Below are 57,671 nucleotides of genomic sequence, written 5' to 3' on the forward strand. Positions count from 1 at the left end.
TTAACCAATCAAAAGGGGAAAGCGTTCGCGAACCTGTTGAAGTTGGTTAAACGTCATCGCCCTAACGTTCTCCACGCTCACGGCTACAAAGCGAGTTTGCTGTGTAAACTCACTAAACTGTTCACTGGAATCCGCCAAATCTCCACTTATCATGCAGGGGAAACGCCTACCGGTTGGGTAAAACTCTATGACCTTATCGATCGATACTCTGCAATGATTTCATCGACCTCCATTGCCGTCAGTGCGCCTATCAGCGATAAGCTTCCTGTTACCGCAAAGCGATTTAACAACTTTATTGATACTGGTGCCGTTACTCCCTCATCAGGAAAGCAGACCGCGTTTGTTGGTCGACTAAGTCATGAAAAAGCCGCCGATCGCTTTGTCAGGCTTGCTCAGTCTCTTCCTCAGTGCCAATTTGATATTTATGGCACTGGCCCTGACGAAAGCAAGCTGCAACAAATCGCGCCGCCAAACCTCACGTTTCATGGGCACCAAACCAATATGAACGCCGTTTGGGAGCAGATTGATGTCCTCATTATCTGTTCTCGATTTGAAGGGCTACCAATGACGGCACTAGAAGCAATGGCGCGAGGAATCATTGTCATGGCAGTGAACGTTGGCAGTTTGGACACTCTGCTCAATCATCAGCAAAACGGCTACCTGTTTGATGACTTTGACCAATTGTCCGAGTTTTATCACCACTGGATTGAACTCCCCTCCCCAGATAGCGAATCTATTCGACAAAATGCCAAACAAACCGTTCAAGACGCTTTCTCTCAACAAGCGGTCATCCCGCAACTTTTAGACGCCTACCAAAGCTGAGTGCTATCAATCTGATTTTCATTTTGAAAATGGGTCATCAAAGAAATAATAATCCACTATTAATCAACAACTTAAATTAAATCACAACTTGGCACCTAACTTGCTCTTTCCTTATAACGTTCAAGTTTGGAACAGGAAGGACACGTTATGGCGAAGAAAATACTGTTTGTGCATTATGGTGATAATTGGATTCGTGGTAGCGAACGTTGCTTGCTAGATCTGGTGAAATATCTCGACGACCGCCAGTACCACCCATTTATTTGGACCAATAATCAAACCCTGTCTCGACAACTCGACATAATGAACATCGACAACGAGGTTAATCAGTTTCCGTTACTGCTTGGCTGGAAAGCCCCTCGTTTTGATGCTGCAAATTGGCTTAATCTTATCGAATACGGCTGCAAGATCATTGAGCGAGAGTCCATCGACCTTGTTCATGTAAACAGTGCCGCTCCCTGCCAATGGATGATAGCCGCTGCCAAAATCAAGCACATACCGCTTGTCACGCAACTGCATTGCAGCTATATCGCGCGAGACAGATTGACGCTTGGCATCAACGCCAGCCCACATATTATCGCGGTCAGTAAACATGCCGCGCAATCGTTACTCGATGATGGCTATCCGAAATCCAACCTATCCGTCGTGCATAACGGTATCGACACCCAAGCGCTCATTGACCAACCCAACGTCGATGTGCGTAAACAACTCAATATCCCTGACGATGACTTTGTGTTCGCCACCGTTGGCTCTTTGATTCACCGCAAGGGCGTTGACCGAATCATGACTGCGCTGAGACATCTGACGTTGGAATACCCAAATGCCCACCTGGTTGTCATCGGAGATGGCCCACTGCGCAGTAACCTAGAGAACCAAGCAGAGCTACTAAGACTCACACACTGCATTCACTTTGTCGGGGAACAGAGCAATGTGGTCGGTTGGCTAAAAGATTGTGATGCATTCATCAGCGGAGCCCGCAATGAAGCGTTTGGTTTGGTGATCGCTGAAGCATCACTGGCTAACATTCCTGTGATCGCCCCGTACGAAGGAGGCATTCCAGAATTTGTTCGCCATGGTGAAACAGGACTTCTGTACAAGAATGTGGGTATCCGGAGCATGACCAAAGCGATGCGCCTCGTGATAGCAAATCCGAAACTGAGCGCCTACTTGGCGACCAAAGGCTATGAACACATTATCGCTCATCATGACCTTGAAGTGACTTGTCGTGCGATCGAGAAAGTCTACCTAAACCTATGGCAGAACAAACCTGTTCGCTCGATCGGTGTTTTGAGTACCTTTCAGCCACTGAAAGCAGTGATGGCAAGACGTTTTAGTCTATTGGGAGGTCAACATGGATAAGCGCCCCGTAACTCTCATTTATGATCCCATCATGTTCAAAGGCGGCTCTAAAGTCGCCACCAGTGATGCGCTTGCGCAATGTAACCCTCAAACGCAGCGGTTTGTCGTGTTAACCGCAGATAAGCAATACTGGCAAAAAAGTGAATTCCACCAGCTGCATGATGCAAAAATCTGCTCGCTGCCTCTTTGCAAATGGACCTCTCAACATCACAACGGGTTGCTTTACTGGTTTGAGCAACTGATCGCGACCGTTGTTGTTCTTTTTTTTATGGTGCGGTTTTACCAAACCTCGCAACTGCTTGGCGCGTCAGGTCCGGGGATCGACATGCCCCTTTATCTCATCAAGAAGCTGACCGGCAAACGAGTGATTCAGTGGGTTCATGGTAATGTCGGGCTTTCTCGTTCAATCGGTTATTGCCTGGTCAATGCCGATGCGGTCTTTTTCTTGCCTTCAACCAAAAGAAGCATTCAAAACGCCATCGAACAATACTTCTGGTCTAGCTTGAATACCGGTGACGTAGGTGCATTGTCTGAACTTTTCATTCAATCTGAGAACTATTTTGAGACGGTTAACGGCATCACTGAATCACGCTGGCCCAGTCCATGCCAGCGTGACATTCCTGTAGGGTTCTGGGCAGCGTCGCTTTTGAAGTGGAAAGGCGTCGATACCTTAATCGATGCAGTGAAATTGGCTCACACTCTGCATCCGATGCCGTTCAATATTTGCTACATCCAGCCACAAAGCACCAATATGCCTGTCTCAAACGCGCCTGTTGACCTGCCCCACACCCAATGGCATCAAGACCCTATCGACCTAGATGAGATTCGTCGCCAGTCCAACATTTTTGTCTCGACCAGCCACAATGAGCCATTTGGTTTATCGATTCTTGAAGCGCTTGCGGCTGGGATGTGCGTGCTTATCCCCAGTGACAATGCTTATTGGGATCAAGTCCTGACTCATAACGAAAACTGCGTCAAATACCAGCCTAACGATGTTGACTCACTGTGCGATGCTCTTTTGTACGTGTTCAATGATAAGCAAGCAATGCAGCGCTGTTGCCAAAATGGTCTCGATATTGCACAGCAATACAAGGCGTCGGTACGTTACGACACCTTCGCGCGTTACCTATGCCGTCATTCGGCAACTGTCGAACAGCACGCTTAAGGAGGCGGACATGGTGAGCAATCCTCTTAAAAACATGAGCCTTTATGCGGTTAGCCTCTTTTTGATGAAAGGTATCTCGCTGTTTACCCTTCCATTAATGGCGCATTACCTCTCTCCTGTTCAACTCGGTCAGCTTGAGTTTATCGGCATCACAGCAGTCTTTTTTTCAATGGTCATTGGCTTAGCCATGCACGAGAATCTCTACCGTTTCATTGGAACCATTGATTGCCATGACACCCAAAAGCGCAAAGCGAGTGAGCTCTATACCGCAACGCTGCTGATCTCATCTGGCCTTGGGATAGCGTGTTTCACCCTTTACAACCTTATCGGTGCGCCTATTGAGAGCATCAGTGAAAGCCAGTCATTTTTAATCGGTATTGTGCTTTGCTATGAAGCGCCGCTCGCGATTGGGCTTGCTTGGTTGCGCCTTCACAATCAAGCCATGCTGTTTTTCAAACTGTGCGTCACCACCGTTATTGTGCAAGTGGCGTTACTGGTTATGATTTTGTTTTATCGCCCAGACGTAACACTTATTTTCGCTGCAAACGTCATTTGCACACTGGGGCAGTTTTTGTTTTTGCATGTCTACTTGCCGTTTAGCATTCGCCTACCAAGCCGTGAACAACTGCAAAGCTATCTGCGCTATTCCTCTCCTTTAATGCTGTCTGCAATGGTCGCGTTTGCACTAAGCGGCGCAGAGCGTTGGTTTATTGCCGGCTATACAGATCTAGAAACACTTGGCATTTACGCCATCGCAGCAAAGTTTGCCCTAGGTGTGGGCATCATGATTCAACCCTTTCACATGTGGTGGATGCCAAGACGATTTCAGGTACAACAAACACAAGGCAATTTGGCGGTCGCAAAAACCATTCAACAGGGCGCGTTGTTGCTTTGTGTGATTGCTGTGGCTTTATCTTGGGCAAGCCAGTTGTTTATCACGCTCGCGCTGCCAGCAAACTATCATCAAGCAGCGCTATTGGTCGCGATTACTATTTTGATTATGGTGTTCAAAGAGCTTACGGAAATGATCAATATTGGTATTCTCCATGCCAAGCAGACCACCAAATTATTGTCGATTAATCTCGTTGCTATCGTCATCGCGTTTATCGTCGGCGCGCTTACCATTGAACATGGGGTCTACGCCATTTTGGTTGCGCTACTGTGTGGGCAAGTCAGCCGATTCCTGTTTGCACTCATCATGAGTCAGCGGTTGTTGCCACTTCCTTATCATACTGGTGCTACGCTAGGACTGATCGCTTTGAGTTCGCTATTGGTCATCAGTGGCAGTTTCGAACAGCCGCAATCCGTGACCCTATTGATGTTCGTCCTTCAACCGTTAGCACTGATCGCCTACGCGCAGCGCGTCAACTTGATTGACATCAAGCAGGTCCGTAAACAGTTCTCGACCACCGCTGCGGCGGGTGAAAAGTAGGGAGAACATTGCGATGGTGACTGCACATAAGCAAAGAACCGCAATCATTGGCATGACAGTGCTGTGCTTTCTCCTTATTGGCATTTGGAGTTTGGCACCGCACCCTGCTCTCATTGCCGTTCTATGCTTAGTGCCCTTTGGAATCTTGTTCGTGCTCAACCAAACTTTTTGGTTGGTCAGCCTGTTTGTTCTGTTCTCTTTTTTCAGAATTCACGAAGCCTTCCCCGCGCTGTACTCTTTGAAAATCCCGTTGCTACTCTCACTCGGGGCGTTGTCTGCGCTCATGTGGCATACCATTATCAGTCGTCAGGTAAAAACCTACTGGCATCCAAACTTAACCCAACTTGCTGCTTTTTGGTTGCTTGTCATTATTGGGATTGTTTTTGCCTCCAACCCGGGTATTTCGATTGCATTTTTTAAAAATATCTACTGGAAGATCATCGTGATGACTCTCGCAATCGCTTGGTTGGTTGACACGGAAGACGCGGTGAAAAAAATCGCTACACTCATCATCATTTCGGGCATTCTCATCTCTGGGGTCGCGATTTTTAACTCCCTTAACGGGATTGGATTGGTCGAAGGAACGCGTGTCACGATAGGCCGCCATTTAGGCTCGATGCTCGGCGATCCAAATGATCTCTCATTGGTGCTGATGTTCCCGCTGGCGTTTGCCATTTCATTTGCCACCACCAAGAACATTGGCATGGCTAGGCTATTAGGGATTGTTGGGGTGCTTCTCGCCATTTGGGCAGTACTGGCGACTCAAAGTCGTGGCGGATTGCTCGGTTCATTGGCGGTCTTTGGCATGTTCGGACTTAGATTGATAAAGTCAAAAACGTTGCTCATAACACTAGGCGTTGTCGCGGCATCAGCGCTTTTCTTGGCGGCGGGTATTTCTGACAGACAGTCAGGCGGTGCTGCCGAAGAAGGGATTGATGCGTCAGCGATGGGGCGTTTATACGCGTGGGAAGCAGCGTTCAAAATGGCGGTCAGCAATCCGCTAACTGGCGTTGGCCTAGATAACTTTTACGTCAACTACTTCTTCTACAGCCCACATTGGGACGGGTTGAATCACGCTGTACACAGCACTTGGTTTGGTGTCTTAGCTGAAACAGGTTTTTTGGGGCTGCTCGTGTTTATCTGGTTAATCATTGGCTTACTCAAAACCAGCCGGCAAACCATGAAAAGTCTGGACGCAAACCCTGCACTTTTCTCACCACTTTTCGTTGCAACTTCTATGGCGGTTTATGCTGGCATTGTCGGAACCATTGTCTCTGGCACTTTCCTCACCCAAGGCTTCACTTGGCCGATTTATATCTTGGCCGCGCTGTGCATTGCTATCTCTCGCATCACTCAAAATTCAACTCAAAATGAGAAAACCGCTCAAAGCGACAGTTAAGACAGTTTAACTATTTGTAATTGTTCAGGTTATTTTCTGGCACGCTCTGTGTAATAGCTAACTCATAACTCGTAAATTGAGGATGGGCTTATGCTAACGCAACAACTCAACGGATTAAAAATTTGGCTTAAAGAGAGTGACAACCCAACCTCTCGCAAAGTGTTTCTCATTTTGAAAGCGGTCAGAGCGTGCGATCTACCCACCCCAAGGTGGTTCAACGCTGTGATAGCTGCGCTGTATAACCTGTTTAACAGCGTCATAGCCAGCGTCTTGCGAGTATTGATCCATACGCCTGCATTTAAAGGGCGCCTAAGCCAGTATGGTCGAGGTTTGTATCTATTTGGGGGCGTTCCATTTGTTTCTGGTCCTCTCGAAATTTCGATCGGTGATGATTGCCGCATTTCCGGACAAACCACCTTCAGCGGTCGCCCGCAGACTCATCGTCCTCAATTGATCGTTGGCAGCAATGTGGATATCGGCTGGCAAAGCACGTTCGCCGTTGGCCGAAAAATTGAAATTCAAGACAACGTTCGCATTGCGGGTCGCGCTTTTTTCTTTGGCTATTCCGGTCACTCGATGGATGCTGCATTACGAGCGAAAGGCGATGGCGATTTGGAACAAGACATTGGCGACATCGTACTGGAGAAAGACGTATGGATCGGCACCAACGTCACCATCTGCCCCAACGTCACCATTGGCGAAGGTTCCATAATCGGCACGGGAAGCGTTGTGACAAAGGATATACCGCCCTATGTGGTTGCAGTTGGCAACCCTGCAAAAGTCGTTCGTTCACTGGATAAGTCGGAGGTTTAAGATGCGTGATCTTATTGTTTTTGGTGAAGACTTTGGCGGACTGCCTTCTAGCACCCAACACCTCATCACACGTTTGGCCGATGACCGCCGCGTACTCTGGGTCAACTCGATTGGTTTGCGTCAACCAAGATTGAGCAAAAATGACATCGGGAGAGCTTGGAATAAATTGCTCGGTAAAGCGAAGCAAGGTTACCAAACCTCCTCACAGCAACATCCCAACATCCATGTTGCCAATATTAAAACCATACCAGCGCCTTCATCGGCCTTTGCGAGAGCCATAGCGAAACATCTGATGGTCAGCCAACTAAAACCCATCATCAAAATGCTGCAGCTTAAAGATCCGATCCTTTGGACCTCACTACCGACAGCCGCCGATGTGTGTGGACACCTCAACGAGTCAGCGGTGGTCTACTACTGCGGCGATGATTTTACTTCGTTAGCGGGTGTTGATCATGATGTCGTTCGCGAACATGAACTGGACTTAGTCTCTCACGCCAATCTTGTGCTCGCGGCAAGTGACAAGCTATGCCTCAAGTTTCCGCGTGCCAAAACCCATTTTCTGCCCCATGGCGTTGATGTCTCTTTGTTTACCGAGCCGCACCCTCGTGCCCTAGATTTGCCCAGCAGCGGAAAACCTATCGCGGGGTTTTATGGCAGCTTATCGAACTGGCTCGACTACAAAATGCTCGATCAACTATGTAAGCAGCGTACTGATTGGGAGTTTGTTTTTATCGGCCCATTAGAGCTATCGCATAACCCACTACCAGCATTGCCTAATGTGCATTATCTGGGCGTGAAAGCGCATCACGAGCTTCCACACTATAGCCAGCATTGGACAGTCGGTTTACTGCCGTTTCTACTTAACGATCAAATTCGCGCTTGCAGCCCGTTAAAACTCAAAGAGTATCTCGCAGCAGGCTCGGCGGTCATTTCATCACCTTTTCCAGCTGCATATCCGTACCAAAACCAGCTGCAGTTTGCCCAAACTGTCAACGAGTTCAGCACTGCACTCGACCGTGTCCAGCAGCAACCCAGTAAGCAAACCCACATGCATTTCATTGACGAAAGTTGGGACAGCCGAAGTATCGAGTTATCTCGCTTGTTGGAGGCTATATGACCGAGCTTAAATTACGACTGATCGTGTTACTGAATGCGGCGTGGAGACAGCGATACATCATTGTGTTGCCCATCTTGATCTTTCCGTTTGCGGGTTACTTTATTGGCAAAATGGCGCCCGCCAATTATGTCTCACACACCAGTATGTTGATTCAAGAAACCGCAAAAATGAACCCGTTTCTGGAAGATATTGCCGTCTCAACCATGCTTAAAGAGCGACTCAACGCCTTGAGTACTCTGCTGAAAAGTCGCCATGTGTTAACCGCAGTGGCCATTGAGCACCAACTCATCAATGACGCCATGTCGCCGCTTGAAAAGGATCGCGTGATCAACCGCCTTGCCGCCAGTCTAAACGTGACTCAGCCTGGTAAAGACTTTTTGAAAATCACTCTAACCGCGCCACGACCAGACGGTATGAAAGGATTGTTGGAATCAATCAGCGATCACTTTATAGAGCAGCTTCTGGCTCCGGAACGTTCATCGATTAAAGACTCGGCTGAGTTTCTTGCCATCCACATTGAAGAACGTAAAACCGCGTTGGAAAACGCTGAAGTCAAACTGGCAAATTTCAAAAACGAGTTTTCATCCGTCACGCCTGAAATGCAAAGTCAGAGCCTTTCTCGCCTTGCCTCATTGAAACAGAGCTTGGCAGAGAAAGAAGCAGAGCTCGCGGGGGTGAAACGCAGTTTGGGCTCCTTGGATCAACAGCTCTCCCGTACAAACCCCGTCGTCGGTAAAATCGAGGAGCAGATCATCGAAACGCGCAGCGCACTCACCTTGCTGAAAGCAAAGTACACCAATAGCCACAGTGCGGTTCAAGGTAAAGAGCGTGAACTTCGCCGCCTCGAAAGCGAACGAAGCCAACTGATTAATCTCGATCAACCCAGCGTTGACAGTAACCAGCTGTGGGATATCGCGAGTAGTGGCCGTTTGTCCGAACTTGGTGAAGTCCAACCCTTACTGGTGACACAGTTGCACAATTTACAACTCGTACGTAGCCGCTATGAATCGCTCACTGAAGAAACCAAAAGCCTAAGAACCATGATTGAAGAGCTAGAAACGTCAGCCAATCAATTTGGTGACCGCGCAAGAACGCTATATCAACTTGAGCGAGAAGTTAACCTCAAGAGACAGCTGTATGATGAACTGGTTCAACGCTATGAAATGGCGCAGCTTACTGGCTCACTTGGCGTATTCGAGCAAAGTAAGCGAGTTAAGATCATCGACTTACCTTACACACCTAGCCACCCGTCTAATTTACCTGTGATTGTCTTCATCCTTGCTGGTTTAGTCGCAGGGATTGGTTTAGGGGGCGGTGTTGCGACCTTTATTGAGCTTTTCAACTCCTCCATTCGACGAATCGAAGAGATCGAAACCATCACCAAGGCACCGGTACTCACCTATCTACCCAAAATGAAATAGTCCCAATCATTTCGCATTTCATTTTGACCAAATTGAAAAAGAAAGATGAAAAACAATCACAAACCATTGTTTATATGAGAGTTTTTATTTGGCACGACCTATGCAAACCACCCATATAGAAAGACATAAGTGAAATTAGGGTATTGACTACCCGCTTTAAGAGAGGTCACACAATGGCAATCCAACAAAAACTCATTATCCATGTCGTGCAACACCTCGCCCCAGGGGGCTTAGAAGCGCTTGCGCTAAATATGCTGGCATTTTCGAACCCTAGTCAGCGCGTTATGATTGTGAGCCTAGAAGGAAACAAAGCAGACGCCATCGCCCACTGGCCAAAATTGGCACGCTACCAAAACCAGCTCATGTTTCTAGACAAGCCCGCAGGCCGCAGTGGGCAGGTTTTTAATCAGCTCCATACCTTGTTTCGCTTGCTCAAACCACACTGCGTTCATACCCACCATATTGGTCCATTACTTTATGGCGCGGTAGCAGCAAGACTGGCTGGTGTTCATACTCGAATTCATACCGAGCACGACGCGTGGCACTTGCAGGCGTTCAAACACCGTTTCCTGCAAAGTCTAGCGTTGAAAGTTGCCAAGCCTAGAGTAGTGGCAGACGCGAAACGCGTGCGCGATCAAATTCAGCAATATTTCGCTTACAACGACCTCTCGGTCATCAAAAACGGCGTTGACTGCGAACGCTTCAAACCGGGTGCGAAGCTGCTCGCTCGCCAATCGCTAGGATTACCAGAATATACCAACATCATTGGCTCTGCAGGAAGACTAGAACCAGTCAAAGGTCATGACGTACTGATTGAGGCGTTTTCTCACATGCCAAGTTCTGCCCATTTAGTTATCGCTGGGCACGGCAGCCAGCGGGAAACGCTAGAGGAACAAGCTCGCGCGCTAGGAGTGGCAAATCGAGTCACCTTCCTCGGCTTAGTCGATGATATGCCCCGCTTTTATCAAGCTCTAGATGTGTTTTGCTTACCCTCGCGCTCTGAAGGCTTTCCACTCTCAACACTAGAAGCACAGTCTTGCGGCATTATCACAGTGGCCACCGATGTGGGTGCGACAGACGAAACCCTAGACCCTGAATCGGGTATTTTGGTCGATAGCGAAGATCCCAGCTCTCTCGCGAATGCTATCGAATCGGCACTAAAAACCTCCATAATCGCCCGCCCTAGAACGTTTGTGCATTCAAACAATGATATCCGCCAAATGGTTCACGCCTACAACGCATTAACTGAGGAGAAACGCGCATGAGCGATACAATTTTAATGCTTATTTTTTCTGTTGGTGCGTTGTTGATCGTCTACCACCACGTGGGCTACCCCGTGATTCTTGCTTGGTATTCGAAAAGCCACCCACTGAAGGCATTGCGCCATCAGGCACGTGGATTCAAAACGCAGAATGCGGATCAAGAATGCGCAACCGTGACCATTTTGATTCCCGCGTACAACGAAGAACAGTGGATCGCCGACAAGATCCGTAATCTCGCATCTTTAGATTATCCAAAGAAAAAGTTCAAAGTGATCATTGCCTGCGATGGTTGCACCGATAACACTGTCTTAGTGGCCGAAGAGACAATTCAAGAAGCGATCTGTTGCGATACCCATTTTGAAATTCACGCTCATGAGACCAACCGCGGCAAGGTGGTGGTAATCAATGATGAAATGAAGCACATCACCAGTGATATCACCGCACTGAGCGACGTTTCTGCCATCATCTCTCTCGATGCACTCTGGAGAGCCAATAAGCATTTTAGTAACCCAGAAGTGGGCGTAGTCAATGGCGCTTACACCTTGTTTGATACGCAAAACAAAGGTGAGCAAAAGTACTGGCAATACCAGTGCCAAGTCAAAATGAACGAAGCCACGTTCGGCTCAACACTTGGTGCGCACGGAGCCTTTTATCTATTCAGAACGCGTTTGTTTGACGAATTGCAAGCCAACACCATCAATGATGATTTCATCTTGCCGATGAACATCGTTAAAAAAGGTTATCTTGCCGAATACGACGCAAACATGACAGCTCTTGAGCTGGAAGCATCATCAGAGAGCATGGATTTCAAACGCCGCTTACGTATTTCCGCTGGCAACATGCAGCAAGCCATCCTGCTTGCCGAAATGTTCCTCCCAAGACACGGCGGCGTCGCGTTTGCTTTTCTTTCAGGCAAAGGATTAAGACTGGTCACCCCATACCTAATGATTGCGTGCTTGCTAAGCTCAGCCTTACTTTTACATTCACCGCTATTTGCAGTTTTGTGTGCAGGCCAACTGGCTGTGTACTGCCTTGCATATCTTAGCTATCAGTTCCCGTTTATCTTCAAGCACAAAGTGTGCAAATTAGTTCTATATGTTGTTGCCGGGCACCTTGCCAACTTCGTCGGTGGCGTCCGTTACTTACTTGGTATTGAAACCGGCAAGTGGTCAAAAGTGAACCACTAAGGAGTTTATGATGAGTATTTTAACTACCCCAATGAGCATCTACTTTGCAAAGCGTCTGTTTGACCTTACTGGCTCGGTTGTGGCTTTGATCCTGCTTTTACCAATCCTGCCGTTTATTGCTATCGCGATTAAGCTCTCGTCCCCCGGCCCTGTGTTTTATAAACAGCTGCGCGTTGGTAAATCGACGCCAGAAAAAATGGTGTTCTTCGAAATCATCAAGTTTCGCACTATGTATCAAGATGCGGAACAGCGCACCGGAGCCGTTTGGGCGACAGAAAACGACCCTCGCATTACGCCTGTGGGCCGTTTCCTCAGAAAGACACGCCTTGATGAGATTCCACAATTGTTCAACGTGATTCGTGGGGAAATGTCGTTGATTGGACCAAGACCAGAGCGCCCAAGTTTCTACAGCAAATTGGAAAACGCGATCCCCTTCTTTGCTGATCGAACCTATGGCGTAATGCCAGGTATTACTGGACTTGCTCAAGTAAACCAAGGCTATGATACCTGTATTGACGATGTACGCAGAAAAGTAGGCTTTGACCACAGCTACGCCCTTTCGCTTCGCTCAATACGCTCATGGTTGGCGATGGATATTGATATTATTACTCGCACGATTATCGTCATGTTTGATGGACGAGGTAGATAAGCTCACCTCAAACAAAAATTAAAACATGATTTAGTGCACATTTATTCGGCCACAGCGTATAAAAAACAGGCTTTTTGATTAGATGTAAAGCAAACGGTAGAAAAACCAATAATTTGCTCTTGCACGCGAGAATAACTCTCGGTAATATCCATCTCGTTCTTAAGGAATGGGTCCGTAGCTCAGTTGGTTAGAGTACTACCTTGACATGGTAGGGGTCGGCGATTCGAGTTCGCCCGGACCCACCACTCCTTAAAGTCATACTAAAACCAAAGTATGCCGAACATTAAATTTGGGTCCGTAGCTCAGTTGGTTAGAGTACTACCTTGACATGGTAGGGGTCGGCGATTCGAGTTCGCCCGGACCCACCAAATTTAGTTCCCAGTGAACGAAACACAAAGCCCGCTTTTTAGCGGGCTTTGTTGTATTTGTAAGTTGTGTATCACTTACACAGGCTTACGAAACTTTCATCGACCTTACATAGATATGAGCATAAAGTTGGGCGGTTCCGAATCGACATAAAACGTTTATTATGCTCAAAAAATCACTCTTTTTACTGCCCCTTCTTTCGCTGACTTCATTTGCAACAATCGCTGATAGCAACATAGTTGCTCAAATGTCCCACATTGGATTTGGCTATAAACATGCCCACCTTAGAAAAGGGGCCTTTGAACCCTACTCAGATAATAAATACGTCAATGACGAGAGCAAAACTTATGGTGGCTTATACCTTGACCTTGGATTGAGTGTCACCGACACGGTTTTCTTGGAAGGTAACGCAGACTTCATTACCCGCTTCAGTTCTTCTATCGATTCTTGGAAAGTTGGTGCTGGATTTAACACCCCGATCTCTCCTGTTGCTAGAATGCCTTTATCTTGCGGTGTTATTAACTACTATGCCGATACAGATAAAACGTCATCACATTCTGAGCAAGCAGCCTACTGCAAGGGCGGTCTAAGAGCCCAAGTCGCACAACATTGGCTGATTGACGCCACATACCAGCACGACTTCTTTGAAATCGCGAAGGATACCTATCGAATCAACAACGTCTTTCAATTTGGCTCAGTTTTTGGATTCACGATCGGCATGGAATACGCAAAACGCCTAAAGCCAGAGACAGCAGTGACGGTTGGATTACAGTTTACACTGTGATAAACCTTCTCAAGTCCACGACTTTAAGCAGTCACTAACTTTTTGTTATTGTCTTAAGCCATACCAAGGTGTGGCTTTTTTGCATTCCGACCTCTTCCCTCTTTATTTCAAGCAGTTAACCTCTCCTCTGTTTTAGTAAATTTCTCCTATACTTATAAAAAACAATAATAAGTATCGCTATGCAGACTGCCCTTCTATTCTTTATCTTACTCGCTTCACCATGCGCTCTGGCGGAGACTTCAGAGAGCCAACTCGACTACCTTTCCATGTCAATGGGCCTCTTTGGCGGTTTGGCTATGTTTCTCTATGGGATGGAGAAGATGTCAGATGCTTTAAAACGCACCGCTGGCAGCAAGATGAAGCAAGTACTCGGGACGTTAACCAAAACGCGGCTCAGCTCTGTCGCCACCGGAGCCGGTTTGACTGCGGTAATCCAATCCTCATCCGTCACAACGGTACTGGTAGTGGGATTTGTAAGTGCCGGTCTCATGTCGTTGAATCAAGCGGTTGGCGTCATCATGGGCGCTAACATCGGTACCACTGTCACCGCTCAGATCATCGCGTTCAAAGTGACAAAAGCAGCCATGGCGATGATAGCGATCGGTTTTGCTGTTGAAATGGCGTCTAAGCAGCAACAAAACAAAAACTATGGCAACATCCTGTTTGGTCTTGGCCTACTGTTTTTAGGCATGAACCTGATGAGCGAAGCGATGTCACCACTTCGCGTGTTTCAGCCCTTTATTGATTTTATGGCCAAAATGGATAACCCCATCTTTGCCATTCTTCTCGCCGCTTCCTTTACTGCTCTGGTTCAGTCTTCGTCTGCCACAACAGGGATTGTGATCGTACTTGCAAGCCAAGGATTTATCTCGCTCGAGTCCGGTATTGCCATGGCCATGGGAGCGAACATTGGTACTTGTGTGACCGCATTATTGGCCGCAATTGGCAAAAGTACCGAAGCAAAACAGACGTCTGCAATTCACCTTATCTTTAATCTCGCGGGGGTATTGATATGGCTACCCGCAATCAGCATTATCGCCTTTGCGTCCACTTCCATCTCACCAAGTTACGTCGACTTAACCGGTATGGAGCGCTTGGCAGCGGAAACACCGCGCCAAATCGCCAACGCCAATACCTTATTTAATGTGGCTAACACCTTAATCATGCTGCCGTTAAGCACTTTCTTTGTCACCGCCGTTAAAAAGCTCGTGCCGCATACTGCGACTAACAAAGAGCAGCAGAAAGTCGAACTCAAATACATCAAACCTGAATATTTGGCGACCCCCGATATCGCTCTTGAACAAACTCACCTTGAAATTGGCCGATTAGGGCGACGTGTTGCTAACATGGTGAATCAACTCCCCCCATTAGCCACCCCTGTCCACAATGAACAAAGCAAAGAATCCATTCGACAAGCTTTAAGAGAGATCGAAAAAGTTGAAGATGAAGTCGACATACTCCACGCCAAAATCCTCGCGTACTTAGGAAAGTTGCGCCAGTCCCCTCTGACCAAAGAGGAAAGTCGCTTGCAAATCAAACTGGTGAGTATTACCGACCAACTCGAGAGCGTGGCAGACTTAGTCGTTAACTCCATGCTCCCGTTAAGCTATAAGACCCTCGACGCCAATCTCACGGCAAGCCCCGAAACGAGAAAAACGCTAGATCGAACCCATGCAAGAGTGAACCAAGCGTTATTGGATAGTGTGAATGCCACCCGACGTGGTGATCGTCAATTGGCCGAGAGTGTGCTGAGCGCAAAACGGGAGATCAACGTATTATTGGAGTCAATATTGGAGCTTCAAGCTGAGCGACTCTCACAAGCGACTGAGCAACGTTTGGATATTTTCCGTATTCAAATGGAATGGGTTGAAGCACTCAAACGCATCTACACATTGAGTAAGCGTGTGGCAAAACTGCAGCTACGAAAATAGACCCATTGTTCATTTAACGCCATTTTAAACACTTGTGTATTGAGTGAAACTTATGTCCCGTTATTGAGAAACGAGTTGATTATTATCAAACTTATTGCCAGATAATCGTGTTGCTTGCCGCATAATTAGCAAATTATAGTTTTTGTCTTTGTTAATAGCTGACCTATAAACTTCCAATTGACCTCGCGTCATGATAAAAAGTATAGCGTACCATGAAAGAGGTAAAACGTAGATGGCCATCAGTTCAAAAGCAGTCGCTCTGATACTAGTATGCACTTGCGTGGGATTCTCCCATCCAATACATGCGGAACAAAACACATCGGCACGAACTCTCAATTATGGTGTCATCTCCTCGAAGCCAAACAAGCGCATCAAAGACAGCTACCCGCTATTCTCGTATGTTGCAAAACAGTTGGCTGATTCTGGATTTGAGGGCGCACAAGTTCACGTCTACTCTTCTATAGACGAACTTGCCTCAGACTTACAATCTGGTCGCATCGATCTGATTAGTTCAACCATTTATCCCGCGCTGTTGCTGAAGAATAAAGCGCAAGCTCAGCCCTTTTTGGTGAGATGGAAGAAAGGCGAAGCCAGCTATAGCTCTGTTTTTGTCGCCAACAACCGTCAGCGTTATAACGACTTATCCGAACTTCAAGGCAAAGTCATTGGTTTTGAAGACCGCAATTCCACCAGCGGGTATTTTCTTCCTATGGTGACCTTGCTCAATCAAGGGCTTGAAGTACAGCACATAACCTCAGCGCAACAACAACCTGACAGTGATAAAATCGGCTATTTCTTTTTTGATGACCGGCTAAGGGAAACCAATGAGGTCAACATGAGTATGTGGGCGGCTAAGGGTAAAGTCGATGCCATCGCTTACAGCTCATCAAACTGGACAAACCCCAAAGACACCCCGGCAGCACTCAAACAGCGCTTGCACATGTTCGCTCAAACAGGTCATTACCCTCGCTCTATCATCAGTGTCTCTTCGAAACTGGACCCAGCGGTAGCGGAAAAGCTCAGATCCGTTTTACTCAATTTAGATCAATCTGACATGGGGAAAAAAGTGCTGCAAAGCTATCAAGAAACCAAGAGATTTTCCGTTATAGATAGTAATGCAGAAAAACTACTCGACGAAGCGGAACAGCTTTTAAGCCAGTTTGAGGAACAAAAGTAAGTAATGAAGAACATCGGATTCAAAGGACACCTGATGTTCTCATCAGCTTGCGTTGTCGCTCTAGTTTGTGCGCTTAATTTTATCCTTTACACGGTTGCTTATGAGCAACAATCGCAGCAGAACCTAGACAAGATTACCCAAAGCGTCGAACAGACGTTACAGAAAAAAGTTGAGCAACAAGCGATCTCGCTGGCTCAGACCCTTAGCCAGCAAACCTTCAACCCTCTTTATCACTACAATGTTTCGGAAGCGTTGCACCTGTTGCAAACCAACCTAAGCCAACCCAATGTGGAAACGATTCAGATCGTCGACAAAGAAGGATTGATTTTTCACGATGGTACACCAGACATTGTTCGATATGGTTTGCCTAACGCTCATCCAGATATGATCAAACAGGTACTCGCCACTCAAAGTACCGTTACAAGACATGACGAGGGGCGTTTTTTGGTCGCTTCCCCTATTTCCGAGCCGGGGAATTCTATTGGCGTTCTCTATTTGGAGCTAAATAAACACAGCTTGATTGCTGAACTCAAAAACAGCGCTGAGCACATCGATACGCTTGGCGAGCAAGACAGCCAGCGAATGCGTCATTGGCAAATTGTGTTTTCCGCCATTGGGCTTGTGTGCGGCGTCGCGATGGCTTACAGCGTCGCAAACTCATTTGCTAACCCCATCACTCAGATCATCAAGCAGCTCCAGCAAACCAAGTCAGGTCGTTTCAAACCTATTGAGAATTCCGCCCCTTACAAAGAACTCAATCGCCTAGTCGACGCCTTCAACGAGATGCAGCACTCCGTCACTCGCCACACAGATCATATCCAGCATCTCGCATTTCATGACCAACTCACTGGGTTACCCAATCGACTGCGTTTCACTCAATTGCTTGACGAAGCTATCGCGACCGAGCAACACGAATTACTCGCGGTGTTGTTTATTGACCTCGACGATTTCAAATTCATTAACGACAATTACGGTCACCATATCGGTGATGATGTAATTCAGCATGTCTCTACTCGCTTGCGTCGACTTGCCGAAACGACACTTAGCGATTCGGTGATCCTCTCACGAGTCGGCGGTGACGAGTTTATGCTGATGGTGCCTTACTCGCGTGATACTCGAATCACTTCTATAGCCAACGCCGTATTAACCACAGTCACAGAGCCGATTGAACATGAGCGCTACAAGCTCGCATGCAGTGCCAGCATTGGGGTCGCGTGTTATCCCGACTTTGGCAACGCCGCGGATCTGCTGTGTCGACATGCTGAGTTGGCCATGTTTGAGCAAAAGCAAAAAGGTAAGAACGCTTACAGCATTTACACACGCGAAATGGACAAATCGATTGAAGAACGCTTGTATATTGAACGAGAGCTGCGCAAAGCAATGGATGACTTATCCCAGTTCGAGCTCTGGTATCAACCTAAGTTTCATACCGAGACACGACGCATTGTGGGTGCCGAAGCGCTTGTCCGCTGGAATCACCCAACACAAGGTTATATTGGCCCAGATAAGTTCATACCCGTCGCAGAGTCTACAGACTTTATTCTTCAGCTCGGCGAGTACCTGATTCGACTGGCCGCTAAGCAAGCGGCAGAATGGAGAAGCCAATATGGTCAAGGGTTTTACATCGCATTAAACCTATCGCCAAGGCAGTTGCATCGACAAGATTTGGTGGGAATTTTTCAGCAAGTACTCAGCGAATTTCATCTCCCTGCTAGCGCATTTCACGTTGAGGTCACTGAAACGCTGCTGCTTTCTGACAGTGAGCGCATCAAAAAAGTGTTGGCGGGAATCCGCGACTTGGGGATCAAAATTTGGCTCGACGATTTTGGTACCGGTTATTCATCGCTAAGTTATTTGCAAGAGTACCAGTTTGATGGCGTTAAAATAGATCGCTCTTTCATCTTTTGTTTATCTCCAGAGAACAACAATACATCTCTGATTGAAGCGATTCTATCTATCGCGAAAAGTATGAAAATGCAAAGCGTCGCTGAGGGAATCGAGACCGAACACCAATGTTTGTTACTTGAACAATTGGGCTGCGAATACGGGCAAGGGTACCTGATCAGTCGCCCGTTACCGGTAAAAGATTTTAATCGAGCATTTGCCACACCGCACGTTTTGCAACCCGCTCTGTAACGTTATCTTTTGTGGTTTAGTGGTAAGTTCGGTATGATGCGCGCCACATTTAGACAGCAGACCAGAAGCCATGAATCGTAAAAAGAAGATCAACAGTATCTTGAAGGCGAAACTTAAGAAGAAAAACGCGAAGCTACATAAAAGCAATAAGCCTCGCTATATCTCCAAAGCTGAGCGTGCAAAACTTGAATCAGAAGACAACACTGAACAAACTTCAACCGAGCTCAGCGAGCAAGAGTCAACCTCAGCCGACTCTTCTGAGCAATAAGTTCTCTTCAATCGGAATATGTTTATCGCACACGTCTATCAAGGCTTGTGCGGTAAGGCCAGGAACAGAGTATACATCCACCTTGGTTCCAAATCGTTGCTGAATGCGCTCAACCAAGATTTCAAAATCGCCATCTCCTGACAACAGAATCACGCGGTCGACCTTGTTTGCGGCCTCATACACATCCAACGCGATACCAACATCCCAATCCCCTTTGGTACTGCCATCTGAACGCTGGATATAAGGCTTCAACTTCACATCGAACCCAATCCCTCTCAAGATGTGGTGAAACTGCCTTTGCTTTGGATCCGTTGAAGCAATGGCGTAGGCTTTCGCCTCCACGACCTCTTTCCCTTCAGTTGCAAGGTACCAAAACTCGTTGTAGTCAAAGTTTGCGCGATATTTATCTCTGGTGGTGTAGTAGATGTTTTGCACATCGACGAAAATAGCGATTTTTTCCATGATTAGATTACCCTTACTGCAACGCCGAGACTGTAACAGAACCGCTTGATGTTTTCAGTAAGCTAACCCATTTGGTCATCGATTTTTTAGCCCGATATGCCGCTAAGCTCATGGTTAGTTAAACCAATTCAGCTTGTCGTGTAGCGAGGTGACACTGCCAACCACAATCAGCGCTGGGCTAACGGCCTCTTTCGTCATATCCGGCAAATCTTTTAGTGGGCCGGTAAATACACGTTGCTCTCGACGAGTGCCATTTTCAATGATGGCGCAAGAGATCTCAGCGTCTAAACCTGTTTCGAGTAACTTCTCAGTAATATAGCCGCTTTGCTTAAGGCCCATATAGAACACAAGTGTATTGTTCGATTGCGCTAATGAGTGCCACTCAATCTCGCGACCGTCTTTTTGTACATGGCCCGTAATAAACTGAACGCTTTGCGCATGGTCTCGGTGAGTGAGTGGGATCCCCGCGTACGCTGTAGCACCCGCGGCAGCGGTAATACCCGGTACCACCTCAAACGATATTCCATGCTGTGCAAGTTCTTCCAACTCTTCCCCGCCTCGCCCAAAGATGAACGAGTCTCCACCTTTTAAACGTACGACTCGCTTACCTTCTTGTGCTTTCTCTACTAACAGTTGGTTAATCTGATCTTGCGGGACGCAGTGAAAATCTAACTTTTTACCCACATAAATCATTTCCGCAGCACAGTTTGCTAGCGCGAGGATTTCCGCAGACACCAGTCGGTCATACACAACAACATCGGCCTGTTGAATGACTCGATAGCCTTTCACTGTTAGTAGGTCTGGATCGCCTGGCCCAGCTCCAACGAGTGATACGAAGCCTTGGTTGATTTGAGAGTTTGTCGTCACGCTCATGTCGATGCCTATTAATAAATTTGGATATAAAGAGTCATACTCGCGCGAAGCGGCAGAATAAAGACTGTTTATATTCAAACAGAGTGAAACTCGAGAAAGAAACAAGACCTCACGTTGAAGCGTGAGGTCTTTACATCACTATTTTGCTAGCACAGGTTTTGCGTTCACATTCTCTTCATCATTTAGAGAAGGTGCTGTTTTCGCGTGAGTCAGGTAAAGCGGGATACAAGTCATAATCAGACCACCCACAATGTTACCTAGGATTGTTGGGATTAGGTTAAAGTTCAACCAAGTCGCAATACCAAAGTCCGCGCCAAGAATCATGCCTAGCGGGAATAGGAACATGTTTACCACTGTGTGCTCGAACACGAGTGCAAAGAAGATGAAGATTGGGAACCACATCATTGCAACACGGCCAGCTACCGTGCGTGCTGTCATGTTACCAATCACACCTAGACAAACCATCAGGTTACAGAAGATGCCACGTACGAAACAGGTAATCCATCCGTCCATACCCATGTTTTCAAAACCAAGGCTACGTGCGGTAGAGACAGCGATGAATTTCTTCGCAACTGCGTTTAGTTCTAGAGAGAAGTTACCCGTTAGAGAGATTGCCACTAGGTAAGCTACGATTAGAGAACCGATAAGGTTACCTAGACCAACAAGGCCCCAACAACGGAAGATACGATTCCAAGTAATACCCGGACGACCTTCAAATTTAGCCAGTGGCGCGAGACCAAAGACACCAGTTACCAAGTCATAACCCATCACAGAAAGAATGACGAATCCAACTGGGAAGACCAACGCACCAACGACGCCCACACCAGTTTGGACGATTGTGGTAATCGCAACCACAACAGCAAGCGATAAGATGATACCCGCCATTGTGCCGCGAAGAAGCAGATCACGAGTGCTCGTTTTCGTCTTTGCTTCGCCAACGTTGATCATAGTTTGCACGAATTCAGCAGGTTTAAAGTCTGTAGACATGAATGTGTCCTTATTCAAAATTGAAAGTAAAAAGTTAAAATCGAATAGTGAAAGGCTCGCTGTTCCTCTGTTCCCCAACGAACCTTTAAGCTATTAGATCTCGCTTAACACTTGATTAAGCCGCTATCTCCACTTTGCCCTTTGCAACACGTGCTTTGTACGATTTCACGCTCATGCGCTCATCTTCCATACATGCACCTGTTGCTAGGTTAAAGCGTTGCTTCTTAAGTGGGCTTGCTACCCATAATTGCTCATCGTGCTCAACAATCAGGCCACGAGACAGTACATTTGACTGAAAAAATGGGTCCATATTGTTGATTGCAAAGACTTCTTCCGTTGCTCGTGGGCGGAAGATAGCCACTTGCTCCCCCTCAAACAGTGCCACTACACCAGTGCCTGGGATGATGTCTTCAATGTTGCAAACTTTTGTAAATGCCATGATGTTGTCTCCCCTTAAACTGTCTCAACGTGGATGATGTCGCCCTGATGCTTCTTAACAATGGCTTCAGAGTGTTTTTCAGTGAATGTTGCAGGGCGATGCTGACTACGACCATCCGTGACAAACTTAACGTTGTCATCGCGCTCATCAGAGTTAACAAAGTGCGCAAAGCGCTTCAGCTGAGTTTCATCGTTAATCGTGTCAGTCCACTCACAGCGATACTCTTCAACCAATTTCGCTACGTCTGTTTCAAGTTGGTCATTAATTCCTAACTTGTCTTCGATGATCACTTCACGTAGGTAATCAATGCCGCCCTCTAGGTTTTCAAACCATACTGATGTGCGCTGTAGTGGCGCTGCCGTGCGGATGTAGAACATCATGAATCGGTCGATGTATTTGATGAGGGTTTCTTGGTCCAGGTCACCGGCGAGCAACGTTGCATGGCGAGGTTTCATACCGCCGTTACCACACACGTACATGTTCCAACCCGCGTCGGTTGCGATGATGCCCAAATCTTTACCTTGCGCCTCTGCACACTCACGAGTACAACCAGACACACCGAACTTCATCTTATGAGGAGTACGAATGCCTTTGTAACGGTTCTCGATCATCACGCCAAGGCCAACTGAATCTTGAACGCCGTAACGACACCAAGTAGATCCGACACAGGTTTTCGCCATACGCAGTGCTTTTGCATAAGCCTGACCCGTTTCGTAGCCCGCTTCGATTAGTTTCTTCCAGATTGCAGGAAGGTCATCTTTCTGCGCACCAAATAAGCCGATACGTTGAGCGCCTGTGATCTTGGTGTACAGGTTGTATTCAGCGGCTACATCTGCAAGTGCTGCAAGTGCTTGTGGCGTGACTTCACCACCAGCCATACGTGGAATAACAGAGTACGTACCATCTTTTTGCATGTTACCTAGGAAGTTATCGTTGGTATCGTGCAGTTTAACCAGAGATGGCTTGAGGATGTGGTCACCCCAGCAAGACGCTAGGATAGAGCCTGCTAGTGGTTTACACACTTCACAGCCGTAACCTTTACCGTGTTTCTCTAACAATTCTTCAAACGATTTGATTTCACCAATGCGTACTAGGTGGAAAAGCTCTTGGCGAGAGTAAGCAAAGTGCTCACAAACGTCTGCTTTTACTTCAACGCCTGCTTTTTCAAGTTCAGCGTTTAGCACTGATGTGACAAGAGGAATACAACCACCACAACCAGCACCTGCGCCCGTCACTGCTTTGATGTCGCCAATCGTGTGGTGACCTTGTGCAACCGCTTCCGCAATTTTGCCTTTCGTTACGTCAAAACAAGAACAGATAACCGCAGAATCAGGCAGAGCATCTGCACCTAGCGTTGGTTTTTCTGCGCCTGCGTGAGCTGGTAGAATCAATGCGTCTGGGTGTTCTGGTAGGTCGATTTCGTTAAGCATTAGCTGCAGAAGATCGCCGTAATCAGAGGTATCACCGACCATTACCGCACCAAGAAGCTTCTTATTATCTTCAGACACGATTAAGCGTTTATATACTTCCTGCTCTTCGTTCTGGTAAACGTAGCTCTTACAACCAGGAGTGCGACCATTAGCATCACCAATTGAGCCAACTTTTACGCCAAGAAGCTTAAGTTTTGCCGACATGTCAGCACCTTCGAACTTGCTGTCGTTACCCACAATGTGGTCAACAGCAACAGTCGCCATCTTGTAACCAGGAGCGACTAGACCGTAAAAGGTTTCATTCCAAGACGCACACTCGCCAATCGCATAAATGTTCTCATCAGATGTCTGACAGAAATCGTTAATGGCGATACCACCACGTGGGGCAACATCCAACTGCATGTCACGAGCCAGCTTATCTTGTGGACGGATACCTGCAGAGAACACGATGAAATCTGTCTCTAGTTCAGTACCGTCAGCAAAACGCATAACATTGCGCGCATCTTTGCCCTCAGGAGCGATTTCTAGTGTGTTTTTGCTTGTGTGAACCTTAACACCCATGCTCTCGATTTTTTGGCGTAGTTGGTTGCCGCCCGCTTGGTCTAGCTGTTCAGCCATCAGCTTCGGTGCGAACTCCACCACGTGCGTTTCAACGCCCAGCGCTTTCAATGCACCCGCTGCTTCAAGACCAAGTAGGCCGCCACCGATAACCACGCCGACTTTGCTCTTCTTCGCACACGCTTCGATCGCTTTGAGATCTTCGATAGTACGGTAAACAAAACAGTCTTTGCTTTCACGTCCCTTGATAGGTGGAACAAATGGGAAGGAGCCAGTTGCCATAATCAGCTTGTCGTATTGGACTTCACGACCTGTGCTCGAATGAACGATACGTTTCTCACGGTTTACGTTAATGGCACGCTCGCCAATCAACATATTCACACCATGCTTCCCGTAGAAACCTTCTTTAACTAGAGATAACTCGTCCGCAGTGTGGTGAGAAAAGTAAGAAGAAAGGTGGACACGGTCATAAGCGACACGTGGTTCTTCACAAAAAACAGTGATCTCATACTGAGATGCGTCCGCTTTCTCGACTAAGTCTTCAATGTAACGGTGCCCTACCATACCGTTACCAATAACGACCAGCTTCAACTTGCTCATATTACTTCCTAAGGGTTAGGTTCTTATCTGAGCGCATTGTTAATTATGAAAAATAATTAATACATGATGTAAATCAATTACAAAATTAAACTACTCTAAAGGGGTAGGAACACAAAATAACCACTTATATTTTGTAATTACTTTTCATTTTAGGACGGCCAGTTCCATTTTGTGAAATGTCTCGAACTCTATAACGATGTTTTTGACAAAGCACGCCTTACTAATTTCCTGTTTGCAACCACCCTTTCTGATAACCAGAATTTATTAAAATAATAATTATCAATAATTTTTATTTAACCAACGCTCACCCTACACTTCTCTCCATTGAAACGAAACACACAACGAATTTTGGAGCATATTATGAAAATGAATCACGTAGGCATCATGGTTGGCGACATGGACAAAGCGGTCGAGTTTTACACCAAAGCACTCGGTCTTCGTATTGTTATGAACAACACCAAAGTGATTGAAGAACGTGAAACTGCAATCGGCCGCATGTGTATCGCTGTATTCGGAGAAGGCTTTCAAGGCTTTAACATCGCTCACCTTGTGACTTCAGACGGTATTGGTGTTGAACTATTCGAAATGAAAGAACGTCAAGAGCGTCACGACGTAGATTTCTCTCGCTTAGGTATCTTCCATTTCTGTCTACAAGTATCAAAAGAACAATTTGCAACGGCGATTAAACGCGTTGAAGAGTTTGGCGGTAAGGTTCGCATGGATATTATGCGTTACCATCCAGAAGATGAGCTAAAACAAGCGCAAATGGTGTATCTAGAAGACCCATTTGGCAACTTGTTTGAGTTTTACTCGCACTCATATGAAGAAACTTACGCTTCAGACTACGAGTAACCTCCTCAATAGCATGCTGGCGATTTGTTCAGCATGCTTTCCCCTTTGTTTTCCTACGCATTCATACGGTAAAGAACCAACCCGAAGAGAATTCTTTTATATTTCAAAATAAATTACCTTTGAGTTAAATGCATAGCTATTCAACAACAGTACTTTTGGACTAGTCTGTTCACAAAAGCAACGATTCTCGTTTTAATTATGTGATCTTGAGCCCGATACAATCTTGATTCCCGCAACTAAAAGCATACTATGGTCTGATATTCGCTATAGAGCATATTAATGCAGGAAGTAAGGACATGGAGCTAGATATATTTCATCCTTCTCGACATTTACGTCGGGCTGTCCTTTTTTGGTTAAGCCTTATGCTTGCCTGTATGTCTGCAATTTTTAGCATTTTCAACTTTTTAGACGGTGCAGAACCGATTCAAATATGGCCTTTAGCGACGTTTAGCCTTATCTCGCTGTTTGTTAGTTACAACACCTACCAACACTCTTCAGGCGCACCGTTAACGGTGAGTTATGTGTTCACGCTGATATCTCTAGTCACCTATGCGACCTTCGTCTACCCCTTATCCTATGGCTTGTTCACTTGGGCTTGCTTGTTCCCTGTCTTGTTCTATCTCATATTGGGGAGGCGCAAAGGAACGCTCGCGACCGGAGCGGGTTTTTTGACCGTTCTAATGACGGTTAGCTACAAAATCATTGAATGCAGTTTTGTTGATAGTGCTCATTTAGCGATCAATTTCGCCCTGACCTTTTGTTGTATTTGGCTTACTTCCCACATTCTGGAAGTGAAACGAAAAACCTCTGAAGCGTCATTAGGGCAGCTTGCTTCACGGGACTCTCTTACAGGTGTCTACAATCGTCATGCACTAGTGCACAATTTCAACCGCTATCACAATGAAAGTGCAAAAGTTCCGTTATCTCTTTTGATATTAGATTTGGATTATTTTAAGCAAGTAAATGACCAATATGGGCATGATGTCGGCGATAAAGTCTTAGTTGAAACCGCAGCGTTGCTGGATGCATTATGCGATGAGCATTTAGTCTATCGCATAGGTGGGGAGGAGTTTTGTATCGCACTGCACAACTCAAACCTACAGCACGCTAAATACAAAGCAGAGCTCATTCGCCAAGCCATCGAGCAATACTCTTTCAGTGGTGCCGAAGCCCCCATTAAACTCACCGTGAGTATTGGTGTCTATGAGTGCCACCACTTCGATAGCTTGGAGTCTGTGCTAAAAGAGGCCGACAAAGAGCTATACAAAGCGAAGAAAAATGGTCGAAATCAAGTGATGGTAAGTCAAGAGGCAGTGACCTCAGCCAGCTCTTAGTCACTGATCCTAAACATCAACCTCTTAACCCTTGCTTGATGTGATAAGCGCTTGGGAAAATTGCTTTCCTGGGAGCGCGCGGTTAATGAGTGTCAGTCTATTCTTATCTTGAAGGCTCTATGATGCCTCTTCATCAAAGACCACATTATAGTTTTCCGTATAGGTACAATGAGGCTGACGGCTACACGTAAAGAAACGACGCCCTTTGTGTTCACCTTGGCTAGCAATTTTGATCACCATTGGGCTACCGCAGCGCTTACAAAATCGAACTTCTTTTTCTGGCTCAATCAGATCAATATGTGCCGCCAGTAAGCGTCTTAGTCGTCCAACTTGATAGCTGTGCTTAATACTCGCCCCAATCAAAGGCACCCCAGCAGACTTACAAACGTGCATCAAGAGCTTTTGTCGTTCGACCTTCCCTTTATCCAGCTCTTTGCCGTTATCGAGTTCGATCACTACTCTCGGATGCAAGGTACGTGGGTCACAAACGACGAAGTCAAAGTAGCTCTTTGCGATGCGATTGTTTGCAATAAACCATTCTTTCTTATTGGTTGCCAAAGGTGCGATGGCATTGCTCATGTTGACCTTGGCTAACACGACGCCATGTTGACCGACCGCGGTAACCAAAGCGTTATAAAAGGCAGACTCTTGCATATTGAGCAAAGGTCCTTTCTTTTTGTAAGCACTGTCTTTTAACTCATCTTGCTTAAGGTATCGCTGCTGCACAACAAAGAAAAAGATCACCAAGATAGCAACAACAATAAAAACACTTTCCATCGAAGACTCACCGCTTAAAACATGTCTAAAGGTTTATTATTAGATTTTATACGCTTACAGCAAGATCCGGCTAGTTATTTTGCGATTTGGCGTTCGGGGTGGTGAGTCGAATAACGACACGCTTGGCTGGGTCTACGACTTGAAACGTTCGTCCCCAATGCTTAGTGATGATCTTATCGAGCAGCCCAGAACTTTTCGCTTTCCGAAGCGCACGCTCTATGATGGGCTGGTATTCTTTTGCTTGCGGTGACAAATAGAAATAAAAATCTCGATCATATTGCAGCATTAGACGCTGCTCAATCGCCAAATGAGGGTTAAGCTCCGCCTCTGACACGATCTCATTAAGTCCCCTTGGAAAGTAGTTCACTTTTCCATCCGAAGAAATCAGCCTATAAAGAGAGCGCCACTCACCATCGGCGAGATAAACCGGGAGTTGATTAGTCTTCCACACTGCGACATCAAACCAGTTAATACCAAGTCCCGCCACTAACCCCGAGCGTTGCAGTTCATCGAGGCTATTTACTGCATCAAATTGTGATTGTAATTGAGGAGGGATGAGTAAGATCCGCTTGCCAATCATTCCGTTGGTTAACGGCACAGGTACCACAACGAATCTTTCGTCTCGATCTGGTGTGGGTAGTAACCAAGTGAGGGTGAGCGCTCCACTCTCAACCATTTTAACCACGCGTTTCTGAGGAATATGCTCACTAGGGCTTGAGATCGACACTTTATGACCGAGATCGGTTAGCGACTCATACAATAACTCATGGTAAAAGGAGTGACCGCCATCCAATTGTGAGGGCAAACTGAGTTTTATCTCTTGGTTCGCAGCGACCATTTGAGCAACGAACAAAAGGAATAGAATTAAAACTCTCATACACCCTCCTAAGCGGCTGGAATTATTTTAGTTAACTTATCTTGTCAAACTCCTAACCAAAAGTGACAACGTCACGTGGCAACTAATCAAAATAGCGTTCAATACGTGAAGCTGTTGAGTGCAACGCTCCATCTTATAGTGTCCGCCCTATTGAGCGAATAAACTGACACGAGCCACTCTTCAACTTTAGAGGTCGATATCTGAAACGTCTAGGTGAGAGTGAGGAATGGCTCTTCTTATTGAGATCTTCGGTAACTTCTCTCTGGACGGCCTACTGAACCATAGTTCAGATCGGCTTCTAGCTCTCCAGTGCTAATTAAATACTCCAGATAACGGCGCGCCGTTGTTCGACTGGCACCGATTCTCTCGCCAGCTTCATCGGCCGTTAAGCTTATCGGCTCTTGGAATAACGCTTTTATTTTATCCAAGGTGACGCCATCGATTCCTTTAGGCAGTCGGTTGACGGAAGGTTCGTGAATACTGGTGGATTGCAGCATTTTATCAACGATTGTTTGGTCTAAATCAGAAGCACGCGTCAGTTGCTGTTTTTGCTCGACGTACTTAGCTAGGGCCGCCTCCAATCGCGGAAACATAACGGGCTTAAGTAAGTAATCAACCACGCCACCGCGCATTGCCATTTGCAGCGTATCCACATCTCTTGCGGCGGTAATCAAAATTACATCACATTGAAGACTTTTGCTGCGCAGCTCATTGAGGATCTCTAAACCTGAACCATCAGGAAGATGAACATCGAGCATAATCAGATCAGGTTGCAATATCTCGAGTTGAATATTGGCTTCCATCTTAGTGGTACAAATACCGATCACTTCATAACCACCAATTTGCTCCAAGTACTTTTGATGCAATTGCGCTATGGCAATATCATCTTCGATGATCATCACCTTTGTTTGCTTGCTCATACCACATCTTCCTTCGGTAAATACACCGTCATTCGTGCTCCATTATCCTTATTATTGACCATTTCCAGCTCGCCTCGATAGCGCATCGCCAACTCATTAACTAAATACAAGCCGACGCCTCGGGTTTCCTGATCTTTGGTAGAGACTCCTCTCTCAACCAGTGATTCTGGTGTCATAGTCTCAGGTAAACCGCATCCACGATCCAACACTTCCAAAATGATTTCATTGCCATAATCACTGATGGAAACTTCAACCTTGCGCCTAACGGCGTTAAACGCGGAGTCTTTGGCCATCGCTTCTCTCGAGGCATCAAAAGCATTGTCGATTAAGTTACCCAAAATAGTCACAACATCTTCGGCGTTAATTCGATCCGGCAAAGGAAGCAGCCTTGAGCCCTCTTCAACCATCAGCTCGAGGCCAAGCTCTCTCGCTCTCTCTGTCTTTCCGAGTAACATACCCGCAATGAGTGGCTCTTTAATGGTTTCACGCAAAAACTCGATAATCGCTTGATAATGGGCGGTTTCTTGACCAATTAAGTGTTGAACAGCTTCGAGTTCTCCCATTTGAACCATGCCACTGATGGTGTTGAGTTTGTTACGATGCTCATGTGTCTGAGAGCGCAATAGGTCTGCGTATTCTTTGGTCTTTGCGAGCTGCTCGGTCAATTCGGTCAAATCATCTTTGAGTCGGAAACTTGAAACCGCACCGACCACTTTTCCATCAACGATGATTGGACTGCGGTTCGCAATTAGCCTTTTTTGGTTTAAATAGAGGTTGATATCGTGGTCGGTTCGCGCCGTTTGAAGAACCGATTGCAAGTCGCTATCAGGGAGTACTTCACTCAATGGCTTGTTGATAGACTCCGCTTTATTAATGTTCAGGATCTGACAAGCACTACGGTTTATCGACCGGAGTCGACCATCACCGTCAATACTCAGTATTCCTTCTTTTAATGTTTCCAACGTGACGTCAAGCTCAACATACAAACGCCCTATCTCTTCTGGCTCAAAACCTAGAATGGCTTTTTGAAAACGTCGAGAGGCGTAGCTCGACACAATCGCATTAGCGGCAACGACGGCAAGCGCCATCAAAATGAGATAAAGCAAGAAGGGTTCGATTCGATCTTGAAGTCTATCTAGCAAATAGCCAACAGATACCACCCCAATAATGTTTCCGTGAGAATCAAATACTGCTGCTTTTCCCCTCACAGAGTAGCCCAATGATCCTTTAGCAGTAGAAATGTATGCCTCACCATCCACTAATGCGCGCTTGTTGTCACCGCCTTTCATCGGTAAACCAATGCGCTCATCAACAGGATGAACGAGCCGAACGCCATTCTCGTCACCGATCACAATGAACGCCGCACCGACAAGCTGAGTCAGGTTCCTAAATCGCTGCTGTTGCTCCGGTGTCACACCCGTTTCGATTGCATCAATCACATATTGGGATTTCGACAAAAAAGAGGCCAAACCTAGCGCTTTCATTCCCATCTCTTCTTCCTGAGAATGCTTCACATAGATAAAGCCCGCTGCCACGAGCAATAGTAACTCGATCAATCCAGACAGCGTCATGATAATCAACATTCGCTTACGAAAGCTGATACTGCTCCATTTCATAGCCTCTCCTTAACTCGCCTATAGGCTATCACTGTTGCCGAGTCTGTCCGAGTTTGTCGTAGCGAAATTGTGAATGAAGTGTGTATATGATTTATTGGTTTTAGCCATTTTTATAACTAAAATGAATTACCCAGATGACACACCAAACCTACGAGCAGAAACTCATCGTTTATTGATTACGATCAATCTTTTTTATGTTCATTTTTTGCGCTATTTACGCAATCCTCTTGTATAATTATTAAGCAGCGCAGACGCGCGCAACGTATTTGGCTACGCAGCAAAAAATAACACTCTATAATCGCTGCTTTTTTGAGGGAATCGAAATGAAAAGGGACATATTTGGGATCTGCCTTTCACGCTCTATGCTGTCTAGTAATTTATCTGGCACTTTCACTCATGTTAGGGCTTATGCAAGATCAAATCGCGAAGACGATGCGAAGGTGATGCACGCTTTCCCCCAACTATCCGGGAAGGAGATCTTGGCCAACATGGAGTCATCTAACTCGTTACTGTGGCGTGCTGAATTCGCTTGTTTAGAACAAAAATAGTGCACTGTGAATCGCGTAAGATTCAACCTTCCGACGAAGAGAAGCTCAGCTTCTCTTTTTTATTGCCTGCAAATCCTCGAAGCAAATGAGTCGCGATAAGACTTTGCTAGATCTTCACACCCAACAGAGCTAAAGTTACTGATATCTATGTTAACTGGCTGATAAATATGAAAAGAATCATTCTATTCATTGCACTTATATTTCTCCACGGCTGTACGGCAATTCCTGAGCGGGTAAAGCCCGTCTCTGATTTTGATGCCAATCGTTACCTCGGCATATGGTATGAAATCGCTAGGCTTGACCACAGCTTTGAACGTGGGCTGACAAATGTCTCGGCAAACTATTCGTTTAACGACGATGGCACTATTAAAGTCATCAACCGAGGTTGGAGCGAGAAAGATCAAATCTGGAATGAAGCCATCGGCAAAGCGAAGTTTGTCCAAGACACTGATGTCGGTCATTTAAAAGTTTCCTTTTTTGGGCCGTTTTACAGCAGCTATGTTGTCTTTTATCTAGAGCCGGATTACTCAACTGCGCTGGTTTCTGGCTATAACAACGAGTATTTCTGGATTCTATCTCGCAGCAGCACCATTCCAGATTACAAGCTGAATAAATATCTTCGCATTGCCGAACAAGCAGGGTTTAACACCGAGTCATTGATTTTTCCGTTTCGCTCGGCCGAGTGACCAAAGTGCGGTGAATAAACTTCTCAATTGAATTTTAGTGACGCGCCAATGCGTGGACGGCGTGCGAGGGGTGGTTTCGATCAGGTATCGATAGGTTTCCTTATCAAAGGTCACCTCCCCTCCATGCGCCGCAAGTAGACGCTTCGGAGCCATTTCAAATACCCTTTTTACTGGAGCTCGGTACTGATTCGGGTGGAATATCGGAAAGGGAGAGATCAAACGCTGCTTAACTTCAACAATTAAATCCGCCACATAAAGCAGGTCTTGTTCGCAGTGGTACAGTGACAAGTCTCTATCGGTGTGACCTGGTGTTTCCATTACCCGCCAATCTTCAAATCCGGGTATAACATCGCCCTCTCCAACCCTTACCTGAGGATGTAAATGGCGACTATACCAAAGGTTTCTCTTCGGCTGATTCTTGCGCTTAGCCACCCACATGGCCAATGCAATATCCGTTAGGTGCATAATGAAACCATCTAGCCCCGAATACCACTGATTAGGGCGGTCCGCCGACACCAGTGTACACCCCGTGCGCGCCCGCAGTAGATTCGCTCCACCAGCATGGTCAGGGTGCATATGGGTAATCACCACGACTTTAAGATCGGTGATTGGTCTTTTTAACTTCAGGGTGATGAACTGCGTTATATCATCAACATCCGCTCGGCTTGCGCCATCGAGCAGCATCAATTTATCGGGATATTCGGCTATATACAGAGTTTGTATATAGCCTTTGAGAGTGTGGAGTATCATTCGCAATTATTAACAAGTTATTTACATTTGTTAATTTAGCGAGTCCTCAAGAAATGGAAAGAGCAAAAACTCTAAGGTGTGAATTTGCTACGACTTTAGAAGCCCCGTTTTTTCGGCAACTTCAGCCACAACGGCATCCAAGTTTTGCGCTATTTGTTTCAATGTCTGCTGTTCTTCTTCGGTAAATGGATGGCTCAAGACAGATTCCGCCCCATTCTTACCAACCACGGTTGGTAGGCTTAGAACAACATCCTTAATACCATACTGCCCATCAAGAAGAGTCGCCACAGGTAATACTGAGCGTTCGTTAATCATTATCGCTTGGATAATTCTAAACACACTGGCCGCAATACCGTGAGTGGTATTTTGTTTACGTTTAAATATTTCATAGCCAGCTTGCTTTACAGACTCTAATAACTCATCCGCGCAAATTCGATCGATATGGTGAGTATCACAATAGTAGTCTGCAGGCTGCCCAGCGATTGAAATCAAACTTTTAGGCGTAAAGCAGTTACTTCCATGCTCACCCAACACATAACCAAACACGTTTTTAGGGTCTAAGTTGACTCGATTTGCTACTATGGTCATTAAGCGCGCAGTATCAATCACACAACCGCTACTGATCACTTTAGAGCGAGGAAACTTGGTATTTGTCGCGATAAAATGCGCCACAATATCGCAAGGGTTCGATACGACGATCAAAATGGCGTTTGGCGCTACTCGCTCGACTTCTCTGGCAATTTCAACACCAATTCGGCTATTGACCTCAGCCAAATCGATTCGAGTCTGACCCTGTTGGATTTGTGCGCCTGCGGTAATCACCACAATGTCCGCGCCAATCAGGTTCAAATAATCATCGGTTGGCACTAAGTGAGTATTCTTTGAAAACGTCAGCGCTGAGGTGTGGCGAAAATCAAACACTTCACCTTCGGCACGTTCAAGATTTTTATCAAGCAATACCAGCTCACTCACACTGCCTATCGTCAGAAGGTAGTTGCACACCCCCACCCCAACGGCACCAGCACCAATTACTCCAATTTTCATGCGTTCATCCCTGTGTTTCTTACGACAAATTACTAATAATCACATCAATTATAGCAATTTAATTTTACCTTCTAAATAAGTAATGAAGGATCTCACTAGAAACTTAGACTATTGCTAGCGGCGAACTCTGAAAAGCCTGCCATCGGTGCGATAAAATAGAAGAGCAAATAAGATCAAGCTGCACCCAATCAGTTTGTTGGTTGAAAGTTGCTCGCCGTACCAGAGGATACTTAATATCACCGTCCAAATGGGTTCTAACAACATGATGAGCGCCGCGTTGCCTGGGTTACATCCCTTCTGGCCAAGTGTCTGCATCACGTATCTTAGACTGGTGGCCAGAACCGCGCTGGCTGCAAACCACCCCCAGATTGACGAATCGACACTGACTGGCGGCTCCTCAAGCAGAAGTGACATCACCAAGGCAATCAAGCCCGTCACAAATAGCTGTATACACGTAAGCAGTAAGATTGGAAGCTTTTGCGCTAGCTTGCTATTAATATTGAAATGAAGTGCTAACAAACACGCATTGGCAAGAAACCAAATTTGCCCGGGCGAGCTATTCCAGCCTCCTTGCAACGAAAGAAACGCCAATCCAGCGATGGCAATTGGCATCGCAAACCAAAATGCACGCTTTGGCCGCTCTTTAAACAGTGCCCAAGCCACAATTGGCACAATGATCATCGACAAACTGACAATAAACGCCCCTTCTCCAAGGGTTTCGCTTATAGAGATAGCGTGGACCCAAGCCAAAAGTGCCAGAGCGAGAATACCGCCCCCACCAATGGCTTGTGCTAGCTGAACGCGACTCAAGCGTCGAAATGCCCGAAAACACAATGGCAGTAAACAAACCGAAGCAACCAAAAAGCGAAGACCTATAAAACCGAAAGGCGGTAAGCCTTGAATGGTTTCTTTGGAAAATATCCAGCCCAGACCTGCCAACATCGTTGTGGCAATAAGTATCCAAGCAGCTTTACGTTCAGCGTTCAAAATCAAATCTCTTCGTTATTTTTTATTGTTTTGTTGTTTGGCGATAGTCTCAGATTTTTGTAGTGACAACCACTCTTTAGCGCTAATCTAACCGCTCATTATTTTTTGATTGTGTTAAGCAAATGAATATAGTCGGACACCGAGGCATTGCCGGTCATTACCCTGAAAACACCCGAGTGAGTATTGAAGCTGCGATAGAGCTCGGCCTCAACTGGATAGAAGTCGATATCCAACCAAGCAAAGATGATGTTCTTGTGGTTTGCCATGATCACACAGTTGATCGATGCAGTAATGGGAAAGGTCGAGTTGATACACTGACCTTAAGCGAACTACGCCAGCTTAATTTTGCCCATCGTTATCCTGAATGTTCTCCGCAAACAATATTGACCTTGAGTGAGTTGCTCGACATTGCCAATCGGCACCGCATCAAGTTAAACCTTGAAGTGAAAATCGATCACCATGACCCTGAACACGTTGTCGACCTCCTTGCGCACACCCTCAAAGGCATTGAGCTGCCAAAAGAGGCGATTCTGTTTTCGAGTTTTAACCACGATGTCGTTCGCCAGCTTAGAAAGCAGTTTCCCACCCACGCCATTGCCGTTTTGTCAGAAAGATTGAAGAGAAAAGATCGACTTCTTCTAGAAGAGGTTCAAGCCGTTGGTTGCAATCTCAACCACCTCTGGACAAGCAAACAACAGATTTCATCTCTGCAAAAGCTCGGCTATAAAGTCTGGTGCTACACAGTAAACAACCCAAATCGCTTAAAGCGCCTTAGCAATCTAGATGGTATTTTTAGTGATTATCCTGAGCGCTTTTTTAACCCCTAGAAAGCGCGAAATTAGAACCAGTCGAAATTAGCGCCCCAAACCACAAAGCCTCAGCATGAAGATGACAAGATACCAAGCTGGTTCAGAATATCTTGACACTTAGGGGCCATTTCCAACAAACAACCTCTCTGGCTTTATACAGTACTTTCTCCACAGTACTGTATAAAGCCATGTGCGTTCACTCACAGTTTCTCATACTTAGATCACTTGCAAGAAAATAAAGGTAATCATTTAAATTCAATAACTTAACTTTTATTCTCGCTCAAGAGCTTCTATTTTTCGATTAAAAAGACAACAAAAAGTCTTGATCACTTCCAGCAAACAAACTACTGTATACACATACAGCATGTATGAAAGGACAGTGTTATGATTCAGTTTCAACCAACAAGTCGCTCGGTTTCTAAATTCAATGTTCTCGCTCAACCTACCCAGCCGATGAACATCGATGACACCGTTCTTTACCGCTTAGCGAGCCTATCGCACCAAAAGCAATGGATTTTGTTTACTGCTGAATGTCCACGTCCCGACTACGAACAGTTCGCTTCATACAATGTCAGCTGTAAAAAGATCATCCAGATGAGAGCATCTCAAACTCAGTCAGAGGTAGAGATTGTGACCAAAGCCATTCAGTCGGGTAACGCAAGTGCCGTTGTCGCGTCCAACCAAATTTCAGAATTAGATCAAGCGTTACTTACTGACCTCGCTAACCAATTCCAGTGTGCGGTCTTTTTTGTTGAGGGCAGATCATTACAGTACCACTAATAAGCTCAACATTTACACTGTCTTTGTCCCCTCCCTTTGTGAGGGGCTTTTTCTTTTTATCACATCGCCATTGCGCCGTTAAAAAATTAAGCAAACGTTTGCTTTTTATCTGGAAGCCTCGCTAAGTTCTGGTATTATGCACTGCAAATCGAAAGCAAATTACGTCTTTCACCCATTTTTGACAAAGATAGGAATGTCTAAATGAGTCTCGCCGATCAAGTTCTCGCCGTAAATGACGATCTTCCAATTCGCACAAATAAGCCAGTTCATAGCGGAAAAGTACGCTCTGTATATTGGTTAACTGAAGAAGACAGCCAACGCCTTATTCAAGAAAAAGGCTACGATGTTGCCCCTGATGCGCCTTTAGCCATCATGGTTATCAGTGACCGCATATCGGCGTTTGACTGCATTTGGCATGCAGAGGGTGGATTGCAAGGTGTCCCAGGAAAAGGCGCTGCCTTGAATGCGATCTCTAATCACTGGTTTAGCCTATTTAAAGAAAATGGACTCGCCGATAGTCACATTCTTGATATCCCTCATCCGCTAGTTTGGATCGTTCAAAAAGCCAAACCAATTATGATCGAAGCGATTTGTCGCAAATACATCACGGGCTCGATGTGGCGTGCCTATGAAAAGGGTGAGCGTGAGTTCTGTGGCATTGAACTTCCAGAGGGGCTCGAGCGCGATAAAGCACTCCCTGACTTGCTGATGACTCCTTCAACCAAAGGCATTCTTAAAGGTATCCCAGACGTTCCAGAAGCCGATGATGTCAACATCACTCGTAAAAATATCGAAGACAACTTTGCTGCCTTCAACTTTTCCAAACCAGAGGATATAGCACTCTACGAGAAGTTGCTCCGCGAAGGGTTTGGCGTCATCAGTGATGCACTGGCCAAAGTGGACCAAATCTTTGTCGATACAAAATTTGAGTTTGGCTACGTTCACGATGCTGCAGGCAACGAAAAACTGATCTACATGGATGAAGTCGGTACGCCAGATTCATCCCGTATTTGGGATGAAAAGGAGTATCAAGCCGGTAATATTGTCGAGAATTCAAAAGAAGGATTCAGACAATTTTTGCTTAACCACTTCCCTGAACCAGATATCCTTCTTAACAAAGAACGTATGCCTGAACGTGAAGCACTGGCGCGCGAAAACGCATTGCCTCTTGAAGCGCTTATGGATATTTCCCGCACATACACAGGGATCGCAGAAAAGATTACAGGTCGCCCAATTGAGCTAAGTGATAATCCAAAGCAAGAGATTATCGATGTCCTTGGATCTCAGTATGGTCTGATTGACTGATACCTATAAACACAACGCCCCATATTTGGGGCGTTGTGTTTAATACGATTATTTATCTTTTCCACCACCATTGCCGCGATCGCTGTTTTTTCCTCTATCGCTGCGGTCGGGCTTTTCCTTTTTCTCTTTACGATTGGCGTTGGACTTTTGCTTTTTGTTATCAAGCAATGCGCCTGTGCCATTACCTGGGTTTGAGTATTTTGCGTGAGCCGCTAACTCTTCTTCGCTGACAAAACCATCTTTGTCTTTATCAAACGAAGCGAAGGCACTTAATGAGCTCTCTTCCTCTTCTTCACCGTCGTCCATCGTTGAGCGAAACGCATCAAACTCTTCTTTCGACACGACCCCGTCTTTATCCTCGTCCATGACTTGAAAATCTGGAGCAACCTTCACCTTGGTCGCTTCATCCATATCGTCCTCATCAGCCAACACTGGATTAACCACCAACAACAAACCAATGGTCAATAAACTTTGTACCTTCATGTTTTCCTCCTAGTCCAACACGATCTAACTATTAAGCAATAAATTAATAGCCATTGTTACTCTAGTATAGAAGCGGAATAGCACTTCCACACAACGAGCACTTTGCAAAGCAGTCAACGCGGATATAATGCAGTAGAAACTGACCAACAATGTTACGCCATGGATTTTATTGCCCTTTCCCGAATCAGCATGAAGCACTTAACGGTACTTCACGTTATGCTTTCAACCAACAGCGTGACAAAAGCGGCTGAGAAATTATGTGTCACGCCCTCTAGTGTAAGCAAAACGCTGTCACAACTTAGAGAGCAGTTAGGTGATGAGCTCTTTTATCGAGAGGGAACCTTATTGCTCCCAACCTCCTTTGCTCTGAGCATTGCTCCGCAAATTCATGGTATTTTGTCGAGCATGAACGGTATTCTTCATCAAGGAGAATTCGAACCTGCCAGTTTTACCGGCACCATTTCATTGTCTATGCGCGAAAGTACCTTCGAGCTATTTGCCGAGCGAATTGAACAGATCTGCCAACAGTTGTCCTCTGCTAAACACGTTCAGCTTTTCGCTAAAGAGCAAATGAACTTTGACTCGTTGAGCCGCGGTCAGGTCGATTTTATGCTGCTGCCCCACGATGTGAGCCAACCGCCGACACGAAGCCGCGATTTGATGTGGCAGCAAATCATGGAAGATGAAATGGTCTGTCTGCTTTCGCCCACTCACCCTTTAGCGAGCAAGCGAACAATATCAATCGATGATTATCTTCAATACCTACACATTGGGATTCACGATGACGACCTTGCCGAACCCTTCTTCGAACAGAATTTGACTCAGCAACATCGTTCACGTGATGTGAGTATCTCTGTTTCAGATTTTGGTTCTGCCGCCGTGTTGTGCCATCACTCCGAACGAATATTAACCTGCTCCAAAGCCTGGGCAGACAAGGCATATCAAGCGAAGTTGCTCATTCAGAAACCTCTACCCTTTGATTATGGCCAAGTTGGATACAGTTTGGTTTGGAATCAAGCCAGTTTAAATCATCCTGCATTGCGCTGGCTCCATCAGCAACTTTTGGCGGTGCATCAGACGTAAACGCTGGGGCGGCTGATCGGATTTGGAACGAGCTTTTCAAGCCGTTGGTAGAGGTGATCGATTTGCCCTTCGCTACATTTTGGCCATGATAGCGCTTGGCCAATCACGCCATGATGCTGAAAAGCGTTGAGCCTAATATTGACGTTGGCTGGCAGCTGGTTGATAAGCGCTGCAATTTGGGAAATTTCACTCTCCAAATCACTTTTATCTGGCACGTGAAGAAGTCGTAGCTCGTGTAATTTTCCGTGCTCTGCTAACAAGCGAATCGATCGAATGACTTTATGGTTGTCGCGACCAACAAGCCACTGATGGGTTTCATTCTGCCAAGATTTCAGATCAATCATCGCCCCATCCATATAGGGCAACACGTTGAGCCATCCTCGTTGCGACAAATAACCATTGCTATCAATAAAACAAGTGAGGTGTGATAACTCTTCGTCCTGTTTGATCGCTTTGAACAGTTCAATGATGAAAGGAAGCTGCAAGGTCGCTTCGCCTCCGGACATGGTAATACCACTGATGAAATGGCGCTGCTTTCTAATCAGCCTTATGACTTGAGTGACAGTGTAACTTGCAACCTTGGGACTCGAATGATGATCGCAGCGATCAAGGCAATCATCACAATGGGTGCACTTGTTCTCGTTCCATGCGACTCGCCCACTACCCTCTAGCGTTAAAGCTCCGCTTGGGCACACAGCAACACAATCACCGCAATGGTTGCAGTGATTGATTGTGTGAGGGTTATGGCAGGTAATGCAGTTAAAATTACACCCTTGTAGGAAGATGACCAGGCGATTTCCTGGTCCATCCACACATGAAAAGTTCAGAATTCGGCTGACAAATGCGCTTTTTTCCATCGTAAGACCTTACTGATAGTACGGCTGCGACTCCATGCTGACGACTCGTGGACTGCGCTCAAGTATGCCGGTGTTATTTGCCGCTTCTGCACCAAGAAATGTCGTGTTCGAGCGTGAACCTGAAGCGGCGAACTTGGCGATGTCAGAAAGCTTAACCATATAGCCAGTTACACGAACTAAATCGTTTGATGCCACGTTTGCCGTAAACTCGCGGTAGCCCATCGCCAACGCACCTTTGCAAAGATTGAACATCGCTTCAGGGTTCGATTTAACGGTTTCATCAATCGTTAAGATATCACTGATCCCCGACGTATAGTATTTGTGCTGCGGCGCGGTCGCTTGAACATAGCTCACCGGATCCGGCTCGGTCCCATAAGGAATACGCACACCTGGTGTGACATCTTTATCAAGGCTAATTCCGCCTTGAGCATGCAACAATGCTTTGCCTTCATAGCCGTATTTAACCGGGCTAGTGTCGACCAAATGCGCCAGCTTTTCAGAAATGGCAAGCGCGAGTCGGTTTGCCTTATCACTGTGGCCATATTGTTCATTGCAATCTTCTTTCTCTAAAAGGATATTGACCGCCTCTGCCATGCCGTATATCCCGTACATTGGTGCAAAACGGTTCTCGTAAATCAGTGCCTCCGTCGCCAAAAAGCCTTTAAAGAAGTTTGAGTGTTCATGCAGATGACGGCTTCTTGCCTCAATGAGCTCAATCATTAGCTCGTTGTACGTCGGAAGAACGTAATCAATAAAGTCCGTACTGTCTTTTGAACGCTTAGCCACTTCTTTCAAGTTCATTCTCACTAGCGTGTTGGAACCACCCGCTAACGGCAATGAGTTGTAGCAGCTAACAATGCCAAACTGTTTATCACCATACGCGCTTGCATGCATTGGATAATTGGCGATGTGTGGCTTACTGCATTCGCAAATATTACTGGTTGCTTGCCTTAAAAGATCGTCTGGAGTGACGTTCGAGTCATACATGAAAGTTAAGTTGGGCGCGATCTGTTTAAGCTCTGCATCGACTTTAAGAATGGTTCGGCAAATCACATTGTCCGTAGGACCGATATTCACATGCATGAATGCATCAGGTAGGGTGCGGTCCAACATAATCCAGAAGCGCTTGAGTTTGGCATAAACCTGTTGCTCTGTTAGAGAGCCGACATAAGGAAGCAGCACTTCGTCAAGTTGACCAAGATAAACGGGAATATTAGTGACCGAGGGAACGTGATGATAAAGAATGTTCAGCAAATTGAGGGCATCATCAAAATCTTGTGCAGGCTCAACTTCAAGATGCATCGAGCCTTGCTTTAGATATTTTGCATAATCGGGCAGCACGTAGCGAGGTTTGAAAGGTGCGTGTCCCTCAAACATGTCACAAATGATGCCTTGTTCCATAGCAATCGAAACGGCATCAGACACCTCCAAATATGGAAGGTTCGCCTCCGCTTCTAAAGCGAGAAATTGGTTCTTTTGTTTTGGGCTAAGGTTGGTGTCGGTCACGATAGCGTGAACACGTTGTTGGAATGCGTTGAGAGAAGTCGGCATAGCTTGTAATCCTTGTTGTTTGTATGGATTTTAAAACTTGCACGATCATTTCTACTATTGAAATTTTGATAAGTTGATTTTTCCATTTTGGAAAAGTATCAAACAAAAAAAGCCCGGAAGTTATAACCGGGCTTAGTCGAAACAGAGTATGGCGCTTACAACTTGAAGCGATTGATTTCTTGTTCTAGCTCATGAGATAGCTCTGACAATTGCGCCGCTTGAGATGCCGCGTCATGTGCCTCATCCGCCAGGTCATTCGACACATCACGAATACCCACGGTGTTTCGCGTAATTTCAGATGTGACCGACGCTTGCTCTTCTGCCGCTGAAGCAATTTGAGTCGCCATATCACTGATGCGTTCAACAGCCGTTTGGATTTGGGTTAAACTCACTGCCGCAGAATCCGCATCGCCGACACTGGTATCCGCCAACATGCGGCTATCGCCCATAATGCCTACGGCTTTACCCGTCGTACCTTGTAGAGTTTCAATCATCTGCTGGATTTCTTTCGTCGAAGCATGAGTACGTTGACTCAACACACGAACTTCGTCGGCCACCACTGCAAATCCACGACCTTGTTCACCCGCACGCGCCGCTTCAATTGCCGCGTTCAGTGCAAGTAGGTTGGTTTGCTCTGCAATATCTTGAATGGTCGATAGAATCGTACTAATGCTATTGCCGTGTGCTTCAAGTTCTTGAATAACCTCGGTCGCTACCTGAACTTCCTGCGCCAGATTTTGAATCGAACTTTGTGTTTGCACCACTTGCTGACCACCATGCACACACGCTGATACCGCTTCTGACGAGTTTTGTGCCGTATGATCGGCGTTGCCCGCGATTTCCTGTGTGGCTGCAGCCATTTCATTGATAGCAGTAGCAACCATGTTGATTTCATCTTGTTGATGACGAATACGGGCACTGCGCTCTTCAGCATGTTGCGCGGTTTGCTTCGCTTGCTCTGACAGTGACGCTGAAACTAAGCTCAGTTTAGACACCATCGAATGCATGTTACCAACGAAGGTATTGAAGTTTGACGCCAATTGACCAACTTCGTCGTCACTACGAGGTTCAAGTCTTTGAGTCAAATCGCCTTCACCTGATGCAATTTCTTCCAACGCTTTGGATACGCGGCCTAAGTCGCGGAACAAGAAGCTCACCAACCAAGAGACAACAAAGACGACGATCAAAGTAATCACGATTGCCGTAATGATCAGGTCAACCAATAACTCTGAGTGTGCCGCTTCTTCTGTCGCACGATCCATTTCAATCGCAAAAATCCACGGGGTATCTGGTACTTGCTTAAAAAAGACCATTTTCTCTACGCCGTTTCGCTCAATCAGCTCAATAGAGCCGGTATTTGCCGCTTCTTGAATCGCGCGAAGGGTAAATTTATTTGAAAGCGTTGACACAGGTTTCAGCGATAAGTCTTTGTTTGGGTGTGCTAGGAAGTTGCCATCTTGAGTATCAATAAGCATCGCGTAAGCGTTCTTACCCGCATCGAGATTGATGACATCGTTGATCAACTGATCGATCAAAACATCAGCACCAACAATACCGACAAACTGGCCGTTGCGACGAACTGGCTCAGCAATTGTCACCAATAGCGCATTGGTAATCGCATCTTTATAGGCAGTTGTGATGATTTGCTTGCCCGCAGCATTGGCATCTTTGTACCAAGGGCGAGTACGTGGATCATAGTCTGCACGATTTCGCTCAGGGTGCGAGCGGTACATTCCGCCCTCTGGAGTACCGAGGAAGATATCATCGAACCCACCAGCTTTACGCGCTTGCTGCAAGTATGGAACGACATCGGCTTCTTGGCTGTAATCGTTGAACGCAGTAGAAATTTGTTTACGAATGGAGATCCAGTCAGAGATCCCTTCTGAAGCAGCAGCGGCTAGACTCTCTGCACGAGCATATACGCCGTTACGAGTTTGTTGGAAAAGTTGGTCTGCAGATAGCCAAGTTAGCACGCTTGCCATTAGCACCACCGCTAATAAGCTGGCACCTATCAGTTTTTGTTTTAATGATAATTTCATGGTTGATATTTCGCCTGGAACAGTAGGAAAGTGGCGAATATTATCGAGATTTTAACCAAGATGCACGAACATTTGACAACCAAACAACAGACTGTAAATTATTGAATTGGCTGCAAAATATTGACGTCATTTTTTCGTCGTTTCAGGCAGTCCCACCCCATCGCTAGCCTCTTGCGTGGTTCCATCTTCTTCACTTACAACAGGTAGTTCGTTGGCGTGCGTCGAATAGTAGCGATCTAACAGCTCTTTGCCATAAATCACCTCAGTTTGCATATGCATGACAAGCAGGAACGCTGCTGCACAAGCGCAAAGAATATTAAATTTTTTCGTAATACGGACGCGTTTAGTGGGCGAGTAAATAGCAATTTGCAGTGTAACAAGTGCAAATGGATAGAAAATGAGTAAGGCGAGCAAGCCACCTAGATAATTGGATATCGCCATTGGTGTATCTAAACCCATCTCATCTCTCCTTTTACTGCGTAGTTTGGTCACTATACGTGAACCATAGTGCAGACTAACTCAGAGAGAGACACTTTTGAGACGAGTTATACACCTTATTGAAACTATTGGCGAAATTGCTTAATTCTGAGCACAAAAAAGCCGAGCAATTGCTCGGCTTTGATTCATTTAAAACGTGTTTACGCTTGAGGCTCATCATCGCCAGTCGGCGTTTCTGGATTCTCAGACGTTACTTCAGCTGTGTTTTCTGTATCAGCAGCATCTTCACCTTCTGGTAAATCCACCTCTTCTACTTCGTCAATGCGCTGAAGTCCAACAACATTCTCATCTTCTGCAGTGCGAATTAGCGTAACACCTTGCGTATTACGGCCAACTTGGCTCACTTCAGAAACACGTGTACGAACTAGAGTACCAGCGTCGGTGATCATCATCATCTCATCGCCTTCTTCTACCTGTACCGCACCAACAACTGGACCGTTACGCTCTGACACTTTGATAGAGACAACACCTTGTGTTGCACGACCTTTCGTCGGGTACTCGGCAAGCTCGGTACGTTTACCGTAGCCGTTTTGCGTTACAGTTAGAATGTCACCTTCGTTTGAAGGAACAATGAGAGAGACAACTTGATCTTCATCAGCCAGTTTCATACCGCGAACACCTGCCGCAGTACGACCCATTGCACGAACTTTATCTTCGTTGAAACGAACTACTTTACCCGCTTTAGAGAACAGCATGATGTCGCTATCGCCGTTGGTAATATCAACGCCAATCAAGGAATCGTCATCACGTAGGTTAACTGCAATTAGACCGTTTGAACGTACGTTTGCAAATTGATCAAGCGATGTCTTCTTAACCGTACCGTCACCAGTTGCCATAAAGATGAATTTCTCTGGTGAGAACTCATCAACTGGTAGAATTGCGGTAATACGCTCACCTTCTTCTAGCGGTAGAATATTGATGATTGGCTTACCACGAGCAGTTCGGCTCGCTAACGGCAATTGATACACTTTCAGACGGTAAGTTTTACCACGTGTAGAGAAACATAGGATGTTATCGTGAGTATTCGCAACCAACAGACGCTCGATGTAATCTTCATCTTTCATCTTCGTTGCACTCTTACCTTTACCACCACGACGCTGTGCTTCGTAATCGCTTAGGATTTGGTACTTAACGTAACCTTCGTGAGAAAGAGTCACGACCACGTCTTCACGTGCAATCAGCTCTTCCATGTCGATGTCATGGCTTGCTGCTGTGATTTCCGTACGACGAACATCACCAAATGCATCGCGAACTGTTTCTAGTTCTTCGCGGATCACTTCCATCAAACGCTCAGTGCTTGCAAGAATGTGCATCAGTTCAGCGATTTCTTCTAGAAGCGCTTTGTACTCGTCAAGAATCTTCTCGTGCTCAAGACCAGTAAGCTTGTGTAGACGTAGGTCTAGGATTGCTTGCGCTTGAGTTTCTGTCAGGAAGTACTGACCGTCACGGATACCGTATTGTGCTTCTAGCCACTCAGGACGAGCCGCATCAGTACCCGCGCGCTCTAGCATTGCTGCTACATTGCCTAGATCCCAACCGCGAGCCACAAGACCGGCTTTCGCCTCTGCTGGTGTTGGCGCCTTACGGATCAGTTCGATGATCTCATCGATGTTCGCTAATGCCAGTGCCAAACCTTCTAGGATATGTGCACGCTCACGAGCTTTACGCAATTCAAAGATAGTACGACGAGTCACCACTTCACGGCGGTGATCCACGAAGCACTTCAACATCTCTTTTAGGTTGAACAGCTGTGGCTGGCCGTTGTTCAGCGCAACCATGTTGATACCGAACGTCGTTTGAAGCTGAGTGTTGGCGTATAGGTTGTTTAGAACCACTTCGCCCACTGCATCACGCTTACATTCGATAACAATGCGCATACCGTCTTTGTCAGACTCATCGCGCAGTGCACTAATGCCTTCGACTTTCTTATCTTTAACAAGCTCAGCGATCTTTTCGATCAAGCGAGCTTTGTTCACCTGATAAGGGATCTCGGTAACGATAATGGTCTCTTTACCATTCTTGTCCGCTTCGATTTCCGCTTTAGAGCGCATGTAAATTTTACCGCGGCCAGTCTTGTACGCGTCTACAATGCCTTTGCGACCACTGATTAGTGCCGCTGTTGGGAAATCTGGACCAGGAATGTAGTCCATTAACTCATCAATCGTGATCTCTTCATTATTGATGTATGCCAAGCAGCCATCGATCACTTCGCCAAGGTTATGTGGCGGGATGTTGGTTGCCATACCTACTGCGATACCAGAAGCACCGTTTACCAATAGGTTAGGAATTTTAGTAGGAAGAACCGCAGGGATTTGCTCAGTACCGTCATAGTTTGGTACGTAATCCACGGTTTCTTTGTCTAAGTCAGCGAGAAGTTCATGGGCAATTTTTGCCATGCGAACTTCGGTATAACGCATTGCCGCTGCTGAGTCACCATCGATAGAACCAAAGTTACCTTGGCCATCAACTAGCATGTAACGTAATGAAAACGGCTGAGCCATACGCACGATAGTGTCGTATACAGCACTGTCACCATGCGGGTGATATTTACCGATTACGTCGCCAACAACACGGGCAGATTTTTTGTATGGTTTATTCCAATCATTACCTAGCACATTCATCGCGAACAAAACGCGGCGGTGTACAGGCTTTAGGCCATCACGCACATCAGGAAGAGCACGACCAACGATTACGGACATCGCATAGTCAAGGTATGAACCTCTAAGCTCATCTTCAATGTTTACGGGCGTGATCTCTTTAGCTAGATCGCTCATAGAGCCATTATCCCTCTATTTATAGATCGTATGTACAATACGTTTAAGGTGCAAAAATATAACACACAAATCGACTCTTCGGCATTACTTTCCCTCTCCTTTTATCAGGTTGTGAGCTTGGTTGTGAATCAAATGCCGAGAAATTGCACACTCTTATTTTATCTCGCTGATTAATGGTTATATTTTCACCAGTTTAGTATAAAAGTGACATGCCCTATGGAGTGTTCATTTTAACGCGCTATAATGCCTGCCTAATTCAAGGAAGCGGTACAACACAGAGCAGTTATGACACAAGCACAAAACGTCGACCCAAACGAAATTAAGAAATTTGAGGATATGGCTTCACGCTGGTGGGATCTGGAGGGCGAGTTTAAACCTCTGCATCAAATCAACCCGCTACGCTTGAACTATGTTTTAGATAACGCCAATGGCCTTTTTGGCAAGACAGTGCTCGACGTTGGCTGTGGTGGTGGCATCCTTGCTGAGAGTATGGCGAAAGAAGGTGCGATCGTGACCGGATTAGACATGGGCAAAGAACCCCTTGAAGTCGCTCGACTGCACGCTTTGGAGACAGGCACCAAGCTTGAGTACATCCAAAGCACCATCGAAGACCATGCCGCAACCCATGCTGGAAAATACGATGTCGTCACTTGCATGGAGATGCTAGAGCACGTCCCTGACCCGCTTTCCGTTGTTCGCTCTTGCGCAGCGCTAGTTAAACCAAGTGGCCATGTCTTTTTCTCGACCTTAAATCGCAATATTAAGTCTTACTTGTTTGCCATCGTCGGTGCAGAGAAACTGCTTAAGATCGTCCCTGAAGGTACTCACGATCACGAGAAGTTCATTCGCCCGTCTGAACTGATCAAAATGGTTGACCAAACCGACCTGACAGAGACAGGAATTACAGGGCTACACTATAACCCACTCACTGATTCATATAAACTTGGTCGTAAGGTCGACGTCAATTACATCGTCCACACTCAGAAGTTTTAACACCAAGATAACACCCTATATCTAGTGGTTATTTCTAAGGCGGTAGCATAAGCTCACCGCCTTTTTTAGTGCTTTTTTGAACGATTTTTGTCGAGTTGATTCCATTTTCACCAGGCGAAAAAATGCGGGAAAAAATTGGCAAAGATCAAGATATTTTTTTTTGTTTGTGGTTACGAATAAACCGATTCCAAAACGGTAATTTTCTACAATCTTATCCGCTCTTATTTCATCGGTTAGTAGTCACTTACTGATTTTTTCAATTTTGTTAGTTATCCACAAGTCATCCAAGATCTCCAACTTGAAAACCACCTCAGATAGCACTATCTTGTAACCCGCACACCAATGCACCCCTATATATTGTGTTTGTACTACAATATATAGATAGACTTTGATCACAAAGCCGGTACGAATTTTACAAGAATTACACAAAAACACGGCTTTTATCAGTTTTGTTAGGGAAATTAAGCAGAATGAACCAACAACTTACCGTTACCAAACGCGACGGTCGTAAAGAAAGCATTGATCTTGAGAAGATCCACCGAGTAATCGCTTGGGCAGCAGAAGGCCTCGACAACGTTTCTGTATCTCAAGTAGAACTACGCGCTCACATTCAATTTTATGATGGCATCACGACTTCAGATATCCATGAAACCATCATCAAATCCGCTGCTGATCTGATCTCAGAAGAGACACCAGATTATCAATACCTTGCTGCTCGCTTGGCGGTATTCCACCTGCGCAAAAAAGCGTATGGTCAGTACGAGCCACCAGCACTGTATGATCACGTTGCGAAGCTGATCGATATGGGTAAATACGACCAGCATATCCTAGAGGACTACACAAAAGCGGAATTGGATGAGCTTGACGCGTATATCGATCACCGCCGCGATCTAGATTTCTCTTACGCAGCGGTTAAACAGCTCGAAGGTAAGTACTTTGTTCAGAACCGAGTATCTGGTGAAATCTACGAGAGTGCTCAGTTCCTTTACATTCTTGTTGCTGCTTGTTTGTTCGCAAAATACCCGAAAGAAACGCGCCTTGACTACATCAAGCGTTTTTACGATGCGACCTCTACATTCAAGATTTCTCTACCTACACCGATCATGTCAGGTGTACGTACTCCTACTCGCCAGTTCAGCTCGTGTGTACTGATCGAGTGTGGTGACAGCCTAGATTCTATCAACGCAACGGCAAGCTCCATTGTTCGTTACGTTTCTCAGCGTGCCGGTATCGGTATCAACGCAGGTCGTATCCGTGCTCTGGGTTCAGAAATCCGCGGTGGTGAAGCATTCCACACAGGTTGTATTCCTTTCTACAAATACTTCCAAACCGCAGTGAAATGCTGTTCTCAAGGTGGTGTTCGCGGTGGTGCTGCAACGGTATTTTACCCACTGTGGCATGGAGAGTCTCAAGCACTGATGGTTCTTAAGAATAACCGTGGTGTTGAAGAGAACCGTGTTCGTCACATGGATTACGGCGTTCAGTTGAACCGCTTGATGTATCAACGCTTGGTAGAAGGTGGCAACATCACGTTGTTCTCTCCTTCTGACGTACCAGGTCTGTATGATGCGTTCTTTGAGAACCAAGATGAGTTCGAGCGCCTATACGTTAAATACGAAAACGATCCTTCAGTTAAGAAAGAAACGGTTAAAGCAATCGAGATGTTCTCTATCTTGATGCAAGAACGTGCTTCTACAGGTCGTATCTATATTCAAAACGTTGACCACTGTAACACCCACAGCCCGTTTGATTCAGAAGTTGCACCTGTTCGTCAATCTAACCTGTGTTTGGAAATCGCGCTGCCAACCAAGCCGCTAACCAACGTTGAAGATGACTCTGGTGAGATTGCGCTGTGTACACTCTCTGCATTCAACCTTGGTGCGATTAAATCTCTTGATGATTTCGAAGAACTGTCTGACCTAGTTGTTCGTGCTCTTGATGCGCTGCTTGATTACCAAGATTACCCGCTTCCAGCGGCTTACAAGTCAACGATGAACCGCCGTACTTTAGGTGTCGGCGTGATCAACTACGCTTACTACCTAGCGAAAAATGGCGTGAAATACTCGGACGGCAGTGCAAACGGCCTAACTCACCGTACATTTGAAGCAATGCAGTACTACTTGCTCAAAGCGTCTGTGGCACTAGCGAAAGAGCAAGGTAAATGTCCTTCTTTCCACGAGACGAACTACGCGAAAGGTCTACTGCCAATCGACACTTACAAGAAAGACGTCGATCTCGTGTGTGACGAACCATTGCATTACGACTGGGACGGCCTACGCGAAGAAATCATGACACACGGTCTGCGTAACTCGACGCTAACTGCGCTTATGCCGTCTGAAACATCTTCTCAAATTTCGAACGCAACCAACGGTATTGAGCCTCCACGTGGCTATGTATCAGTCAAAGCGTCTAAAGATGGTATCTTGAAGCAAGTTGTTCCAGAGTTCACTGAATACAAGGAAAACTACGAGCTTCTTTGGAATATCGGCTCGAATGATGGCTACTTACACCTTGTGGGCATCATGCAGAAGTTTGTGGATCAGGCTATCTCGGCAAACACAAACTATGATCCAACCCGTTTTGAGAGCGGTAAAGTACCAATGAAGAAACTTCTCCAAGATCTTCTTACCGCGTACAAGTACGGTGTGAAGACGCTTTACTACCACAATACTCGTGACGGTGCGAGCGATGACCAGAAAGACGCAGTACAACCACAAGATGATGATTGTGCAGGCGGCGGTTGTAAGATTTAATCCATAATCCCATAGCGGATTATTAGGCAATAGACATTATTCGCCCCTCCACCGTGAGGGGCATAAAAGGAATTGAGGCATCATGGCTTACAGTACTTTTAACAGAAACAAAAACGATCAGCTAAAAGAACCAATGTTCTTAGGTCAATCAGTCAACGTAGCACGTTACGATCAACAAAAATTTGAGATCTTCGAAAAGCTGATTGAAAAACAGCTTTCTTTCTTTTGGCGTCCAGAAGAAGTAGACGTATCAAGCGACCGTATCGACTACAACAAGTTGCCTGATCACGAAAAGCACATTTTCATCTCCAACTTAAAATATCAAACGTTGCTTGATTCTATTCAAGGTCGTAGCCCGAACGTTGCGCTTCTGCCTCTTGTTTCTCTGCCAGAAGTAGAGACATGGATTGAGACTTGGTCTTTCTCTGAAACGATTCACTCGCGCTCATACACACACATCATTCGTAACATCGTTAACGATCCAGGTATCGTATTTGATGACATCGTTGAGAACGAGCACATTCTAAAACGTGCGAAAGATATTTCTGGTTACTACGATGACCTAATTGAGCTAACAAACGATTATCACCGTTACGGCGAAGGCACTCACGTCATCAAAGGTGAAGAGAAGACTATCAAGCTTCACGACCTAAAGAAGAAGCTTTACCTGTGTCTGATGTCTGTTAACGCTCTAGAAGCTATTCGCTTCTACGTCAGCTTTGCTTGTTCATTTGCGTTTGCAGAGCGTGAACTGATGGAAGGCAACGCAAAAATCATCAAGCTTATCGCTCGTGATGAGGCGCTGCACCTAACCGGTACTCAGCACATGATCAACCTTCTTCGTAACGGTCAGGATGACTTCTCTTTCATGCAGATTGCCGAAGAGTGTAAACAAGAGTGTTTCGACCTGTTCAAAGAAGCGGCAGAGCAAGAGAAAGAGTGGGCAGAATACCTATTCAAAGATGGCTCGATGATCGGCTTAAACAAAGACATTCTTTGCCAGTACGTGGAATACATCACCAACATCCGCATGCAAGCGGTTGGCTTAAGTGCGGCGTATCCAGAAGCGACCTCTAACCCGATCCCTTGGATCAATGCTTGGTTGTCTTCGGATAATGTTCAGGTTGCTCCGCAAGAAGCTGAAATTTCATCTTACCTTGTTGGTCAGATCGACAGCGACGTTCGTGCAGACGACTTTAAAGACTTCGAGCTATAAAAACGAATATGCCAAGAATTAAAATTAACGGCTTCACACCGATTCAATCAAACCCTTCGAATACTCTGTTGGAAACAATGGAACAAGCGGGATTAGAGCCTGAGTACAATTGCCGAGATGGCCATTGTGGTGCATGCCGCTGCAAAATTGTATCAGGTGAAGTGGAATACGTTAGTTTTGCGATGGCTTATGTGCAAAGCGATGAAATTTTACCTTGTATATCTCGTGCGAAAACGGATATTGAACTGCAAGACGTCAATTACACGCTAAGAGAAAAACGCGCATAACTATTCAATAAAAAGAAAGCCTGGATGTATCTCATCCGGGCTTTTTTGTATCTACGCGCGTAAATTTGCTCCTGATAAAAACTCATCTGCTGTCAGCATAGACACGGCTTTATCCGCGATTTCTCTACCATCATCATCAAACAGAGAGAGTCGATACCCCATGGTAGAGGTGACTTCCTTCTCTTCTGGCGCGGTCAACCACATTGAAATTGCATCCAAGCTTTCTGAGTTAACTGCCTCACCCAGAATCACTTTTTGGCTTGCGACTTGATACCAAACCAGTATTTTAGACTGATGAAACATGCCTTCCTCCCTGAATGATTCCTGCGACGAACTCTTAGTTTAAGATCTAATGTTGCAAATGCACGTTGCAATTTAGAGACAAAATTGGCTCCTATTAGAAATCATTAGCTTAGCCATTAGACGATTTTGCTATAACAAAAAAGTATGAAAGCAAATGAGTAATAACAAGAATATTCATTCATTTAAAACAGCATGGTGGACCGATTTAATCACGCAAGGACGACCGAGTCCTACCCCGTTTGAATCGCACTCTGAGGAACGTACATTTCCTTTTCACGTTTCAGTGAGCTGTAATTGGGAAACATGGGTTTCGCTGCTAGGTAACGCCTTAACATATCGGCCGCCACGGTGGTAATTAGTAGCACTTGATCATCTGCTGAGAACTGACGATTAAAGCTCAATGTTTGCCCCCATTCACCTTCACGGGTAGAGATGGCGACAGAAAAGCTTTTTTCATAGACACGTCCAGTTACGATCGAAATGTCGGTAGCGCACTTCTCTTTAGTTGCTCCGGCTAAGGCAAAAGCCGCTGCAAGCGAGTCTTGATCCGCCTGCCCCACTTCAACACGTTTTCCTAAAACCCAACCGTGCCCACAATAGTCAGCCGCGCGCTCATTCGAATGTAGCCAATGTGACAGACAACCTTGTGTTGATTGCTCTGCTGTCGAGATAGAAAGTTTCTTATCCAGAATCAAGTGTCCAACGTGATCTTGCATCGACTCATCGACACTAACAACATTGGGCTCTATCAATTTGAAAATAAGCTGTAGCAACTTGATGCGTGTATCTACATCCCCTTTTGGCCCAAACAGCTTCACTTCAATGTAAGGCAGATAAGAACGGTATCCAAGCATATACCCTTCCGGCAGTTGGACTTTGTCTAACGCATCGGACAATGCCGATTCAGAGGTACCAAAGGTATGAAGCTTACTGCAATCCATCCCGACCACTTGAGAGTGTGATTTTTTAAGGTCAGGTAGAATCTGAGTGTCTACCATCGTCTTAAACTCACTTGGAACGCCCGGCGTAAAATAAAAGTCACAGTCGTTAATCTTAAGTTTGAAACCACACGCAGTGCCGACTGGGTTATCAATGAGTAAGGAGCCTTGCGGTAACATCGCTTGCTTTCGGTTACTTTCAGGCATGGTTAGACCACGAGCGGCGAAAAACGCTTCTAGCCGTTCTATCCACTCAGGGAACTCAACAAGGTTTACATCCGCAGCCTGCGCTGCTGCCTGAGCACTGAGGTCATCGGTTGTGGGCCCAAGACCACCATTCACAATGACCACATCACTGTTGAAACTCAGCATTAGAAGCTCTTCGACTAGAGCTTGGCTCTCATCCCCAACAGTGGAACGCTTGCTGAGGGAGTAACCCTTTTCAAAGAAACGCTGAGACAACCAAGCCGCATTAGTGTCCACGATATCTCCGTGAAGTACTTCTTCCCCGGTGCTCAGCATCGCAATTTTCAACATAAAAAGGTCCTTACTAGTAGGCATTACTTTTGGTGCACTTAAAATTGTAGTTTTCGCTACTTATAGAGTGAGAATCTGACAAATCGTTCCTGCAAGCTAATTTCTGGTTTCCATTAGCATGACTTTATTAGATAATTGTGAGTCTGATCATTAAAAAATCGCAGTGGAGTTTTCCGTGTTCAAAAAAAGCATTGCCGCTTTAGTCTTGTCAACCTCTACCCTAGCTCATGCCAATATGAGCAACTACAACCAACATATTGAGTTTTCCTACACGGTTGATCAAGCGGAAAATTACACCTTGTATTCATACTCCAATGACGCAATCAACCCAGACCCGTTTAGCTTAAGTTTGTCAGAGAACACGCTGAATCTTGAAGAGCCACCACTACCTAAATACCTGACTGTACAAAACGAGAAGGATTGGGATTACCTAAAAGGGCAAACTTATACAATCTTGGGCTTGAGTGTGGCAACGGTCGGCTTAATGACACTGCTCCCTGAATCCATCACAAAATGGGATGCGGAAGATCGCAACTTAAGCGGCCTTGGCAGCAAGTGGAAAGATAACGTCACTGACGGTCCAGTTTGGGATCGCGACGAACATTTCTTGAACTATATTATGCACCCTTATTTCGGTGGTGTTTATTACACTGCGGCGCGTCATGCTGGTTTCAACGAATTTGAATCATTCCTCTACTCCGCGACAATGTCTGCCTTCTTCTGGGAATATGGCGTAGAAGCATTTGCTGAAGTTCCATCTTGGCAAGATCTGTTCATTACCCCTTTCTTTGGTGCGGTTGTCGGTGAGTTGATGTTCGAAGCAGAACAAGACATCGTGGCGTCAGGGGGAGAAGTTTGGGGTTCAGAAACCATGGGCGGTGTAACCCTCTTTTTCCTAAACCCGGTAGGACACATTCATGGCTGGGTTAGTGATGCTTGGGGTGGCAGTGCAGAGTTTCAATACAGCAGTACGCCATGGTTTGGCAATCATGATGCAGCACAATTTGCGATGGATGCAGGCGCAAGCTATGACAAAGCATTCTACGGCGTAGAAATGAAAATCACTTTCTAGAGTAGAGACAACGTTCCTATAAAAGCGACGCAATGCGTCGCTTTTTTTGTGCTCAAGATACAATAACTACAACCTGAACAATGGATTAGGTTGAAAACTTGACGCATATCAAACCTATTATGGCCTCCCCATCTACACTCAAATTAAACCCTTCCTGCAATCTCTTAGGAGGCCCACTGTGAATACAACCTTTATCGCCAACTTCGTTGGTAAAGCAACACCTGCGACCATTAAGCAGTTAGCCGCTGTCACACACGAAAACGGTGGGAAATGGCTAATTAGCAAAGTTAACTTTATCGAAGATCAAGTGGCTGCTGTTATCAAGATCGACGTTCCTGAAGAAAACGCTTTAGTTGTTCAAGAAGCGTTTAAACAACACCCTGATCTTGTCGTACAGATCGTCGATTCTGACTCTATGGGTCATAACGTCGATACGATTTATCAGCTAAGACTCGATTCAAACGATCGTGCAGGCATCGTTAATGAGATTACCCATGTTTTGGATGGACAAGGCGTAAATATTTTGGATATGGACTGTCAGCGTGTCTTTATTGCCGGTGGCGGCGGTGTAAGTTCAAGTTTGTTTACAGCCAATATGGCGATTCGATTGCCGCAAGAAATTAGTATTGATGATATAGCCAATGAGCTTGAGTCACTGAGCGAAGATACAAGAGTAATGGTTGAAGCATAGCGAAATGTCAGTTCTTACGGTCTTTCACCGTAAGAACTGACTTAACCAATTACAGATTGAACTTGTAACTGCCTTTAAGCATTACTGTGTTGTCCGTAATCTCATAGTCATACTCTGTACGAGAGAATTGCAAACCCAATGCCCAGTGTTTGAAATCTAAATCGGCGCCGGCACCAAACGATACACCTTTAATATAGTCGTCGCTTGCACCATCAAGAAACAGCACTTTATAACCAAGCAAACCGTAAATATCTACATTTAATGCGTTGTCAGCATCAATCCTTACACCGAGTGGGATATTACCTGCAATAGAGTATTTTTCTGACGCGTTTTGTTCTTTTTCAAAATCACTGCTACCGTAACCTGCAATGACAAACTCACCACCAACCAAAAAACGCTCATTATAAATATTTTTCGCGCCGACATGAGCACCAAATGACGCTCCGTTATTACCTTCAAGACTGTAAGAACTTAAGTTACCGCCAACATAGAAATCTTGTGTTAAATACTCTTTTTCCTGCTCTGCTTGTGCGGTAAATGCAACCGAAGCAGACAGCGCAATGAGAAGGGCTTTATACATTTTTTGTATTCCAGATAATAAATAATCCACAGCATTATAATCAAAGTATTTATATATACAAAGTGACACCAATCAAGTGTGATTAACTCTAACTATCCAAGAAATACCCTTATTTTACAGCACACATCTCTGATACAATCGATAGATTAGTTGTATTACACATTCAGGAATTTATATTCTCATGCATGAGATTACGCATAATAAGAAAGCGATAGCTATTGCATTGTTTGCAATTCTGCTTGGTGGTTGTAAAGGTGGCAGCGGTGGAAGTCTAGGTGGTGACAATGGTGGAGTCTCTCCAAATCCGGGACCAACACCCAATCCTGATCCTCTCCCTATTGTTAGTAAAATCAATATCCCTAGCTCAATCAGCTTTATTGAGCCAATTAATGGTAGTGAAACACAATATATTCAACTGACACTCTCGGAAGCTTTAAAAAGTGACCTTACGCTATATATCACCACTTCGGATATTAATGCGAGAAGTAGCGGTAAATTCAAAAACTACACAGCGAAAGTATCAGAGCCTTTTACGATAGTTGCCGGGCAAACAGAAGTAAAATTGCCACTTAGCGTAAGCAATAACAAATATTTCGAAAATGATGTGTCACTAACCTATTCCATCTCCGGCCCAATTCGATCTGACTACACAATTGAGCGTGGTCAATCGGTTGTTACTCTATCTGACATCGATGGCGAACCCCGCATTAGTTTTGAAAAACTTAACCGCACACTGCTCGAAGGTGAAAGTGACACTTTCTCTATTAGTGTTACTCATCCGTCGAGCCTACCCATATCTGTGACTTTGGAACAATCTGGGACAGTAAATCAAAACGACTTCACCGATACACTAACCCCAGAGAAAGCCGTCACAATATTAAAAGACGAATTAAGCGTAACATTTGACGTCACCGCGACAAAAGATGACATCAGCGAAGGTGCGGAGAAGTTAGTTTATACTCTCACAAACCCAAACAACGTCACAATTGATGAGCAACACAAAGCGCTCACCATTTATATCCCGGGTGACAAACGCTTTAACGATACCGGATTTGTGACTCGTTACGATGGTAACAACTTTAACAACGCTACCCCTC

52 protein-coding genes and 2 tRNA genes (2 of these 54 only partly in view) are annotated in these 57,671 nt (G+C 45.8%); 33 read left to right on the plus strand and 21 right to left on the minus strand.

Features of this window, described 5'->3' with window-relative positions; genetic code table 11:
• The 18 genes from ACUALS_RS07475 to ACUALS_RS07560 all read left to right on the plus strand — a co-directional run.
• Positions 1 to 822: the 3' portion of a glycosyltransferase family 4 protein gene (locus tag ACUALS_RS07475; protein WP_454448058.1), read on the plus strand. 198 nt of this gene lie to the left of the window's left edge; only the last 822 of its 1,020 coding nucleotides appear in the window; its start codon lies beyond the left edge, outside the window; the stop codon is at positions 820 to 822.
• Between the two features lie 147 nt (positions 823 to 969).
• Positions 970 to 2,178 (plus strand): glycosyltransferase, encoded by a 1,209-nt coding sequence (locus tag ACUALS_RS07480; RefSeq protein ID WP_454448059.1) that lies wholly within the window; start codon positions 970 to 972, stop codon positions 2,176 to 2,178.
• On the plus strand, positions 2,171 to 3,343 hold the full coding sequence (locus ACUALS_RS07485) for a glycosyltransferase family 4 protein (protein ID WP_454448060.1): 1,173 nt from the start codon (positions 2,171 to 2,173) through the stop codon (positions 3,341 to 3,343). Before ACUALS_RS07480 ends, ACUALS_RS07485 begins: the two co-directional genes overlap by 8 nt.
• Positions 3,344 to 3,353: 10 nt before the next feature.
• Entirely contained in the window at positions 3,354 to 4,775 is a 1,422-nt protein-coding gene (locus ACUALS_RS07490; protein WP_454448061.1) for a lipopolysaccharide biosynthesis protein, read from the plus strand.
• Between the two features lie 13 nt (positions 4,776 to 4,788).
• Positions 4,789 to 6,174: an O-antigen ligase family protein gene (locus ACUALS_RS07495; RefSeq protein WP_454448062.1), complete on the plus strand. Its 1,386-nt coding sequence runs from the start codon at positions 4,789 to 4,791 to the stop codon at positions 6,172 to 6,174.
• 90 nt (positions 6,175 to 6,264) lie between these two features.
• Complete coding sequence (locus ACUALS_RS07500) at positions 6,265 to 6,987, plus strand: acyltransferase (RefSeq protein ID WP_454448063.1); 723 nt, start codon at positions 6,265 to 6,267, stop codon at positions 6,985 to 6,987.
• A 1-nt stretch (position 6,988) separates the two neighbouring features.
• Positions 6,989 to 8,104, plus strand: coding sequence for a glycosyltransferase family 1 protein (locus tag ACUALS_RS07505; RefSeq protein WP_454448064.1), 1,116 nt, complete (start codon positions 6,989 to 6,991; stop codon positions 8,102 to 8,104).
• A complete protein-coding gene (locus ACUALS_RS07510) occupies positions 8,101 to 9,525 on the plus strand; it encodes a GumC family protein (RefSeq protein ID WP_454448065.1) in 1,425 nt (474 codons plus the stop codon). Before ACUALS_RS07505 ends, ACUALS_RS07510 begins: the two co-directional genes overlap by 4 nt.
• Before the next feature lie 173 nt (positions 9,526 to 9,698).
• Positions 9,699 to 10,790 carry a glycosyltransferase gene (locus ACUALS_RS07515; protein WP_454448066.1) on the plus strand — a complete coding sequence of 364 codons (1,092 nt, stop codon included), beginning with the start codon at positions 9,699 to 9,701 and terminating at the stop codon, positions 10,788 to 10,790.
• On the plus strand, positions 10,787 to 11,974 hold the full coding sequence (locus ACUALS_RS07520; RefSeq protein ID WP_454448067.1) for a glycosyltransferase family 2 protein: 1,188 nt from the start codon (positions 10,787 to 10,789) through the stop codon (positions 11,972 to 11,974). The genes ACUALS_RS07515 and ACUALS_RS07520 overlap by 4 nt, the downstream gene beginning before the upstream one ends.
• Positions 11,975 to 11,984: 10 nt before the next feature.
• Complete coding sequence (locus ACUALS_RS07525; RefSeq protein WP_039625799.1) at positions 11,985 to 12,623, plus strand: sugar transferase; 639 nt, start codon at positions 11,985 to 11,987, stop codon at positions 12,621 to 12,623.
• Positions 12,624 to 12,791: 168 nt separating this feature from the next.
• Positions 12,792 to 12,868 (plus strand) — tRNA-Val (locus ACUALS_RS07530).
• 46 nt (positions 12,869 to 12,914) lie between these two features.
• A tRNA-Val gene (locus tag ACUALS_RS07535) sits at positions 12,915 to 12,991 on the plus strand.
• A 245-nt stretch (positions 12,992 to 13,236) separates the two neighbouring features.
• Positions 13,237 to 13,773, plus strand: coding sequence for a hypothetical protein (locus tag ACUALS_RS07540; RefSeq protein WP_454448068.1), 537 nt, complete (start codon positions 13,237 to 13,239; stop codon positions 13,771 to 13,773).
• 179 nt (positions 13,774 to 13,952) lie between these two features.
• On the plus strand, positions 13,953 to 15,704 hold the full coding sequence (locus tag ACUALS_RS07545) for a Na/Pi cotransporter family protein (protein WP_454448069.1): 1,752 nt from the start codon (positions 13,953 to 13,955) through the stop codon (positions 15,702 to 15,704).
• A 232-nt stretch (positions 15,705 to 15,936) separates the two neighbouring features.
• On the plus strand, positions 15,937 to 16,881 hold the full coding sequence (locus ACUALS_RS07550; RefSeq protein WP_223300374.1) for a phosphate/phosphite/phosphonate ABC transporter substrate-binding protein: 945 nt from the start codon (positions 15,937 to 15,939) through the stop codon (positions 16,879 to 16,881).
• Between the two features lie 3 nt (positions 16,882 to 16,884).
• Complete coding sequence (locus tag ACUALS_RS07555; protein ID WP_454448070.1) at positions 16,885 to 19,017, plus strand: EAL domain-containing protein; 2,133 nt, start codon at positions 16,885 to 16,887, stop codon at positions 19,015 to 19,017.
• A 70-nt stretch (positions 19,018 to 19,087) separates the two neighbouring features.
• Positions 19,088 to 19,285 carry a DUF2986 domain-containing protein gene (locus ACUALS_RS07560; protein ID WP_039486018.1) on the plus strand — a complete coding sequence of 66 codons (198 nt, stop codon included), beginning with the start codon at positions 19,088 to 19,090 and terminating at the stop codon, positions 19,283 to 19,285.
• Here ACUALS_RS07560 and ACUALS_RS07565 read toward each other — a convergent pair.
• The 5 genes from ACUALS_RS07565 to nirB all read right to left on the minus strand — a co-directional run bounded on the left by ACUALS_RS07565 (position 19,262) and on the right by nirB (position 24,634).
• Positions 19,262 to 19,747, minus strand: a complete 486-nt coding sequence (locus ACUALS_RS07565) for a LabA-like NYN domain-containing protein (protein ID WP_038134506.1) — start codon at positions 19,745 to 19,747, stop codon at positions 19,262 to 19,264. The genes ACUALS_RS07560 and ACUALS_RS07565 overlap by 24 nt on opposite strands.
• Before the next feature lie 114 nt (positions 19,748 to 19,861).
• On the minus strand, positions 19,862 to 20,620 hold the full coding sequence (gene cobA, locus ACUALS_RS07570; protein ID WP_454448071.1) for a uroporphyrinogen-III C-methyltransferase: 759 nt from the start codon (positions 20,618 to 20,620) through the stop codon (positions 19,862 to 19,864).
• Positions 20,621 to 20,758: 138 nt separating this feature from the next.
• On the minus strand, positions 20,759 to 21,607 hold the full coding sequence (locus ACUALS_RS07575) for a formate/nitrite transporter family protein (RefSeq protein ID WP_038134501.1): 849 nt from the start codon (positions 21,605 to 21,607) through the stop codon (positions 20,759 to 20,761).
• Between the two features lie 115 nt (positions 21,608 to 21,722).
• Positions 21,723 to 22,046, minus strand: a complete 324-nt coding sequence (nirD, locus tag ACUALS_RS07580; protein ID WP_005473845.1) for a nitrite reductase small subunit NirD — start codon at positions 22,044 to 22,046, stop codon at positions 21,723 to 21,725.
• Between the two features lie 14 nt (positions 22,047 to 22,060).
• Positions 22,061 to 24,634 (minus strand): nitrite reductase large subunit NirB, encoded by a 2,574-nt coding sequence (gene nirB, locus ACUALS_RS07585; RefSeq protein ID WP_454448072.1) that lies wholly within the window; start codon positions 24,632 to 24,634, stop codon positions 22,061 to 22,063.
• Positions 24,635 to 24,994: 360 nt separating this feature from the next.
• Between nirB and ACUALS_RS07590 the strand changes: the two genes are divergently transcribed.
• Both ACUALS_RS07590 and ACUALS_RS07595 read left to right on the plus strand, forming a co-directional pair.
• On the plus strand, positions 24,995 to 25,486 hold the full coding sequence (locus ACUALS_RS07590) for a VOC family protein (protein ID WP_454448073.1): 492 nt from the start codon (positions 24,995 to 24,997) through the stop codon (positions 25,484 to 25,486).
• A 296-nt stretch (positions 25,487 to 25,782) separates the two neighbouring features.
• Positions 25,783 to 26,820, plus strand: a complete 1,038-nt coding sequence (locus ACUALS_RS07595; RefSeq protein WP_038187023.1) for a GGDEF domain-containing protein — start codon at positions 25,783 to 25,785, stop codon at positions 26,818 to 26,820.
• Between the two features lie 117 nt (positions 26,821 to 26,937).
• Here the strand turns inward: ACUALS_RS07595 and ACUALS_RS07600 are convergent, their stop codons facing one another.
• From ACUALS_RS07600 to ACUALS_RS07615, 4 genes are all read right to left on the minus strand, one after another.
• Positions 26,938 to 27,597 (minus strand): DUF2726 domain-containing protein, encoded by a 660-nt coding sequence (locus ACUALS_RS07600; RefSeq protein ID WP_005473818.1) that lies wholly within the window; start codon positions 27,595 to 27,597, stop codon positions 26,938 to 26,940.
• Positions 27,598 to 27,667: 70 nt separating this feature from the next.
• A complete protein-coding gene (locus ACUALS_RS07605; RefSeq protein WP_454448074.1) occupies positions 27,668 to 28,474 on the minus strand; it encodes a hypothetical protein in 807 nt (268 codons plus the stop codon).
• 236 nt (positions 28,475 to 28,710) lie between these two features.
• Entirely contained in the window at positions 28,711 to 29,394 is a 684-nt protein-coding gene (locus tag ACUALS_RS07610; protein ID WP_005473817.1) for a response regulator, read from the minus strand.
• Positions 29,391 to 31,010 carry an ATP-binding protein gene (locus ACUALS_RS07615; protein WP_454448075.1) on the minus strand — a complete coding sequence of 540 codons (1,620 nt, stop codon included), beginning with the start codon at positions 31,008 to 31,010 and terminating at the stop codon, positions 29,391 to 29,393. Before ACUALS_RS07615 ends, ACUALS_RS07610 begins: the two co-directional genes overlap by 4 nt.
• Before the next feature lie 323 nt (positions 31,011 to 31,333).
• Here ACUALS_RS07615 and ACUALS_RS07620 point away from each other — a divergent pair, with 323 nt between their 5' ends.
• Both ACUALS_RS07620 and ACUALS_RS07625 read left to right on the plus strand, forming a co-directional pair.
• Positions 31,334 to 31,558 (plus strand): hypothetical protein, encoded by a 225-nt coding sequence (locus ACUALS_RS07620; protein ID WP_038187030.1) that lies wholly within the window; start codon positions 31,334 to 31,336, stop codon positions 31,556 to 31,558.
• 167 nt (positions 31,559 to 31,725) lie between these two features.
• Positions 31,726 to 32,244 (plus strand): lipocalin family protein, encoded by a 519-nt coding sequence (locus ACUALS_RS07625; RefSeq protein WP_454448076.1) that lies wholly within the window; start codon positions 31,726 to 31,728, stop codon positions 32,242 to 32,244.
• Here ACUALS_RS07625 and ACUALS_RS07630 read toward each other — a convergent pair.
• The 3 genes from ACUALS_RS07630 to ACUALS_RS07640 form a co-directional block, all read right to left on the minus strand.
• Positions 32,212 to 32,994, minus strand: coding sequence for an MBL fold metallo-hydrolase (locus tag ACUALS_RS07630; protein ID WP_454448077.1), 783 nt, complete (start codon positions 32,992 to 32,994; stop codon positions 32,212 to 32,214). The two genes, ACUALS_RS07625 and ACUALS_RS07630, sit on opposite strands and share 33 nt — an antisense overlap.
• Before the next feature lie 87 nt (positions 32,995 to 33,081).
• Positions 33,082 to 34,038, minus strand: a complete 957-nt coding sequence (locus tag ACUALS_RS07635; RefSeq protein ID WP_454448078.1) for a lactate/malate family dehydrogenase — start codon at positions 34,036 to 34,038, stop codon at positions 33,082 to 33,084.
• 114 nt (positions 34,039 to 34,152) lie between these two features.
• A complete protein-coding gene (locus tag ACUALS_RS07640) occupies positions 34,153 to 35,025 on the minus strand; it encodes a DMT family transporter (protein ID WP_043887163.1) in 873 nt (290 codons plus the stop codon).
• Between the two features lie 122 nt (positions 35,026 to 35,147).
• Here ACUALS_RS07640 and ACUALS_RS07645 point away from each other — a divergent pair, with 122 nt between their 5' ends.
• The 3 genes from ACUALS_RS07645 (at position 35,148) to ACUALS_RS07655 (ending at position 37,919) form a co-directional block, all read left to right on the plus strand.
• The gene (locus ACUALS_RS07645) at positions 35,148 to 35,852 is read left to right on the plus strand and encodes a glycerophosphodiester phosphodiesterase (protein ID WP_005473811.1); all 705 of its coding nucleotides are present in this window, start codon (positions 35,148 to 35,150) and stop codon (positions 35,850 to 35,852) included.
• A 366-nt stretch (positions 35,853 to 36,218) separates the two neighbouring features.
• A complete protein-coding gene (locus tag ACUALS_RS07650; RefSeq protein WP_454448079.1) occupies positions 36,219 to 36,614 on the plus strand; it encodes a SulA-like leucine-rich domain-containing protein in 396 nt (131 codons plus the stop codon).
• Positions 36,615 to 36,815: 201 nt separating this feature from the next.
• Positions 36,816 to 37,919: a phosphoribosylaminoimidazolesuccinocarboxamide synthase gene (locus tag ACUALS_RS07655; RefSeq protein ID WP_005473847.1), complete on the plus strand. Its 1,104-nt coding sequence runs from the start codon at positions 36,816 to 36,818 to the stop codon at positions 37,917 to 37,919.
• 48 nt (positions 37,920 to 37,967) lie between these two features.
• Here the strand turns inward: ACUALS_RS07655 and ACUALS_RS07660 are convergent, their stop codons facing one another.
• Positions 37,968 to 38,402 carry an EF-hand domain-containing protein gene (locus tag ACUALS_RS07660; protein ID WP_005473779.1) on the minus strand — a complete coding sequence of 145 codons (435 nt, stop codon included), beginning with the start codon at positions 38,400 to 38,402 and terminating at the stop codon, positions 37,968 to 37,970.
• 159 nt (positions 38,403 to 38,561) lie between these two features.
• On the opposite strand from ACUALS_RS07660, the gene ACUALS_RS07665 reads away from it, so the two are divergent.
• Positions 38,562 to 39,485, plus strand: a complete 924-nt coding sequence (locus tag ACUALS_RS07665; RefSeq protein ID WP_454448080.1) for a LysR family transcriptional regulator — start codon at positions 38,562 to 38,564, stop codon at positions 39,483 to 39,485.
• Here the strand turns inward: ACUALS_RS07665 and ACUALS_RS07670 are convergent.
• The 5 genes from ACUALS_RS07670 to gyrA all read right to left on the minus strand — a co-directional run bounded on the left by ACUALS_RS07670 (position 39,476) and on the right by gyrA (position 47,204).
• Complete coding sequence (locus ACUALS_RS07670) at positions 39,476 to 40,342, minus strand: YjjW family glycine radical enzyme activase (RefSeq protein WP_454448081.1); 867 nt, start codon at positions 40,340 to 40,342, stop codon at positions 39,476 to 39,478. The genes ACUALS_RS07665 and ACUALS_RS07670 overlap by 10 nt on opposite strands.
• A gap of 9 nt (positions 40,343 to 40,351) precedes the next feature.
• Positions 40,352 to 41,893, minus strand: coding sequence for a YjjI family glycine radical enzyme (locus tag ACUALS_RS07675; protein ID WP_454448082.1), 1,542 nt, complete (start codon positions 41,891 to 41,893; stop codon positions 40,352 to 40,354).
• A 155-nt stretch (positions 41,894 to 42,048) separates the two neighbouring features.
• Positions 42,049 to 43,932, minus strand: a complete 1,884-nt coding sequence (locus tag ACUALS_RS07680) for a methyl-accepting chemotaxis protein (protein WP_038212000.1) — start codon at positions 43,930 to 43,932, stop codon at positions 42,049 to 42,051.
• 126 nt (positions 43,933 to 44,058) lie between these two features.
• The gene (locus ACUALS_RS07685) at positions 44,059 to 44,391 is read right to left on the minus strand and encodes a hypothetical protein (protein WP_454448083.1); all 333 of its coding nucleotides are present in this window, start codon (positions 44,389 to 44,391) and stop codon (positions 44,059 to 44,061) included.
• 179 nt (positions 44,392 to 44,570) lie between these two features.
• A complete protein-coding gene (gene gyrA / locus ACUALS_RS07690) occupies positions 44,571 to 47,204 on the minus strand; it encodes a DNA topoisomerase (ATP-hydrolyzing) subunit A (protein ID WP_005473809.1) in 2,634 nt (877 codons plus the stop codon).
• 285 nt (positions 47,205 to 47,489) lie between these two features.
• On the opposite strand from gyrA, the gene ubiG reads away from it, so the two are divergent.
• The 4 genes from ubiG (at position 47,490) to yfaE (ending at position 52,453) form a co-directional block, all read left to right on the plus strand.
• The gene (gene ubiG / locus ACUALS_RS07695) at positions 47,490 to 48,197 is read left to right on the plus strand and encodes a bifunctional 2-polyprenyl-6-hydroxyphenol methylase/3-demethylubiquinol 3-O-methyltransferase UbiG (RefSeq protein WP_454448084.1); all 708 of its coding nucleotides are present in this window, start codon (positions 47,490 to 47,492) and stop codon (positions 48,195 to 48,197) included.
• Between the two features lie 470 nt (positions 48,198 to 48,667).
• Entirely contained in the window at positions 48,668 to 50,950 is a 2,283-nt protein-coding gene (nrdA, locus tag ACUALS_RS07700) for a class 1a ribonucleoside-diphosphate reductase subunit alpha (protein ID WP_005473790.1), read from the plus strand.
• 82 nt (positions 50,951 to 51,032) lie between these two features.
• The gene (gene nrdB, locus ACUALS_RS07705; RefSeq protein WP_038212006.1) at positions 51,033 to 52,166 is read left to right on the plus strand and encodes a class Ia ribonucleoside-diphosphate reductase subunit beta; all 1,134 of its coding nucleotides are present in this window, start codon (positions 51,033 to 51,035) and stop codon (positions 52,164 to 52,166) included.
• Between the two features lie 8 nt (positions 52,167 to 52,174).
• On the plus strand, positions 52,175 to 52,453 hold the full coding sequence (yfaE, locus tag ACUALS_RS07710) for a class I ribonucleotide reductase maintenance protein YfaE (RefSeq protein WP_454448085.1): 279 nt from the start codon (positions 52,175 to 52,177) through the stop codon (positions 52,451 to 52,453).
• 51 nt (positions 52,454 to 52,504) lie between these two features.
• Here yfaE and ACUALS_RS07715 read toward each other — a convergent pair whose 3' ends face one another.
• Both ACUALS_RS07715 and ACUALS_RS07720 read right to left on the minus strand, forming a co-directional pair.
• A complete protein-coding gene (locus tag ACUALS_RS07715; RefSeq protein ID WP_005473742.1) occupies positions 52,505 to 52,756 on the minus strand; it encodes a hypothetical protein in 252 nt (83 codons plus the stop codon).
• 230 nt (positions 52,757 to 52,986) lie between these two features.
• On the minus strand, positions 52,987 to 54,231 hold the full coding sequence (locus ACUALS_RS07720) for a CinA family nicotinamide mononucleotide deamidase-related protein (protein ID WP_454448086.1): 1,245 nt from the start codon (positions 54,229 to 54,231) through the stop codon (positions 52,987 to 52,989).
• 175 nt (positions 54,232 to 54,406) lie between these two features.
• On the opposite strand from ACUALS_RS07720, the gene ACUALS_RS07725 reads away from it, so the two are divergent.
• Together ACUALS_RS07725 and ACUALS_RS07730 are read left to right on the plus strand one after the other, a co-directional pair.
• A complete protein-coding gene (locus ACUALS_RS07725) occupies positions 54,407 to 55,303 on the plus strand; it encodes a DUF3943 domain-containing protein (RefSeq protein ID WP_454448087.1) in 897 nt (298 codons plus the stop codon).
• Between the two features lie 178 nt (positions 55,304 to 55,481).
• The gene (locus tag ACUALS_RS07730; RefSeq protein ID WP_005473739.1) at positions 55,482 to 55,994 is read left to right on the plus strand and encodes a glycine cleavage system protein R; all 513 of its coding nucleotides are present in this window, start codon (positions 55,482 to 55,484) and stop codon (positions 55,992 to 55,994) included.
• Between the two features lie 49 nt (positions 55,995 to 56,043).
• Here ACUALS_RS07730 and ACUALS_RS07735 read toward each other — a convergent pair whose 3' ends face one another.
• Positions 56,044 to 56,574, minus strand: coding sequence for a hypothetical protein (locus ACUALS_RS07735; protein ID WP_454448088.1), 531 nt, complete (start codon positions 56,572 to 56,574; stop codon positions 56,044 to 56,046).
• A 181-nt stretch (positions 56,575 to 56,755) separates the two neighbouring features.
• On the opposite strand from ACUALS_RS07735, the gene ACUALS_RS07740 reads away from it, so the two are divergent.
• Positions 56,756 to 57,671 carry the 5' portion of an Lcl C-terminal domain-containing protein gene (locus ACUALS_RS07740; RefSeq protein ID WP_454448089.1) on the plus strand. Its footprint extends 773 nt past the window's final position, so only the first 916 of its 1,689 coding nucleotides appear in the window; the start codon lies at positions 56,756 to 56,758; its stop codon lies beyond the right edge, outside the window.

It is taken from the genome of Vibrio sp. NH-7 (genome assembly GCF_053643215.1).

What these genes read in the sequence shown, in the direction of transcription:
- ACUALS_RS07480 (WP_454448059.1), top strand. Translation starts at nt 970, where the DNA reads ATGGCGAAGAAAATACTGTTTGTGCATTATGGTGATAATTGGATTCGT.
- ACUALS_RS07485 (WP_454448060.1), top strand. Translation starts at nt 2,171, where the DNA reads ATGGATAAGCGCCCCGTAACTCTCATTTATGATCCCATCATGTTCAAA.
- ACUALS_RS07490 (WP_454448061.1), top strand. Translation starts at nt 3,354, where the DNA reads ATGGTGAGCAATCCTCTTAAAAACATGAGCCTTTATGCGGTTAGCCTC.
- ACUALS_RS07495 (WP_454448062.1), top strand. Translation starts at nt 4,789, where the DNA reads ATGGTGACTGCACATAAGCAAAGAACCGCAATCATTGGCATGACAGTG.
- ACUALS_RS07500 (WP_454448063.1), top strand. Translation starts at nt 6,265, where the DNA reads ATGCTAACGCAACAACTCAACGGATTAAAAATTTGGCTTAAAGAGAGT.
- ACUALS_RS07505 (WP_454448064.1), top strand. Translation starts at nt 6,989, where the DNA reads ATGCGTGATCTTATTGTTTTTGGTGAAGACTTTGGCGGACTGCCTTCT.
- ACUALS_RS07510 (WP_454448065.1), top strand. Translation starts at nt 8,101, where the DNA reads ATGACCGAGCTTAAATTACGACTGATCGTGTTACTGAATGCGGCGTGG.
- ACUALS_RS07515 (WP_454448066.1), top strand. Translation starts at nt 9,699, where the DNA reads ATGGCAATCCAACAAAAACTCATTATCCATGTCGTGCAACACCTCGCC.
- ACUALS_RS07520 (WP_454448067.1), top strand. Translation starts at nt 10,787, where the DNA reads ATGAGCGATACAATTTTAATGCTTATTTTTTCTGTTGGTGCGTTGTTG.
- ACUALS_RS07525 (WP_039625799.1), top strand. Translation starts at nt 11,985, where the DNA reads ATGAGTATTTTAACTACCCCAATGAGCATCTACTTTGCAAAGCGTCTG.
- ACUALS_RS07540 (WP_454448068.1), top strand. Translation starts at nt 13,237, where the DNA reads ATGTCCCACATTGGATTTGGCTATAAACATGCCCACCTTAGAAAAGGG.
- ACUALS_RS07545 (WP_454448069.1), top strand. Translation starts at nt 13,953, where the DNA reads ATGCAGACTGCCCTTCTATTCTTTATCTTACTCGCTTCACCATGCGCT.
- ACUALS_RS07550 (WP_223300374.1), top strand. Translation starts at nt 15,937, where the DNA reads ATGGCCATCAGTTCAAAAGCAGTCGCTCTGATACTAGTATGCACTTGC.
- ACUALS_RS07555 (WP_454448070.1), top strand. Translation starts at nt 16,885, where the DNA reads ATGAAGAACATCGGATTCAAAGGACACCTGATGTTCTCATCAGCTTGC.
- ACUALS_RS07560 (WP_039486018.1), top strand. Translation starts at nt 19,088, where the DNA reads ATGAATCGTAAAAAGAAGATCAACAGTATCTTGAAGGCGAAACTTAAG.
- ACUALS_RS07565 (WP_038134506.1), bottom strand. Translation starts at nt 19,747, where the DNA reads ATGGAAAAAATCGCTATTTTCGTCGATGTGCAAAACATCTACTACACC.
- cobA (WP_454448071.1), bottom strand. Translation starts at nt 20,620, where the DNA reads ATGAGCGTGACGACAAACTCTCAAATCAACCAAGGCTTCGTATCACTC.
- ACUALS_RS07575 (WP_038134501.1), bottom strand. Translation starts at nt 21,607, where the DNA reads ATGTCTACAGACTTTAAACCTGCTGAATTCGTGCAAACTATGATCAAC.
- nirD (WP_005473845.1), bottom strand. Translation starts at nt 22,046, where the DNA reads ATGGCATTTACAAAAGTTTGCAACATTGAAGACATCATCCCAGGCACT.
- nirB (WP_454448072.1), bottom strand. Translation starts at nt 24,634, where the DNA reads ATGAGCAAGTTGAAGCTGGTCGTTATTGGTAACGGTATGGTAGGGCAC.
- ACUALS_RS07590 (WP_454448073.1), top strand. Translation starts at nt 24,995, where the DNA reads ATGAAAATGAATCACGTAGGCATCATGGTTGGCGACATGGACAAAGCG.
- ACUALS_RS07595 (WP_038187023.1), top strand. Translation starts at nt 25,783, where the DNA reads ATGGAGCTAGATATATTTCATCCTTCTCGACATTTACGTCGGGCTGTC.
- ACUALS_RS07600 (WP_005473818.1), bottom strand. Translation starts at nt 27,597, where the DNA reads ATGGAAAGTGTTTTTATTGTTGTTGCTATCTTGGTGATCTTTTTCTTT.
- ACUALS_RS07605 (WP_454448074.1), bottom strand. Translation starts at nt 28,474, where the DNA reads ATGAGAGTTTTAATTCTATTCCTTTTGTTCGTTGCTCAAATGGTCGCT.
- ACUALS_RS07610 (WP_005473817.1), bottom strand. Translation starts at nt 29,394, where the DNA reads ATGAGCAAGCAAACAAAGGTGATGATCATCGAAGATGATATTGCCATA.
- ACUALS_RS07615 (WP_454448075.1), bottom strand. Translation starts at nt 31,010, where the DNA reads ATGAAATGGAGCAGTATCAGCTTTCGTAAGCGAATGTTGATTATCATG.
- ACUALS_RS07620 (WP_038187030.1), top strand. Translation starts at nt 31,334, where the DNA reads ATGAAAAGGGACATATTTGGGATCTGCCTTTCACGCTCTATGCTGTCT.
- ACUALS_RS07625 (WP_454448076.1), top strand. Translation starts at nt 31,726, where the DNA reads ATGAAAAGAATCATTCTATTCATTGCACTTATATTTCTCCACGGCTGT.
- ACUALS_RS07630 (WP_454448077.1), bottom strand. Translation starts at nt 32,994, where the DNA reads ATGATACTCCACACTCTCAAAGGCTATATACAAACTCTGTATATAGCC.
- ACUALS_RS07635 (WP_454448078.1), bottom strand. Translation starts at nt 34,038, where the DNA reads ATGAAAATTGGAGTAATTGGTGCTGGTGCCGTTGGGGTGGGGGTGTGC.
- ACUALS_RS07645 (WP_005473811.1), top strand. Translation starts at nt 35,148, where the DNA reads ATGAATATAGTCGGACACCGAGGCATTGCCGGTCATTACCCTGAAAAC.
- ACUALS_RS07650 (WP_454448079.1), top strand. Translation starts at nt 36,219, where the DNA reads ATGATTCAGTTTCAACCAACAAGTCGCTCGGTTTCTAAATTCAATGTT.
- ACUALS_RS07655 (WP_005473847.1), top strand. Translation starts at nt 36,816, where the DNA reads ATGAGTCTCGCCGATCAAGTTCTCGCCGTAAATGACGATCTTCCAATT.
- ACUALS_RS07660 (WP_005473779.1), bottom strand. Translation starts at nt 38,402, where the DNA reads ATGAAGGTACAAAGTTTATTGACCATTGGTTTGTTGTTGGTGGTTAAT.
- ACUALS_RS07665 (WP_454448080.1), top strand. Translation starts at nt 38,562, where the DNA reads ATGGATTTTATTGCCCTTTCCCGAATCAGCATGAAGCACTTAACGGTA.
- ACUALS_RS07670 (WP_454448081.1), bottom strand. Translation starts at nt 40,342, where the DNA reads ATGGAAAAAAGCGCATTTGTCAGCCGAATTCTGAACTTTTCATGTGTG.
- ACUALS_RS07675 (WP_454448082.1), bottom strand. Translation starts at nt 41,893, where the DNA reads ATGCCGACTTCTCTCAACGCATTCCAACAACGTGTTCACGCTATCGTG.
- ACUALS_RS07680 (WP_038212000.1), bottom strand. Translation starts at nt 43,932, where the DNA reads ATGAAATTATCATTAAAACAAAAACTGATAGGTGCCAGCTTATTAGCG.
- ACUALS_RS07685 (WP_454448083.1), bottom strand. Translation starts at nt 44,391, where the DNA reads ATGGGTTTAGATACACCAATGGCGATATCCAATTATCTAGGTGGCTTG.
- gyrA (WP_005473809.1), bottom strand. Translation starts at nt 47,204, where the DNA reads ATGAGCGATCTAGCTAAAGAGATCACGCCCGTAAACATTGAAGATGAG.
- ubiG (WP_454448084.1), top strand. Translation starts at nt 47,490, where the DNA reads ATGACACAAGCACAAAACGTCGACCCAAACGAAATTAAGAAATTTGAG.
- nrdA (WP_005473790.1), top strand. Translation starts at nt 48,668, where the DNA reads ATGAACCAACAACTTACCGTTACCAAACGCGACGGTCGTAAAGAAAGC.
- nrdB (WP_038212006.1), top strand. Translation starts at nt 51,033, where the DNA reads ATGGCTTACAGTACTTTTAACAGAAACAAAAACGATCAGCTAAAAGAA.
- yfaE (WP_454448085.1), top strand. Translation starts at nt 52,175, where the DNA reads ATGCCAAGAATTAAAATTAACGGCTTCACACCGATTCAATCAAACCCT.
- ACUALS_RS07715 (WP_005473742.1), bottom strand. Translation starts at nt 52,756, where the DNA reads ATGTTTCATCAGTCTAAAATACTGGTTTGGTATCAAGTCGCAAGCCAA.
- ACUALS_RS07720 (WP_454448086.1), bottom strand. Translation starts at nt 54,231, where the DNA reads ATGTTGAAAATTGCGATGCTGAGCACCGGGGAAGAAGTACTTCACGGA.
- ACUALS_RS07735 (WP_454448088.1), bottom strand. Translation starts at nt 56,574, where the DNA reads ATGTATAAAGCCCTTCTCATTGCGCTGTCTGCTTCGGTTGCATTTACC.